Raw genomic sequence first — 57,305 nt, 5'->3', positions numbered from 1 at the left:
CCAGTGGTTGTTGATGAACATGCCGTGTTCGGTCTGGCCGTAGTGGTCGCGGACCTCGGTGCCGATGGCGCGGAGCGCCCAGTCGATGACGTCGGGGGTCAGGGGCTCGCCGGCCGAGGACGCCCGGCGCAGCGAGAACCCGGAGATGCGCGAGTCCTTGCTGAGCGCGCGGTACACGGTCGGCGCGGCCGCGAAATTGGTGACACCGAGGTCGCCGAGGATCTTCGCGGTCAGCTCGGGGGTGAATCCGGCGTGCAGCAGGAGGTTGCGCCGGCCGGCGGCCAGCGGACCGAGCACGCCGTAGTAGAGGCCATAGGCCCAGCCGGGGTCGGCGGCGTTCCAGAACACGTCGTCGGCGCGGACGTCGAGGCCGAAGTGCATGTAGGCGACGAACGAGGCGAGCGCCTTGACCGGGACCGGAACACCCTTCGGCGCCCCGGTGGTGCCGCTGGTGAAGAGCAGGATCAGGGTGCCGTCGCCCCCGACCGCCACCGACTCGGTGACCGGTTCATGCGAGGAGATGAGTTCCTCGAACTGCTCGCCGGCGATCACCGTGGTGATCCCGTCGATGCCGGCGAGTTTGTCCGCCTGACTCGGCTCGGTGATGACGACCTTCGCGTCGCCGGCCGCCAGGCGCATCTCGATCGCGGGTGTGGCGAACGCGGTGAACAGCGGGATGTAGATCGCGCCGAGTCGGGCGATCGCGAGGAGCGAGACGACGAGTTCCTCGCGTTTGCCCATGAGGACGCCCACCGTGTCGCCGCGACCGACGCCCATCTCCGCGAGAGCCGCGGCGAGTCGCTTGGACCGCTCGGCGAGCTCGCCATAAGTGATGTCGGTGGTGACCGGGCGAACACCGCCGGACTGCTGATCGCCGGTCTGCTCGACCTCGATCACGGTGAAGGCGATCGCGTCGGGATCGTGACCGTCGACGAGCAGCGACGCGGCGTCGGCGTCGGGCGCCCCGTAGATTCCCAACCAGCGGTCGACCATGTCGACGGGCTTCGTGGTGGCCTGTGTCATCGTGAACCTCGCTCCGTACTGAGTAAGCTGAGTCACAGTGTCCTCCGCGACATGCCCCCGGAACACCCCCTGAAGAGGGGGAGAAGTGAGGTGAGATGCCCGAGCCGCTGAGCGGGATCGTCACCGAGGCGTTGCGTCGAGTGCGCAGGTCCAGCGGGGTGCCGCTGGCCTTCGCGGGCGTCCTCAGCGGTCCGTCGAACCTGCGCCTGCAGCATTTCGCCGGATCGACGGTGGGAGCGTTGAACGGCGTGTCGGTCGACGTCGGCCACGGGCTGGGCGGCAAGGTCGTCTCGCTGAACCGCCCGATGGTCGTCGACGACTACCTCCGCACCCCACGCATCACCCATCGCTACAACACGATCATCGAGCGGGAGGGACTGCGCGCCATGATGGCCGCGCCGGTGATCGTCGACCGCTCGCCCGTCGCGGTGCTCTACGGCGCGTTGCACACGCCGGACCCGATCGGCGGACGGATGCTCGACGTCCTCGCCATGGAGGCGCGCACCGTCGAACACGAGATCGTCGCATCCCGCGCACGTCTGGAGCACGCCGCACAGGACGAGGCCGAGATGCGCGACCGGATGACGGCGGCCTACGCCCGACTCCGATCGCTGGCCGACACCGTCGACGACGCCCGGCTCGCCGATGAACTCGCCGCGATCACCGAGGTCCTGGTTGCCGCGGACCCGGTGGCGCAGACACAGGTGGACCTGACCGGTCGGGAGCAGGACGTGATCTCCCTTGCCGCACTGGGCTACTCGAACGCCCGGATCGCCGAGACCCTCGGCGTCACCGTGTACACGGTGAAGGGCTACATGAAGGATGCGATGCGCAAGCTCGGGGCGTCGTCGCGATTGGAAGCCGTGGTGACCGCCCGCAGCGCCGGCCTCCTGCCCTGACGGACTCCACTCAGTGAGGAGCGCCCGGAGCTTGCGGAGGGCGGCGCGTCACCCTGCTCCCTGAGGAGTGCCCGGAGCTTGCGGAGGGCGGCGGCGCGTCACCCTGCTCCCTGAGTGCCCGGAGCTTGCGGAGGGCGCGTCACGAAGGGTCTCGCGACCCCGGTCGGAGGGTTGATCCGCGCGCGGAGGGGTAACACCGGGTTCCATGCGAACACTCTCGGCGACACTGCTGACCGCAGCTCTGTTCGGAACACTTCTCGTCGCCGTGCCGGCAACGTCGACGGCGGTACCGGCCGAGACGTGTGGCACCGAGCTCCGCCCGGCCGACCGCGAGCGGATCGTCGAACTCAGTACCTACGATCAGGATTCGCGGGACCTCCCGCTCGTGCAGCTACGACGCAACGTCGCGAAGCTGTACGGGATCGTCGACATACTCACCGACCGCCGCGACCGTCGCGGGTTGTTCGCCCTCGGACTGGCCGCAGTGGAACGCGACGCGGTGATGCCGCTGCAGAACACTCCGCGCGTGTTTCAGACGCCGCGGTGGGCGCCCGTCATCAGTCTCGAACTCCTCAACCGGTTCCTCGACGCCGTGCGAGGCGAATTCGGCGGCGGACCTGTCGCACCCCAGTGGCGGCACTACTTCGACATGGCCGACGACTGCGCCGTCCCCGGCCAACGGGTCGCGATGGCCGGCTACAACGCACACATCACCGTCGATCTCGCGTATGCGACCGCCGACGCCCAGGCCACGACGGCGAATGCGCGGGATTTCTTCTTCATCGTCGACTCAATTGCCGCACACGGTAATTCGATCGTCACCGCGACACTCCGAGAATACGGCGTCAACCTCGGACCGATCTTCCGGTTCTACGTGGTCGGTGAGGGCCTCGACCGCGTCGTGGGCGCCGGCCGGGCGACCGGGCCGATGCTGCGGGCCGCCGACGTCGGATACAACGTGCTGACGTTCCGCAACGGACTCGCGCTCCAGGATCCGGCGACCGCTGCTCGGGCACGCGGTGACGTGACCGGGCTGTGGAACACCGGCGAGACGGCGTTGACCGCGTTCCAGCGGGTCGGGCTGGTCCGATGACCGGCCGGTCGGCCTCATCGGTGGGTGTCGGGCAGGTCACGTCGGAAGGGCCGGAATATCCCGAGCGGGGTCGTAGTTGTACCCCGCGACGGTGACGGACTCAATGCCCCGGGTCCCACCCTTTTGCCGCTTCGAGCGGCCTGTTTGCCGAGAGGCGCACTGACCGGCACCGTCCCTTTACACATCGAAGCCGCCGACCCCTCGGGTCGGCGGCTTCGCTGTTCTCCGAGCAGACGGGTCTCAGTGGTCCCGCAGCTTCTCGATGAGCTCGTCCTTCTTCAGGTCGGAGTAACCCGAGAGGTCGAGTTCCTTGGCGCGGTCCTTGAGCTCGTCGACCGTCCAGTCCTCGTAGGACCCGGACTTGCCGCCGCTCTTGCCGACGTCCGACCGTGAGCTGTTGGCCGCGGCGTTGGCGATCCGAGCGGACTTCTCCTTCGAGTTGCCCTCGTCGCGCAGCTTCTCGTAGAGCTCGTCGTCCTTGACCGAAGGTCCAGGGTCCTTCTTCTTCTCTGCCATGGTCTACCTCCTCGTGGTGGAGATGAGCGGTCCGCACCAGGGTTGCCAGATGCGTCGGTGGTCAAACAACGGGATCGGGGTGGACGGATCGGACGCGGTGTTCACGATGACCGAATCCGAAGCGGGTGCGCGGTTCGTCGAACTACGGTTACATCCGAACGGGCGCGTGGATAATCACAGTAGACGACGACCACTCTGAGTAGTCGATATTGATCGGTACCGATAAGGTTGTGGCGATGTGTTCCGGCGACGTCACCCATGCGTCGCCGCACTCGCAGCACACGTCGCACCCGTACCCCGAACAACGCAGTTGCGGAAGGAACAACGTATGTCGCAGACAGTCAAGGGAGTGATCTCGCGCAGCAAGAAGGCGCCGACAGAGGTCGTGGACGTGGTGATCCCGGACCCGGGTGCGCGTGATGTGGTGGTGGCGATCAAGGCGTGCGGTGTCTGCCACACCGACCTGGCCTACCGCGAGGGCGGCATCAACGACGAGTACCCGTTCCTGCTCGGCCACGAGGCCGCGGGTGTGGTCGAGACGGTTGGTTCCGATGTCACTCATGTCGAGGTCGGCGACTTCGTCGTCCTGAACTGGCGGGCGGTGTGCGGGCAGTGTCGAGCATGTAAGCGGGGGCGTCCGTGGTACTGCTTCGACACCTTCAACGCCAGCGTCCCGATGACCCTGACCGACGGCACCGAACTGACCCCGGCGCTGGGCATCGGCGCGTTCGCCGAGAAGACACTGATCCACGAATTGCAGTGCACCAAGGTCAATCCCGACACCGACCCTGCCGTGGCCGGGCTGCTCGGCTGCGGCGTGATGGCCGGTATCGGGGCGGCGATGAACACCGGCAACGTCGGCCGCGGCGACTCGGTCGCGGTCATCGGGTGTGGCGGTGTCGGTGACGCCGCGATCGCCGGTGCCCGGTTGGCCGGTGCGACGACGATCATCGCGATCGACCGCGATGCGTCGAAGCTGGAGTGGGCGAAAGACCTCGGTGCCACCCACACCATCGACGGCTCGAAGGTCGATGATGTGATCGCCGCGGTGCAGGAACTGACCGACGGCAACGGCGCCGACGTCGTGATCGATGCGGTCGGCCGCCCGGAAACCTACAAGCAGGCCTTCTACGCGCGCGATCTCGCCGGGGTCGTCGTGCTGGTCGGTGTGCCGACCCCAGAGATGACCTTGGAGATGCCGCTGGTCGACTTCTTCTCCCGCGGTGGTGCGTTGAAGTCGTCGTGGTACGGCGATTGCCTCCCCGAACGCGACTTCCCGATGCTGATCGATCTCTACGAGCAGGGTCGTCTGCCGCTGGACAAGTTCGTCACCGAGCGCATCGGCATCAACGACGTCGAGGCTGCGTTCTCGGCGATGGAGGCCGGCAAGGTGCTGCGATCGGTGGTCGAGCTGTGAGCGGCGAACTGCGTATCGACAACGTCGTCACCTCGGGCACCTTCAGCCTCGACGGCGGCACCTGGGACGTCGACAACAATGTGTGGCTGGTCGGCGACGACGACGAGGTCATCATCATCGACGCCGCACACTCGGCGCAGCCGATCCTCGCCGGCGTCGGCAACCGCACGGTCAAGGCGATCGTGCTGACCCACGGGCACAACGACCACGTCACCGTTGCCCCGGAACTGTCGCAGGCCACCGGAGCGCCGATCCTGCTGCACCCCGGCGACGACATGCTGTGGAACGACACCCATCCCGATGTCGCGCACCAGGATCTCGAGGACGGGCAGAAGATCGGGGTCGCCGGTACCGAGCTGACGATCATCAACACCCCGGGCCACTCGCCGGGCTCGTCGGTCATCCACCTGCCCGAGGCCAAGGTGCTGTTCTCCGGCGACACCCTGTTCCAGGGCGGGCCCGGCGCAACAGGCCGCTCGTACTCGAGCTTCCCGACGATCATCGCCTCGATCACCGAGAAGATCTTCACCCTCGACCCCGAGACCAAGGTGTACACCGGACACGGCGACGGCACGACCGTCGGCGACGAAGCTCCTCATCTCGAAGAGTGGATCAAGCGGGGTAGCTGACGGCGTTGTGGCTCGGCCGACTACCGGCAGTTGCCGGTAGTCAGCCGGCCTCGAAGACCTTCAGGAGATCTCTGCGACAAGGCTTTTCAGCAACCGCCGGAAGGTCGCCGCCTGACTGTCCGACATGGCGCCGCTGAGTAGCTCGTCTTCCACGGCCCGGATCTCGGCCCGGACGCCGTCGAGTAGTGAACGCCCCTCCGTCGTGATCGAGACGGTCCACTGGCGACGACTCCCCGACCTGTCCCTGGACACGATGCCCCGCCGTTGGAGTTCGTCCAGGTGCTTGCCGAGCCGTGTCGGATCTCGCCCGGTGCGTTCGGACAACTCACGCTGCGACACTGCCGGTGTCGCAGCGACCTCGCGCACGATGGCGTACTCCCACATCGACAGCCCGGCGGCCCGGAGGATCGGCTCCTCGCGGGTCATCAGATGCGGTATCAGTCGCCCGAGAAGTGCGCCGAGATCGGGCTCTGCGCCCGAGCCCCTGTCGTCGTTCACCATCGACATCCCCTCTGCGATCGTCTACCGTGGTAGACGATCGCTGCGAACGGCTTCTCCCGTGCGGTGCGGGAGCATCCTCTCATCATCGCGGTCCACCGGGCCTGATCGACAGATTGATCGGGCATTGTCTGGAAGAAGGGGCGTCGAATGGACACACCGGCTTTGCGGGCGGTCACTGACGATGTGGGTGCGCATGTCTCGGAGATGACAGTCGGCGACATGGGCATCCGGACCACTTCGGGGTCGGGCGACCTCGGTGATCTATACCTGGCCGCCGTCGAACGAAACACGCGTCTCACAGCGCTCCTCACCGGCGAGGAGCTGAACTCTCGGCGAGCTGCACCGATGGACAGGGCATCGTTCCCGCTGGTGGCGGACCAGTACGGAGGCGGATTCGAACACCGATACCGGCGAAGTGCCGACCTGCTGGTCGCCGCCTTCGCCGAAGTCCTCGACACGCAACGGGTCGTCGACCTCGACGGCACCCACACAACTGTGCAAGCTCTCTACGATCACGCGGTCCGCGATGCCTTCCTGCTCACGTGGAACATCGCGACCGCAATCGACATCCGGTACCAGCCGCGACCCGACATCGTCCGAGGGGTCGTACAGACAATGCTCTCGGACCTCGAGGATGCCGATCTGGCAACGGCAGTCGACGTCCTCGTCCAACTGACGGGTCCACACCGGGACCAGTGAGCAGTCGCGGTTGGACTGCGATGAGCCGCGTCCGTTGGGTGTCGCGGTCCGCTCAGCCTCTTCTCAGGGGTCGGAATCGGCCGCTCGAGCCGCAGGCGTAACGTCGCGCGGATGAGCGATTCCGCGGTCCGCAACATCGACCACCCCGATCAGGCGCCGGTACCCCGTAGCCGCATCGTGATCGCGTCGATGATCGGGACGAGCATCGAGTTCTTCGACTTCTACATCTATGCGACGGCCGCGGTCCTCGTGTTCCCGGTGCTGTTCTTCCCCAAGGGGGACGACACCGCGGCGCTGCTGTCGTCGTTCGCGACCTTCGGACTCGCCTTCGTGGCGCGACCCATCGGCTCGATCCTGTTCGGCCACTTCGGGGATCGCGTCGGCCGCAAGGCGACACTGGTGGGGTCGCTCCTCACCATGGGCATAGCCACCTTCGTGATCGGTCTGCTGCCCACGTACGACTCCGTCGGCTACCTCGCACCGGCACTGCTCGCGCTCATGCGCTTCTGCCAGGGCCTCGGGTTGGGTGGAGAGTGGTCGGGCGCAGCGCTTCTCGCGACCGAGACGGCCGAGAAGGGCAAACGCGCCTGGGCGGCCATGTGGCCGCAGCTCGGCGCACCCATCGGCTTCTTCTTCGCCAACGGCACCTTCCTGCTGCTGATGCTCGCCCTCGACTTCGACGCCGCGTCCGCCGACCCGGACCATGCCTTCATGACCTGGGGCTGGCGAATCCCGTTCCTGGCCAGCGCCATCATGGTGGCCGTGGGGCTGTATGTCCGGCTGAAGCTCACCGAGACACCGGTGTTCGCGAAGGCTGTCGCCGACGGCAAGAAGGTCAAGGCGCCGCTCGCCGAGGTCGTCAAGACCAGCTGGCGTCCGCTCATCGCGGGCACGTTCATCATGGTCGCGACGTACACGCTGTTCTACATCGTGACCACCTGGGTGATCTCGTACGGCACCGGCAAGGTGACCGACGAATCGGGTGTCAAGCTCTCCATCAGCTACGTCGACTTCCTGCAGCTGCAGCTTGTCGCGGTCCTCTTCTTCGCCGCATGCGTGCCGATCTCGGGACGTCTGGCCGATCGGTACGGGCGACGTGCGTTCCTCATCATCATCACCGCTGCGATCATCGTGTTCGGCCTGTGCTTCCAGTGGCTGCTCGATCCGTCATCGATGACCGACGGAATGATGCTGTTCTTCCTGATCCTCGGGATGACGTTGATGGGGCTCACCTTCGGGCCGATGAGCGCGATCCTGCCCGAGCTGTTCCCGACCAACGTGCGCTACACGGGTTCGGGGATCGCCTACAACGTGGCGTCGATCCTCGGCGCCGCCGTGGCCCCGTTCATCGCGACGTGGATCGTCGCGGACTACGGCGTCGGCTGGGTGGGCGTGTACCTCGCGGTCGCCGCCTGCGCCACGATGATCGCCCTGCTCAGCGTCAAGGAGACCAAGACCGTCGACCTCACCGAGGTCTGAGTCAGCCGCGCTGCCGACCGGGATTGTCGGCGGCACGGCGTACCGTCGAACGGGTGAATGCCCGTCCGGTTGCAGGTGAGGCGACATGAAGCTGACCGACGTCGTCCAGACCTCCGCGGATGTCGCGCGTGACCGGTCGCGAACCCGCAAGACAGCGGTGCTCGCGGAGGCGCTCTCGGCGACGACGGACGCGGAACTGCCGATCGTCGTCGCATGGCTTTCCGGCGAGATCCCCCAAGGGCGTCTCGGCGTCGGATGGCGGTCGTTGTCGAAACTGATTGCGGCACCCGCGGAGTCGCCGACTCTGGAGGTCGCGGCCGTCGATGCCGCACTTGGTGAGCTCGCGTCGGCGTCGGGTCCCGGTTCGACGAAGCGCCGCGGCGAGATCATCGCGTCCCTGTTCGCGGCGTCGACCGAAGCCGAGCAGAAGTTCCTCGTGGCACTGCTCACCGGCGAACTGCGGCAGGGAGCACTCGCCGGGGTCATGACCGACGCCATCGCCAAGGTCACCGGCCAGGATCTGGTGCTGGTGCGTCGGGCGAACATGCTGACCGGTTCGCTGCCGGAGACCGCGGCGCTGGCCCGGTTCGGGGCCGAAGCGTTGGCCGCGGTGGGCCTCGAGGTCGGTCGTGCCGTCGAACCCATGCTCGCGACCCCCGCTGACGATCTCGATTCCGCTCTCGCGCTCCTCGGGCCCGACCTCATCGTCGACTACAAACTCGACGGAGCGCGGATCCAGGTTCACCGCAAGGGAACCGAGGTCTCGGTGTTCACCCGCACATTGCGGAACGTGACGGCCAACGTGCCCGACCTCGTCTCGGTGATCGCCGCGCTACCGTGCGACTCGGTCATCCTCGACGGGGAGACGTTGATGCTGTCCGACGACGGCCGACCGCGGTCGTTCCAGGACACCATGAGCCGCTTCGGTTCCGGGCCCACGGCGGCGGGTGAACCCGAACGCCTGCTCAAGCCGTTCTTCTTCGACTGCCTGCATCTCGACGGCACCGACCTGATCGACCGCCCGCTGTCCGAGCGGCTCGCCGCCATCGACTCGATCGCCCCGCAGCTGCGTATCCCGGCCGTGACGCGGCCGAGTGTCGAGGAGGCGCGCAACCACTTCGACGCCGCGATGGCCGACGGTCACGAGGGTGTGATGGTCAAATCGCTCGACGGCCTGTACGTGGCCGGCCGTCGTGGAAAGGCATGGCAGAAGGTCAAACCGACGCACACCTTCGACCTCGTCGTGCTGGGTGCCGAGTGGGGGTCGGGGCGTCGCTCGGGCTGGCTGTCGAACCTGCATCTCGGCGCCCGCGATCCGGAGACGGGGGAACTCGTGATGGTCGGCAAGACGTTCAAGGGCCTGACCGACGAGCTGCTGCGCTGGCAAACCGAGGAGTTCCCGAAACACGAGACGCACCGGGACTCGTACACGATCCACCTGCGCCCCGAGATCGTCGTCGAAATCGAACTCGATGGTGCGCAACGGAGTTCGCGCTACCCGGGTGGTGTCGCGCTGCGCTTCGCGCGCGTGGTCCGATATCGGCCGGACAAGACCGCGGCCCAAGCCGACAGCATCGAGGCGATCCGCGCGTTGTTGAAGTGAGCTCTGGAAGCCACCCGTGGAAACCGGACAGCCGCCGATATATGCCGCCGGCCCGGCTCCACGGGGTGGTTTCCAGGAAACGGCCCGGTCAGGTCAGCGACAACTGCGCCACCGGAGTGGTGGTGGGCCGGTCCGAACCGCCGGGTGGTTCGACGGTGAACGCCAGCGTCGAGGCGGAGTTGATCCCGGACAAGACGGCGGTGGTGACCGGTTCGACGTCCTTGTCGGTCATCGTGCCGGCCGAGCGGGCGCCGTCCGGCCCGATGAGCCACATCTGATACACCGTCCCCGGTTGAGGCGGCGGGACCGAATCCATGACCAGTACGCCGGTGTCCGCAGACTTCGCGAGGTAGACGGTGACGTTCCCGGTCGCGACCGGACCGCCGGTCGATCGCAGGTCCTCCGCGGAGAAGACCTGCTCGGCCGGTGAAGCAAGCGGGCGCACCTCCGGTTCCGGGGAACTCGACTGTCCGATGACCCACCCGGCGGCGCCGATGGCGACGGCGAGGACCGCCGCGGCGGCGAGATATGTCCAACGGCGAGACCTGCGTCGGTCATCGGCCCCGGTCGCCGGGGAGCCGGCGGCGGATTCCGGTTGCCCGACGTCGGTGCCGGCTGATGCGGGGTCCTGCGGGGGCATCGGATGATCCGACGCGCCGGACACGACCGGCCCGGACGCGGACGCGCCCGCCGGTTCGGCGACGTCCGGCGCGTCGAGACCCGCGTCGGCGCGCGCGGCGGACAGGATGCGGTCGCGGAGCGTCGGCGGAGGTGGCGTGGCGGTCGTCTTGCTCATCGCGGCCAGCGCCTCGCGGGTCGCGCGGACCTGCTTGTCGAACAGGGCGCGGACATCGTGCGGCGCCGCCGCGACGCGCGCCTGGACGTCGCGCAGTTCGACATCGGAGAGTGCGTCGAGGGCGACGAGCGGTGCCATCTCCAGCAGATCGGCAGCGTCGGGATCGAGATGCTCAGACATCGCGTGCCTCCTGCCGTCGTCGAACGATGTGTCGTTGTCCCCCCGAACGCCGCTTCCGGCGGGCGGGTGTCACGTTTCCGCGTGGGCCCGGAGGCAACGGGGCTGCGGCAAGAAGTATGACGTTCGCTGCGGGTGATCGGGGTATCCGGGCCGTCGGCTGAACGACTCCTGGTGGAGTCGGGCGCCGGTGGCGTGCAGCGAGAAATAGGCCATCGCCACCGGCGGCAGCGCCGCGTCCGTACGGGGCCTGGCGCTCGCGACGTCAGTCTGGGACCCGTGTGTCATGCCACCTGTTCGGATCCACCGGCGAGGCGGATGGGTCGGGGGAGGTCAGCGCGACGTTCGGTGGATCACACCCGCACCGGCGTACCGCCGGGCATCTGCTGATCGGTCGGGACGATCTCGGCACCCAGCGGGAGCAGCGACACCGGAACCATCTTGAAACTCGCGATGCCGAGGGGGATGCCGATGATCGTCAGGCACATCGCCAGGCCGGTCGTGATGTGACCGATCGCGAGCCAGAGGCCGGCCACGATGATCCAGATGACGTTGCCGATCGTCGATGCCACACCCGCGGTCGGCTTGCGGATCACGGTTCGTCCGAAGGGCCAGAGCGCGTAGCTCGCCATCCGGAACGACGCGATGCCGAAGGGGATGGTGATGATGAGGATGCAGCAGATGATGCCCGCGACGACGTAACCGATCGCCATCCACAGTCCGCACAGGACGAGCCAGATGACGTTGAGGATGGTCTTCATTCCTCCATTGTCCATGTGGTGCCGGCCGGTGGGCACAAATGCGAGACGCAGGAGAGCACCCGCGGGCCGGCACGACACTACGATGACGTCGTGGGTGGACGGCCGGGGCGTGCGCGGGAGGCGTTGTGGGCGGTGCTCGCCACCGTGGTGCTCGTCATCCGCATCCTGGCGACCATCGCGCTCGTGCTGCTCGTGATCGGCTGGGCGGTCGCGGCGATCCGCGATTCACTCGACAACGTGTTCTTGTGGCCGTCGATCGGTGCGGGCGTCGCACTCCTGGTCAGCACCTATGTCTACGGTCACCTCCGCGCGCGCTATCCGCGGCACAACGGGTGGATCCCGTGAGTGGTGCTGACCCCCTTGCTCCCTGAGCTGCGCGCGGAGTCCCGCCCCGGCTCGCTGAGTTGCGAACCTTGTGCTCCCTGAGGTGCGAGGAGCGATAGCGACGAGCCACGAAGGGCGTGGTGAGGGTGCCTCGCCATGCCCTTCGTGGCTCGCTTCGCTCGCACCTCAGGGAGCATGGGGAGGCTCGCACCTCAGGGAGCATGGGGAGGCTCGCGCCTCAGAGGCAGAGGGGAGTCAGGACGCGACGCGACCCAACTTCGCGAGAAGCGTCGTCTGACGGTCGGCGCCGGCCGGGATCTCGACCTTGCGGCACACGCCTTCGGAGTAGATCGCATCGCCGAAACCGTCGACAGCGGCTTCCATCTCGGACAGGTCGTCGTCGGAGAACCGATGGTCGGTACCGGCTGCGCGGGCGATGTCCCAGCGGTGGGCGACCATGTCGAAACCGTAGAAGCGGATGAGGGTCTCGCCGATCGTCGTCGGTCCGAAGTGTCCGTCGAAGGTGCGTTCGCCGACGGTCGGGTCGGCGAGCAGTCCGGCGACGGTGTCGCGGTGGGTGTGCCAGGCGGCGGCCGGGTCGTCGAGCGAGGGTGCCGGTCCGGCATCGATGTCGTGGCGGGAGAAGAACTCGCGCTGGGTGTCGATGACGTGGCCGACGACGTCGCGTCCGGTCCATCCCTCGCACGGCGAGTCCGCGGTCCACGTGCCGGCGGGCGCGGCGTCGAGGACGGTGGCGAAGCCGTCGGCGAGGCGGACGTAGTGGTCGAGCAATGGTGAGGTGTCGTTGATTGCGGTCATGATGAGAGTCAACCGCGAGACCACGGGACGGTGATTGATGAAACCCGACAATCCGGCGCGGCTCGACGACGTCGAGCGCGCGCACCTCATCGACCCGTCGGACGCGAGCTTCCGCATCGGACGGTGGGCGCCGAGCCCCGATCTGGACGAACTGGTGCGCCGCTTCTGGGTGCCGGTGTGGTGGGTCCCGCCCGGGGCGGAGGCGCCGCAGCGCGTCCTGCAGTACCCCGTCTGCCTCATCGTCGTCAGCAACACCTACGCCCGCTTCTACGGCGTGGTGACCGGGTTGTCGGAGACGGTGCTGACCGGCGACGGCTGGGCAGTCGGGGTGATGCTCACGCCGGGCGCCGGGGGAGTGCTGACCGGTGACGTCGGGAAATGGACCGATCGGCATGCCGAACTATCCGAGGTCTTCGGCGACCGGGGCACCGACCTCGAGCGGTCGGTGCGGTCGGTGATGGCCGTCGAACCCGGAGTCGAGGCGACCCAGCGGACCGCGACCGACCGCGTCGAGGACTGGCTTCGGTCGTATCTCCCGCTCGACGACGACGGCCGGCTGATCAACGCGATCGTGGAGTACGTGGAAACCGATTCGTCGGTCGTCGCGGTCGCGCAGATCTGCGAGCGATTCCACCTCACCGAACGCAGCCTGCAGCGGCTGACCCGGCGTCGTCTCGGTCTCACCCCGAAGTGGCTCATCCAACGTCGACGGCTCCACGAGGCGGCCGAGCGGCTGCGCGACCGGTCGGGGACGCTCGCCTCGCTGGCGGCGGAGTTGTCCTACGCCGACGAGGCGCACTTCGTCCGCGACTTCAAGACCGTCACCGGTATGACCCCGCGCACGTTCTCGGCAAGGTTCGGGTAGACCGGAACGGCGAAGTGCGACGCCGAGCTGGGTGATTGTTGCCGAGATCACATCGAGGCAGGCAGAATCGTCGACATATCGGGCAATCGACTCGGGCAATCGACGGAGGGGTGCATGACAGACGCGGCTTCGGTGGCCACGCGCATCCGCCGGGCATACGAGGACTTTCTCTCCGGCGGCAACCCGCCGGCGGATGCGGTCCGCTCGATCGTCCGCGATTCGTGGGCGAGGTCGCTGACCAGGGGGGTCGACCCGAGCGAGACCGGCCTCGACGGAGATCGGGCGTCCGCGATGTCGCCCGCGGAGTTCGCCGCCTACCGGGCCGCACACCCCATCACCGCCGTCCGGCCGCTGGTGCAGTCGCTGATGGTCGACGCCATCGCCGACACGGGGGTCGTCGTCGCACTGACCGACCAGGCAGGCCGCCTGCTGTGGATCGAGGGCGAGTCGGCCGCACGCGACCGGGCCGGCCACATCAACTTCGTCGAGGGGTCGGTGTGGAGCGAAGAGGTTGTGGGCACCAACGCGCCCGGGCTCGCGCTGGCCGTCGATCGGGGCGTGCAGGTCGTCGGCCCCGAACACTTCGCCGGACCCGTCCAGGAGTGGAGTTGTGCGGCGGCGCCCGTGCACGACCCGCTGACCGGGCACGTGATCGGTGTCATCGACGTGACCGGCGGGCGCGAGGTCGCGGCGCCGTTCGCGCTGGCGGCGGTCCGGTCGGTCGTCGCCGCTGTCGAGCGCGAATTGCGGGCGGGCGCCGTCGATCTCGCCGACCCGGCCACCTTCGACCCGGCACCGGGCCCGCGGGCCGCGGCCCACCTCGCCGTGCTCGGTGACGGTCCGGGACGCTGGCATCGCGCCGCCGACGGGCCCGGCGCCCGCACCCTGTCGCGCCGGCACGCCGAGATCCTCGTTCTGCTGCAAGCGTTTCCGGAAGGTCTGAACACCGAACAGCTCGCGTTGAAGCTGGCCGAGGACGGGCTCGACCCGGTCACCGTGCGGGCCGAGATCTCCCGACTCCGCCGCGACCTCGGTGCCGACGTCGTCGCGAGCCGGCCGTACCGGCTCACACTCGACCTCACCTCCGACGTCGACGATCTCCGGTCGCGCATCTCGTCGGGTTCGGACCTCGCGTCGGTCGTCGATGACCTCGGCCGCGGCGGGTTGCTCGCCGAATCGACCGCACCGGGGATCGTCGAGATCTTCGAGGAACTCCGCGAGGACCTGCGGTCGCGTCTCTTCGCCGGCGGCGACGTCGCAGCGTTGCGCCGCTGGACGTCATCGACGCACGGTCGTGACGACCTCGCCGCGTGGCGCCGCCTCGAGCATCGCCTACCCGTGGGCGATCCCGACCGGGCCGTCGTCGGCGGCCGCATCCGACTCCTGGACAAGAGGTACGGGGCGTAACCGGTCTGAGCTGCGTGAACAGCAGGTGGCCAACGTTGCAACGCGCGTGCAACCAACCCGCTCCTAAGGTGTGCAGCAGATCACAACGGACGCCTTCGGTGTCCCGTGTGACATCCGCAGAGCGTCCTCAGCTGAGGCCCACACGCAAGGAGCAACCATGACCGTCTTCGCAAAGCCGGGTGCCGATGGCTCGGTGATGAGCTACGAGTCGCGTTACGACAACTGGATCGGCGGACAGTGGACCCCGCCGGTGAAGGGTCAGTACTTCGAGAACCCATCGCCCGTCGACGGCAAGGTGTTCTGTGAGGTGGCCCGCTCGACCGCCGAGGACATCGACCTCGCGCTCGACGCCGCACACAAGGCCGCACCCGGATGGGGCAAGACCCCCGTCGCCGAGCGCTCGCTCGCCCTGCTGCGCATCGCCGATCGCATGGAGGAGAACCTCGAGAAGCTGGCCGTCGCCGAGACCTGGGACAACGGCAAGGCCGTCCGCGAGACCCTCGCCGCCGACCTCCCGCTGGCCATCGACCACTTCCGCTACTTCGCCGGCGCGCTGCGCGCCCAGGAGGGGTCGATCTCCGAGGTCGACGAGGACACCGTCGCCTACCACTTCCACGAGCCGCTCGGCGTCGTCGGCCAGATCATCCCCTGGAACTTCCCGATCCTGATGGCCGTGTGGAAGCTGGCACCCGCCCTCGCCGCGGGTAACGCGGTGGTGCTCAAGCCCGCCGAGCAGACGCCCGCGTCGATCCTGTACCTGGTCAGCCTCATCAGCGACCTGCTCCCCGCCGGAGTCCTCAACGTGGTCAACGGATTCGGCGTCGAGGCGGGCAAGCCGCTCGCTTCGAGCAACCGCATCCGCAAGATCGCGTTCACCGGTGAGACCACCACCGGCCGGCTCATCATGCAGTACGCGTCGGAGAACCTGATCCCGGTCACCCTCGAACTCGGTGGCAAGAGCCCCAACATCTTCTTCAACGACGTGATGTCCGCCGACGACGGGTTCCTCGACCGTGCGCTGGAAGGCTTCTCGATGTTCGCGCTCAACCAGGGCGAGGTGTGCACCTGCCCCAGCCGCGCGCTGATCCAGCAGGACATCTACGACGAGTTCATCGCCAAGGCCGTCGACCGCGTCGGAAAGATCAAGCAGGGCAACCCCCTCGACACCGACACCATGATGGGCGCGCAGGCCTCGAACGATCAGTTCGAGAAGATCTCCTCCTACCTCGCCATCGGCAAGGACGAGGGTGCCGAGGTGCTGATCGGCGGCGAGGCGGCGGATCTCGGCGGTGACCTGTCGGAGGGCTTCTACATCAAACCGACTGTCTTCCAGGGCAACAACAAGATGCGCATCTTCCAGGAAGAGATCTTCGGCCCGGTTCTGGCGGTCACCACCTTCAAGGACTTCGCCGACGCCATGCACATCGCCAACGACACCCTCTACGGACTCGGCGCCGGAGTGTGGAGCCGCGACGGCGCGACCGCCTACCGGGCCGGCCGCGAGATCCAGGCCGGCCGGGTGTGGACGAACACCTACCACGACTACCCGGCACACGCTGCCTTCGGCGGCTACAAGCAGTCCGGTATCGGTCGCGAGAACCACCTCATGATGCTCGAGCACTACCAGCAGACCAAGAACCTCCTGGTCGGTTACGCTCAGAGCGCCAAGGGTTTCTTCTGACCCGTCGAGCCCTTCGAGGCTCGTCGCTAACGCTCCTCAGGGAGCGGAGGGGTCGCGCTCCTCGCACCTCAGGGAGCAGACGAAAGGTGATTGACGATGACCGCCGAGCAGAGTGTTCCTGATCGCGTGGTCGCCACAGACTCCGCCGTGCAGCTCCTGACCAAGTTGTCGGAGCTGCACGGCGGCCTCATGATCCACCAGTCCGGTGGGTGCTGTGACGGCTCGGCCCCGATGTGTTATCCGGTCGGGGAGTATCGAGTGGGCCAGCGAGACGTGCTGGTCGGCGAGATCGAATTACCCGAACCCATTCCGGCCGTTCGGGTCTGGATCAACGGTGACCAGTTCGAGCTGTGGAAACACACCCAGTTGATCCTCGACGTCGTGAAAGGCCGCGGTGCCGGATTCAGTCTCGAGGCACCGGAAGGGGTTCGTTTCCTCTCGCGGGCACGGACTTTCACCGATGAGGAGAACGAAGTGCTGGCGACGTCGCCACCACTGACGGGGGCCACCGCCGGCCCCTGAGGTCCGACCCACACAGAATGCGTCGTAGGTACCGGAAACCGTTACCCACGACGCATTCTGCGTTTGTCCGCGGTGTGTCACCACTGGTCGAAGCCGACGTTGACCTGGGGGTATCCGGTGTCGATGTGGTTGTTCATCCAGTAGTTCTGGGCGTGGGGTCCCCAGATGCTGCTCATGGCGGTGTTGACGTTGTGGGGGTGGTTGGTGAGTTGGTAGTTGGCGGTGGGGCCGAAGGTGCCGATGCGGTAGATGGCGTTGACGTCGAGGTGGTTGGTGAAGGGTGCGGTGGCGGTGATTGTTTCGGTGGCTCCGGGGTAGAGGATGTGTTGGGGTGCGTTGATCCATTGGCCGCCGTCGGCGTTGGCGCCTTGGAGGTATTCGGGCTTGTCGGTGTGGTTGGTGATGGTCATGGCGACGGTGGGTTCGCCGGGTCGGGTGATGGGGAGGGTGCCGGCGTGGGCTGCGCCGGCGGCGCCGAGGGCGATGCCGGTGGCGGCGGCGAGTCCGAGGGTGGCGGTGGCGATGCGGGTGGTGGTTTTCATGGTGGGCTCCGGTGTGGTGTGGGGGTTGTGTTGGTGACACCACTGACTCTGCCGGGGATGGGTGGTCGGGGGATTCCGCTGACCGGGTGATGGGTGGGGTGAATGGCACGTCCACCGATCGGGGGACGTGCGGTGGTGGTTGCCGGGTGGCTTCGACTCGGCTCCTCGCTGCGCTCGGTGCCGGCTCAACCAGCGGTGGGTGCCGGCTCAACCAGCGGTGGGTGACGGCTCAACAAGCGGTGCGCGGTGGTCGCGGGGTGGCTTCGAGAACGATGATCCGGGGTTGCGCCGGTTCGGGGTAGCGGAACGCGCAGGCAACTACCATCGAGGGATGTCGAACGCCGACGGCTCTCCGCCTCCCCGCCCGCGCGTCGCCGTCACGCCGCTGCGCCCGCAGCGGCCGGTCGGGCGCTCTCCGGTCACTCGCTATGTGATCCTCGGCTGGTTGGTGTCGGTGGCCCTGGTCGTGGTGACCGCCGGCCTGACGCTGGTGTCGCTGAACGACATTCGGTCCGTCCTGGCCGCCGATCTCGTCCGGACCAATCCGGGCGTCGGGACCGATGCCGCACGCGCCGTGGACATCTCGTTGATGGTGGGCGGGGCGATCGCACTGGTCGTCGTGCTCCTCGGGCTGTACGGGTCCGCGCGACTCTGGGACAGTCGACGGTCCGGCCGGAGCATCCTGACGGTCGGCGCCGTCGTCGCGGTGGCGGGCGCTGTGGCCTTCCATCTCACGGTCAACCCGTCCGCGACAGCACTCTCCGACGCCGGTTTGCCGGTTGTCGCCCAGTGGGTTCCGGCGGCGGCCGCGCTTGTCGCGGTCGTCGCCACCGGAGCGTCCTACACCCGGTCGGTCACGGCATCCCTGCGCTGAAACCCTGGCCGCCGCTCCGGACCGCCTCACCGAGTTGGGCGACGATACCCTCGGCACTACGCACCGCGACCTGACATGCCGACGCCGAGGCCGGCGCGAGGAGCGGGTGGCCGGCACGTGCCCGCCAGGTCCGCGCGGCGTCGATCGCGGCGTCCCGCAGTGTGTACACGTCGGCGGTCGCGGGCAGTCCGAGGCGGGCCGCGGGATCGATGCCCGACCCGCCGATGAGCCGGGTGATCTCGGCCGTCTGGTCAGCGGGGAGGTCGACGCCCCCGGCCCGGATGGTGCCGAGCAGACGCAGCTCTCGGAAACCGTGGACGTCCGCGAGTTCCCGGCGAACCGCGGCCCGGACGTCACGCGCCCCCGCCGACGATGACGCGGCCAGGAGGTGATCCATCGTCACCAGCGCCGAATGGGACTTGAGCTGGTCCGCGCGCTGCCCGAACTGGGTGTCGATGATGGCGCTCAACTCCGAGAGTCCGCTGCGCTCGACGAGTTCGGCGGCCAGCGCCGACGAGGAGCTCGCGCCGAACCGGATGAGCGTGACCGCCATTCGGATGCCGAAGGCGCCGAAGCGTTCGGCCAGCGAACGCCGCAGCTCGGCGGGTATGTCGGGCAGGATGTCCGGCCGGGAGAACCGGTCCATCGTCAGCAAGGCCGCCTCGAGGTCGGGTGCCGGGGTCGCGGCCAGCTGTGCCAGCGCGCGGAACTCGACCTCCCGCATGGTGCGGGCGGCCAGTGCCAGCAGTCCCGCCACCGGCACGACCGCCTGGCACAGGCCCGTGCGTTCGAGCTCGCCGGCGAACCGTCCGGCGATCTGGTGCGCGGAGATCATCGCATCCATCCGGCCGGCACCGAGCTCGTCCGCGCGGGAGACGACGCCGATGACACCCAGCGGGCCCGACGATCCGCCGATGGCCGACCCGATGCGGCGCAGCATCGTCGTGTCGGTGGCGGTCAGTGAACGCAACAGGTAGACGACGGCGTCCACGCCGGACTGACCGTCGTCGGGGGTGAGGAGCCGGATTGTCGACGCGGACAACTCCGTCGACAAGGACGCCGTGCCCGGGGTGTCGACGATGGTCGTCGACTGCAGGGCACGCGCGGGCCACTCGACGTCCAGACGGTCGACGTGATCGGCGGTGAGCCGCCCGAAATCGAAGCCCAGTCGACCGCCGATGCGGGTGACCGGGATGCCCACCGCGCGACCGTCGTCGACGTGTGCGGTGACCGACGGCGACCGGCCGTTGCGGTACCAGGTGACGACCCGCGTGCACTCGGTGGCATCGGTGGGGGCGATGTCCTGTCCCACAAGGGCATTCAGCAGCGTCGACTTGCCAGCTTTGAGCGAACCGGCCAGGGCGACCCGCACCGGTTGGTACAACCGGTGGGCGCACACGTCGAGCTCGGCCTGTGCGTGCGGGTCGTCGGCGAGGGCGGTGCGGGTGGCGTCGAGAAACCCTCGGACGCGGGCGATGTCGGTCATCGGCGCGGAAGCTTCGCAGCGGGCTCGTCCGGGTCGAGATGATCGGCCGCCTTGCGCAGCGCGGCGACCGCGGTGAGCCGGGACTCGAGTTCGGCGACGCGCCCGGATCGCTCCGAATCGGCGAGGGTCGCGGCAGACTGTGCGGCACTGAGGGATTCCGAGATCGAGCGTGCGGTCTGTTCGGCGACCGAGGTGAAGTGATCGCGGAGGACTCGCTGGATGACGCGCAACCGATCGCGGGACTCCTTGCCGACCTGGAAGCTGACGTCGTCGGTGAACGCGCGCACCGCGACCTTCGCCTTGGCGCGGCGTTCGAGGACCTTCGCCTCCTTGTCATCCCGGTACGCCTTGGTGCCCAGGAGCAGTCCGGCGCCCACGGACACCGGGTTGATGAGCGCCATGCCGACCATCGTCGAGATGAGTCCGAACATCAGCACACCGCCGTACGACCCGCGCATGCCGATCAACAGCTTCTGGGCGAGACCGACTCTGCCGCTGTCGAGTTCGGCGAGCTCGGCCACGGAATCGAGGACACCGGTCAGATCGGCGACGTCGATGTCGGGCAGCGAGTTCTGGCCGGCCGCCGCGAAGTGGTCGGCCACCCGCTCGGCGAGCCACACCGATCGTTCATGCGCCCAGACGAAGTTGTCACCGATGACGGCGGCGGTCTGATCGGCCAGCCACTCGCTCAACTGTTCCCAGTCGACCCCCGGATCGCCCTCGTCGATGGCCCGTTCGGCTTCCCGGGTCACCGCGCGGAGACGGTCCCGCAGGTCGTGGTCGATGTCGGCCGCGAGGTCGGCGATGCCGTCGGCCAGCGTCTGCTGCCACTGAGCGGACTGACGTCGCATGGCCTCGGCGTCGGACTTGGCCTCTCGGAGCGCGCCGACGGCGCGGCCGGCGGTCTGCGGGTCGCGCAGAGCGGCGAGTTCGCTGCCCAGGGTGAGCGCGAGGTGTTCGCTGACGACCCGCAGATCGGTCGCGACGGTCGTGCGGGTCGCCTGCCGTGCGGTGGACACCACGCGCTCGCGCAGGTACCGGTACAGATCGAGGAACCCGGCCTCCGCGTTGAGTTTTTCGTCGCCGAGCCGCAGCGCGTGGGTGCGGAGAACCGACGACACCGGCAACAACGGGATGTCGAGGCCCGCGGTCTGCAGATGGGTGCGGTCGGCGTCGACGATGGCGCGCCAGTGCGGGTACAGGTCGGTCTTCGTGATGAGGCACGCGATGGTCGGGCACAGTCCGGCGACCTGCTGGAGGAAAGACATCTCCGGCGCGGTGAACTCCTGGCTGGCATCGGACACGACGAGTACCGCGTCGGCTGCCGCGACCATGCCCAGAGTCGCTGCGGCATAAGGGTGTCCGTGGCCGCCGACGCCGGGGGTATCGACGAGGACGAGGCCGTCGGCGAGCAACGGGCCGGGTGCCTCGATCTCGAGCCGGAGCACCTCGCGGCCACCGGCGAGCGGGGAGTCGGGGGTGATACCGGCGATGGCGTCCATCGGCACCGGGATGCGGTTGTCGGCGGCCGGGCCGTCGACTATCAGATGGGCCGACGGTTGCGCGGCGTGCGAGATGACCGTCGGCACCGCGGTCGTCTCGTCGTCGCCGACCGAGCACACGTCCAGGTTGAGCAGTGCGTTGACGAACGAGCTCTTGCCCTGTTTCAGCTGACCCACCACGACGATCCGCAGGCGGGGGTCGGTGATCCGGGTGCGCGCGCCGTCGAGGCGGCTGACGAGATCATTGCGGCCCGCCTCCCGGGCCACCTCGGACATCGTGGTCAGGAGGTCGCCGATGGTGCTCGGCGCCTGCGTCCGTGCGGGGGTCGCCGCTGCCGGGGTCGCCGGGGCCGGTGCCGCCGTCGCGGGGGCGGGTGGCCGGGGCGGGGCAGCGGCGTGTGCCGGTGCGGTCGGGGCTGCTGCCTTCCGCGTGGGGGCGGGATCAGGTGCGTCCCGATCGGCGGCGTGCCGGCCGACGCGAGGTGGTTCGGCGGGTGGAGTGGTCATGGTGTCCTCACGGTAGCGGTGAGTCGGCCCGCCCGGTCGAAATCGGCGGGGCTCCGCACCCGGTCGGGCGGTGCGTGCGAGCGCGCCGGGCGAGGGCGGGGCCGGACGAGGACCGCCCCGGGGCCGGCCCACGTCCAGGGATGCTGGAGCGTGAGACGGTCCCGGGGCGGGTTGCCGACGTGACCAGGTCAGTCGGCGTCGGGTCCGGCGTCCGGGGTGTTGACGCCGATCCCGGTGTCCGTGTCGCCACCGAGGCCACCGGTCAGGCCGCCGGTGAGGCCGCCGGTCAATCCGCCGGTGAGGTCGGCGGTCGTGTCGGCCACGCCGCCGACGGTCGAGTCGACCGCGCCGCCGACGGTGGTGTCCACCGCGCCGCCGAGTTCGGCGCCGGTGTCGGTCACGCCGCCCAGGTCCAGGCCGCCTTCCGCGCCGGCACCGCCGCCGGCGTCGACGCCACCACCGACCCCTGCGCCGCCGGTCAGACCACCGGTCACCCCACCGACGATGTCGGTGGTCGTGTCGAGGGTTCCGCCGACCCCGGTCTCGAGTGAGCCCGCGGCGTCGCCGACCACGTCCACTGCGCCGCCGGCCGTGCCGGAGATAGCGGTGGTCAGTTCGGAGGTGACCTCTGCGGGCAGCTCGGTGTCGAGCGCACCGCCCAGGCCCAGGTCGCCGCCGAGGCCGAGGTCGCCGCCGAGGTCCCCGCCGGCGCCGAGAGCGCCGTCGAGAACCGGACCGGCAGTGGCTCCCAGATCGGTTGCGCCGCCGAGATCGAGCCCGCTCGCTCCGCTCCCGGCGCCGATGAGATCGAGCCCGCTCGCTCCGCTCCCGGCGCCCAGGCCGGCGAGTCCGGTCTCGAGGGTCCCCTCCAGGCCGCCCTGCAGAGTGCTGTCCAGCCCGGCGACCAGGTCGGTGCCGGTCTCGGCGACGGTGCCCAGGCCGGCCAGTGTGCCCGCGCCCAGGTTGCCGGTGAGGCTGTCGACCACTGTGCCGCCGAGGGTTTCGGTGACCAGGAGCGGTCCGCCCACGGTGATGGTGCCCTCGGGGGAGAGGATGAGGCTCGGGTTGACGATCGCCTCGAGTTCGCCGGTCAGTGCCCCGCCCAGGCCACCCGTCGCCTCCAGGGTCGAGTCCAGGGTCGCGACGAGGCCGTCGGTGGCCGACAGATCCACGTCGAGTGCGGAGCTGAGAACGGTGCTGAGGGCTGCCGGGAGTTCGGCCCCGCCGGCCAGCTGGCCGGCCAGCGAACCACCCAGCTCACCGCTCAGCGCGGTCCCGAGGACGGCGCCGAGGGACGCGCCGAGGTCGGCACCCACATCCCCGCCCGCAGCCAGCACGGCCTCGAGGGTTCCGCCGAGGTCGGCGGCGGTCTCGGTCACCAGGCCCAGTCCCGCGCCGGCGTCGAGTGCGGCGTCCAGCGCCCCGCCCAGCTGTGTGATGAGGGCGCCGTCGACGCCGAGTGCACCGCCGAGGTCCGCGGCCAGCAGTTCGCCGACGTTCAGGCCGGCACCCGCGGCGGCGTCGAGGATGCCCTCGACGCCTGCGGCTGCGCCAAGCACCCCGCCCAGGGTGGCGCCGAGTTCGCCCGCGAGCTCACCGCCGCCACCGACGATCGCGCCGAGTTGCGCGGCCAGGTCGGTGGCCAGTCCGCCCTCGAGCAGACCCGTGAGGTCGGCGCCGAGGACGCCGCCCAGTTCGAGGGCGCCACCCAGCGCGGCCCCCAGGTCGGCGCCCGCGGCGGCACCGAGGACGCCGGTGAGCACGGTGCTCAGCGCGGTGTCGAGGCCGGCGCCGGCCGACAACAGTCCGTTGAGCGCGGCTCCGAGTTCGGTGCCGAGGCCGCCCACGACCCCGAGGCCGCCGCCGAGAGCGCCCTCGACCGCGCCACCGAGACCCGCGCCCAGTCCGGCACCGAGTCCCAGTCCCGTTTCGAGGGCGCCGCCGACACCGGCTCCGAGGGCACCGCCGAGACCGAGACCGGTTTCGAGGGCGCCGCCGAGTCCGGCAGTCAGATCGGCGGCCAGGCCGCCTTCGAGGGCTGCGGCCAGCGTGCCGCCCAGGGCGGCACCGAGACCGGCGGCGGCCTCGCCACCGACTTCGAGGCCGGCGGCCAGAGCGCCGGCGAGAGTCGTGCTGAGATCGCCGCCGGCTTCGAGCAAAGCCTCGACGTCGACGATCCCGCCGGCTTCGAGGACGGATTCGAGCGCCGCGGCGAGTCCGGCCTGAGCGCCGCCGCCGACACCGAGGACGGCGGTCAGGGCGCCACCGAGGACGGCGTTCGCGCCGGCCGCGCCGGTCAGGACCAGTCCGCCGGTGGCCGCGGCCGTCGATGTCAGGGCCACGCCGAGTGCGGTGCCGACGGACGCGGCAGCGGTGCCGCCCGCGGCCAGGGTCGAGCTGAGAGCCCCGCTGAGGGTGGCGCCGAGTTCGCCGGACAGGTCGGCGATGGCCTGCGCGTCGAGCAGACCCGACAGCGTCGCCGAGAGGTCACCCGCGACATCGAGAGTGGAGGTCAGAGCGGCGGTCAGATCGCCGGACAGTTCGGCGCCGAGACCGAGCGCGCCGGTGAGTACCGCCGAGAGTGCGCCGCCCGCACCGAGACCGGCGCCGAGCGCGGCCGCGAGGTCGGCGCCGAGTGCGCCGCCCGCGCCGATCGTGGCGCCGAGCAGACCGCCCAGTGTCGCACCGAACGAGCCGGCGAGTTCGCCACCCAGGCCGAGCGCCGCAGACAGCTGCGCGGCGACACCGCCCCCGAGTCCGAGCCCGAGGTCGGCGCCTGCGGCCAGCAGTGCGTCGAGCGAAGCCCCGAGCTGGGCGACCAGGGCGCCCTCGGCGCCGATCGCGCCGGCCAGCGTTCCGGCGATGACCGGTCCGATGCCCGCGGCGAGCTCGAGGCCACCGTCGACGACCGTCTCGAGCGCGGCTCCCAGGGCGGCACCGAACTGCGCGGCGATCGCGCCGCCGGCTCCCAGACCAGCGGACAGCGCCGCGCCCAGGGCGACGGCCAGCTGGCCGGCGAGGTCGAGATCACCGAATGCGATACCGCCGAGGTCGAGATCGGCCAGGGACAGGCCCGAGAGGTCGATGTCACCCAGCCCGATGCCGCCGAGGAGACCGCCGAAGTCGATGTCGCCCAGATCGATTCCACCCAGGTCGAGTCCACCCAGGTCGAGTCCACCGAGGTCGATGTCGCCCAGTTCGAGCCCACCGATGCCGCCGAGGTTCACATCACCGAGGTTGACGTCTCCGCCGCCGACGTTGATGTCGCCGAACTCCAGGCCGCCCAGGCCGACTCCGACGCCACCGCCGCCGATCACGCCGCCACCGACCGCGCCGCCGCCGATCACGCCGCCACCGACCGCCCCGCCGCCGGCACCGATGATCGCACCGAGGCCGCCGCCTGCGGCCAGACCGCCTCCGGCGACCAGCGGGGCGGCAGCGGAGATGTCGGCGGGGGTGACGCCGGTGAGTCCGGCGCGATCGATCGCGGCCTGGGGGTTGCCGCAGTAGGCGTTGAAGGATTCCTCGTCGCGAAGCAGACCGAGGATGAAGTCGAGTACCGCGTTGGTCGCCATGGCGTCGTTCCTTGCGTCGGGGAGATCGCAGTTCGATCCCGTGTCGAGTTCGACCGTATGGACTTCGGGGCCCGACGACATCGGGGTAAATCCCCAGTCCTGCCGACGACCGGGGGGTGGGTCATGACCCCAGGGGGATTTCGACCGGGGGACGGGGTCCGGGCGCCGCCGGCATAGGGGGGTCGGGACTTTCCCCCTAATCCCCGGCCAGCGCTAACACCAGGGGGCCGGTCCGCGACACACTGGGTGAAGTGCGCCGCCGGGGCCGGGGCACGTGACATCGACGGATTGCCCGCACGACGCGGCACCGTCACCGACCACCGTCTGCAGGTGCGAACAGGAGTGAGCGTCATGGCCATCGGGATCGGTGTGAAGATCGGGACCGCGAACAGCGTGGCGGTAGCCGCCTCGGAACAGTCCTGGGAGGGCGCGGTCTCGGTCGAGACGTCCGCTCTGGTGGATGCCGACGACTTCCTCGGACGGGTCGGCGACCCGGTCCCGATGCTCGACGACCACGGCCGCACGATCGCGGCCGCCGACCTCTACGTCGACGCGGTCGCGGCGCTGGTCGCCCGGCTCGACCTCGGCACGAACAGCGTCGACTCGACACCGTCCGACGACGTGCACCTGACCGTCGTGCACCCCGACAACTGGTCCGATCAGGCCGTCGACGAGGCCCGGGCGGCACTTGCCGCCCACCCCGACTCGGTGCCGGCGGACGCGATCACCTGGGTGACCGAGTCACGGGCGACCCTGGCTGCAGCCGAACACGCCGAGGGCGCCTTCGGCGACGGCGCGGTCGTCGTCTGCGACCTCGGCGCCGCGGGGCTCACCGTCTCCGTCCTGACCACCGGCTCCGACCCGGCCCCGGTCGGCCGTCCGCTGCATCTGGACACCGTGAGCGGCAACGAGTTCGACCGCCTGCTGCTGGCGCACACCCTGCGGGTGACCGGTGCCGACGCCGAGGTCGACGCGGGTCTGGCCGACCCGGTCCGGAGCGGCGCGATCCTCGACGACGTGAACCGGCTACGTGAGGAGTGTCGCCGGGCCAAGGAATCCCTGTCGGTGGACACCGACACCGTCGTCGACGTGCGGATCGGGCAGGTGAGCACCGAGGCGCGGCTGGTCCGGAACGACATCGAGGACCTGCTGCGCGCACCGGTCATCGAGGTGGTTGCGCTGGTTCGTGAAGCGGTCTCCGCATCCGCCGTCGGCCACGACTCGTCGGGCGCGCACGCGGCACCCGGGATGAAACCGGCCGGGGTGACCGCGGTCTTGCTGGGAGGCGGCGGTGCGGCGATTCCGCTCGTCACCGAGATGCTGTCCTCGACCCTGCGTCTGCCGGTCGTGCTCGACCCCGATCCCGCGTCCGCCTCGGCAGCCGGCGGTGCGCTGATGGCCGGCACGACGCTTGCCGCGCGCCGGGCGGCGATCGCTCCGGCCGCTGCCACGACAGCAGCCCTCGTCGCGGCCGCGCCCGAGGAGCGGCCGCTCCGCGAGATCGTCCCGGCTCCGAGCACTCCGGTCGCCGAGCCCGCACCGCGGTTCTCGCGCCGCAAGCGCGGCACCCTCATCACGGTCGGCGCCGCCGCACTGGCACTCGTCACGGCAACCGGACTCTCCGTCGGCACCGGACTCGTCGGCTCGGTCGGCGAGGCGACGCCCCCACCCGCGGGAGCGGCGACCACCACGGCCACCTCGACGCAGAACCCCGGTGGCGCCCCGGGCACCACCGCGACCGGTGCGCGTCCCGGCACCACCGCTGCACCGGTGACCGGTACGGGAACCCGGGCTCCGGGTACCGCAACCGATGCGCCGCGGCGGACCACGGCCGGTGCGCCGGCCGGCGCGGCCCCCGCGCCCGGAACCGGCTCCGGCGGCCCGGCACCCGCGCCCGCACCGGGTCCGGCTCCGGCGGCGCCGTCGATCCCCTCGGCGCCCGGTGCCCCGTCGGTACCCAGCCCGAACCAGCCGGAAGTCCCCGCCCCGGGCAACGGCGGCGGCTCGGGCGGCGGCACCGGTGGCAACATCGGCGGTGGCGGCACCGCGGGCGACGTCCTGGAGGTACCTGGCCGGGTCCTCGACGGCACCGGTCAGGTGCTGTGCGGCGTCACCGGCGTCGTCGGCGTCGACTGCTGAGCCCGTTGACTCCCCGGTCATCGCTGGACTGCTCTCCATGACACCGACGACATCGGTCTCCGCGATCGGCGGGCGTCCTGACCCGTCACCCGCAGCGTCGCGCACCGCATCCTGGGTGAGTGGCGTCCTCGATCGCGCGCGAGCGGGTCATCCCCTGTGCGCGGTGGCGGTCGGGACCCCGGGCAGCGGCCGCACTGCGCTGCTGACCGCCGTACACGACCGATTCAGGGGGCAGGATCTCCCGGTCAGTGTCGGGTTACCCGCCGCCGACGGCGCGGGTCCCGTGTTCGTGCTGGCCGACGACATGCATCTGTGGCCGGTGGCCATGTTCGAGACCGCGATGGGCATGCTCGACGCGGGAACGATCGGGTTGATCGCCACGACCGAACCGCGGGAACTGGACCCGAACATCCGCCGGTTGCGCGACCGCGCCCGACCGTTCGGGGCCGTCCTCGAACTCGAGGCGCTGGGTACCGCCGATGTTCTGACCCGCGCGTCCCGCGCCGGGCTGACGCTAGCACCCACCACGGCATCGCAGATCCGCCGGCGCTGCGGAGGAGCGCGAGCGCTCATCGACGCCGCGCTTCTGGCGATCCGGGACTCCGGGCCCGGTGCGGGAACGCGGATCATCGACGACCCGGCGGCCGCGGAGATGGCGGTCGTCGACCGGTTGGCCCGTGAATGGCATCACCGTGTGCTGAGGGGCCTCGATCCGCTGACGCTGGCAGTGCTCGTCCTCGCCTCGGTGCGGGCTCCGCTCGACCCCGACAGTGTCGCCGAGGCGACTGGCGTCAACCGGGCCGACGCGGTCGATGCCGTCGACCGGGCGCGGGGATGCGGACTGCTGCGCGGGTCCGGCACCTTCGTGTCCGCCGCCGCCGGACCGCTGCGAGATGTGGTGGGCGACCGACGAATAGACGAACTCCGCCGCAGCGCCGTGGTCGTCGGACTGCGTGCGACCGAGCTCGCCCCCGACACTGCGCTGCTCGCGGCCGAGGCCGGTGTCGACGACCCGCGAATCGTCGACGCGCTGCTGGCCGGCGCGGTCGACGCGACCGCTGCGCGGGCGGTGGTCCTCCTGCAGGCCGCCGATCGGGTGGAGCCGGGGCGTGATGACGTCCGGCTGCTGATGGCCCAGCGCGCCCTGGCGTCGGGGGATCTCGACGGTGCGGGTGCCGCGGCCGACCGTCGGCTGGAATCGGCCGCACCCACAGACGAATGGGTCGCGGAGTGGGTGGAGCTTGCCGCCGCAGTCGCGGCGCGGCGCGGACTCGCTTCGCACGCCGCCGACCTGTATCGCTGGACGGGATCCGATCTTCCTGCATCGCAGTCGTTGTCGGCTGCCGTTGCCCTGCTCGCGGTCGGCGACCGCGCGGCGGCCACGGCCATCGGCGCGGCCGATCGTGGCCGCGCGCCGGTGGCGAGTCGGGCCACACGGTCGCTGGTGGTCCGCGGGCTGCTCGCCACCCTCGACGACACGGCCGAGATGAGTCCCGGCGATGCGGTCGACGCCGTGGTCCGCGGTACCTCGGCAGGGGCGACGTCATCCCGAGACCCGTCTGCTGCCCGAATTCTGCACGCGGCCGCCGCAGTGGCGTTGAACCTCGGCGACACCGTTGCCGCGCAATCGATCCGGACGGTGGCGGCGGAGCCGGCCCGGACCATTCTCGACGCCGAGGCCGCGCTCGCCGTCGGCGATCTCGAAGCGGCCGCGCGTCTGCTTCCGACGACGGAACCCCAGGGGATGTCCGAACGCTTTCGGGTGCAGGCCATCCGGGTCGGGTTGGCCCGCCGCAACGGCGACCTGTCCGCGCTGTCGGCCGCGTGGCAGGACGGCCTGGCGCTGCTGGCCGCCACCGAGGTGGACCTCTACCTGTTGCGTCCGCTTGGCGAGTTCTGGATCGCCGCAGCGCGACTGGGTCGGATTCCGGCGATTGCGCGGTATGTGGACGCGGCCGACCGGTTGCTCGCGAATCTGGGCGACCCCCCGGCATGGTCGGCGTCGTGGGACTTCGCGGGCGTCCAAGCCGCCACCATCACGCGTGACGAGTCCGCTGTGGCGCATCGGTTGACTCGTCTCGACCTCGCGGCGGCCCAGAACCACACGGTTGGGTCGCTGACGACCGGTGCGCGCGCCTGGGTCGCGCTGAGCGACGCCGGCGAATCAACGGAACCCGTCACCGCCGCGGTCGAAGCGTTACGGAGCATCGGATTGCACTGGGAGGCAGCGCGCCTCGCAGGTATGGCCGCGTCGCGCGCCGACGATCCCGCGACCGCGGCCGGCCTCCTGGACACCGCTCGCTCGGCAGGCGAAGATCGGCGGTCGACTCCGCTGATCGGCGGGCCGCTCACCGATCGCGAGGCCGAGGTCGCCCACGAGCTGCTCCAGGGTTTCACCTATCGGGAAATCGGTGAGCGGCTGTACATCTCGGCGAAGACCGTCGAACATCACGTCGCCCGGATCCGACGTCGGCTCGACGCCGGATCGCGGTCGGAACTGATGGCCGCCCTCCGCGCGGCCGGGTATCGGTGACGGGGTTCGGCCTGAGTCGAGAGTGCCTGAGTCTATCGATCTGGGCGCGGGGTCTACGCCTCGACGGCCGCGTCGAACTCCTGCCGCAGAGTGCGTTTGAGGATCTTCCCGCTCGGGTTCTTGGGCAGTTCGTCCGAGACGAGCACGTACTTGGGCACCTTGTAGGGCGCCAGTACGTCGCGGCAGGCCGCGATCACCGAGTCGGCGTCGAGTTCGGCGCCGACGTCGGGGACCACGGTCGCGGCCACCGCCTCGATCCACTTGGGGTGCGGCACTCCGTAAACGGCGGCCTCGCGAACCCCGGCGATCTCGAACAGTGCTTCCTCGACTTCTCGACTGGACACGTTCTCGCCGCCGGTCTTGATCATGTCCTTCTTGCGGTCCACCACCCACAGGTAGCCGTCGTCGTCGAAATAGCCCAGGTCCCCGGAGTGGAACCAGCCGCCGGCGAACGCCTCGGCGGTGGCTTCCGGCCGGTTGTGATAGCCGAGTGTGACCTGTGGACTGCGGTGCACGATCTCGCCGACCACGCCGGGGTCCACGGGGCGATTCGCGTCGTCGACGATCCGGGTGGTCACGTTGAGCGCTGCCACGCCGGCTGATCCGGGCCGCGCATCTTGCTGCTCGGGTGGGAGCACCGTCGCAAGAGAACCCATCTCGGTCTGACCATAGAAGTTCCACAGGCGAAGACGGGGGAGGAGAGTGCGGAGTTCGCGGAGGATCTCGGTGGGCAGAGCGCTCGCCCCGTAGTAACCCTTGCGCAGCGACGAGACATCCCGTGGCTCGCGACGCAGAAGCGAGACCAGCGCCACCCAGACGGTCGGTGGGCAGAACAGGTTCGTGGCCCGATGCCGTTGCACCGCATCGAGGATCGCGGTGGGGTCCGGACGGTCGAGGATGATGCTCTGCGCTCCGAGAACGATGTCGGTGACGAGGAAGTTGTCGAGTTGCGCACAGTGATACAGGGGAAGGGCGTGGACTTCGACGTCTCCGGCTTCCATGCCGCCCGAGCTGATGCAGGACATGTACTGCCACATCAGCGTTCGACTCGAGTGCACAACGCCCTTGGGACGCGACTCGGTGCCGGAGGTGTACATGATCCGGATCGGGAGATCGTCGGACACGGAGACCTCCGGCGCGGGTGGATGCGGATGGTCGAGGTCGACCGCCAGCTCGCTCCAGACGGTCGAGGTGGCCGCCCCGGTGAGGCCGATGGCGCTCAGGGCCGAAGGCCGATGTGTCGCACGGATGACGGCCTCGTCGGCCACCGCCGTCAGCGCGTCCTCGGCGACGATCAGCGCCGGGGTGCTGTCGTCGATCAAATAGGCCAGTTCCCCTGCGGTGAGCGAGAAGTTGACCGGTACGGCGATGGCGCCGATCCGCGCCGCGGCGAAGACGAGGACCGGGAACTGCCAGCAGTTGTGCGCGAGGATCATCATGCGGTCGCCGGTGCGTACTCCCGCCGACCACAGGTAGGAGGCGGCGGCGTCGACCCGATCGTCGAGCTGGGCGAAGGTCAGCGTGGTGTCCCGGTGGACGATCGCGGTGCGATGAGGCCAGCGTGCGGCACTACGACGCGGGATGTCGCCGAGGGAGTGCGCGGTGATGGTCGCGCGCGCGTGCCCACCGTCGATGGCCGTCACGACCGGACCTCGGCGAGCGGGACGTGGGTTCCGAACCGACGCCCGTGATAGGTCAACGGCGCTGCCTCGGAATCTCTTTCGACGTCGACGACCGAGCCGAACAGCAGCGCGTGGTCGCCACCCTGCACCACCTCCGCGAGCGTGCAGGCAACCCATACCGCGGTGCCGGTGATCCGGGGCACGCCGGTCGCGAGGGTCCAGTCGATCGTGTCGAACTTGTCGTCGCCCTTCGTCGCGAACCGGAGCGCGATGTTCTCCTGCGCCGCGTCGAGGACGTTGACGCCGAATGCGGTCGCCCCGCGGATGTGGCGCAGGCTCTCCGAGGTTTCGGCCAGAGCGACGGCGATGAGCAGCGGATCCACCGACAGTGACATCACCGCGCTCACGGTCGTGCCGTGGGGGCGATCGCCGTCCATGGTGGTGATGACGCTGACGGGCGCGCACATGTGCGCCATCGCGTCGCGAAACGTCGAACTCAGGTCGACGGCGGTGAGTGACATGGTCATCTCCTGGTGTGAGTGCGGCACGTGTCGGCCGCTCGAGGTGGCCGCCCGGGTCCTAGCGGACCGCGGAGTGGCGGAGGACGGGCAGGCCGACGGCCGCGGCGTCCTCGACGGTGGTGGCGATCCGTGTCGGATCGAAGGTCGAGGTGAGCGCGCAGAACGCGACACCCGGGGACGGTTCGGACCCGTGCGTGCCGACAGCGACACCGCCCAGATGCGCGAGAGATGTCGCGCGATCGGGGGTTCCGTGCCGGTCCCCGGTCAAGACGGGCACCACGTGCCCGGGTCTGGTGAACGAGGCCGCAATCGCGTCCGTCGAGGCCAGGGTTGCGACGGTGATGGCGCGGTCGTGCGCGGAGATTCCGGTCGTGGTGCCGGAGACGGCATCCACCGTCACGCACATGCGACCGACCCCGGTGGGAGCGTGCTGCCACGACATCGGTGGAAGATGAAGCCGCTCAGCGGTGTCGGTGTCAACGGTGACGAACAGCAGTCCCGAACCGTGCCGGACAATCGTCGCGATCGACGACACGTCGGCGAACGCGGCCAGGGCGACGAGATCGCATCCGCCTCCGTCGACGTCGTCGACCACGACGACCGGTCGGCCGCAGGCCAGCGCCGACAGCGCGGCCTCCGGGTCGCTCACCGCCGGGGCGGCCATCACCGAGGTCACGATGTCACCCGGTGATTCCGGCGTCGGCCCAGAACTTCTCGAACGACGACGGCACCACATCGGTGCCGTGGGTGACCTTGCCGTCGACGAAGCGGTGGGTCATCACCATGGTGATGTCGAGCTCGTGGTCGCCGAGACGCCGGTAGGCGCGAACGTTCGCGGTCACCAGCTCGTCGCCGTGGACCTCGGTGGCGAGGACCTCGTTGCGCGACTCGTCCAACTTGGCGAGTACTCCGAACGCCTCGAGGAACTCGCCCTTCGTGTACAGCCGTTGCGTGCCCTCGAGGGTGAAACCGGCCCACGTCATGGTGTCGTCGTACAGCGCGACAAGGGGACCGGGGTCGCCGGCGTCGGCCGCCGCGAAGGCGTTCTTGAGAGCGTCGGCGTTCTGTTGGCTCACGTCCGGGTGTCCTTTCATCGGCGGTCAGATACCGCGTCGGTGTGGTGTCCATCACTGTGGACGCCGACGCCGCCCGCGGATAACCGTCCAACTACGTGTTCTCGGACCAGATCCGGCGCACGTGGCACCGCCTACGGGTCGATGCAGGTGAAATGCATTACCCGGCCTGCTGCGACGTCCGGTTCGGACCCGACCGCGAGTTGGTCTGACACAAGTTGACCCCCCTGGTTGCATCCGCCCTCCGACTGGACGCACAGTGATCTGGATCTCAGCGATAGGGGTGACATGAACGTCGACGAGTGGGCCGAGATCCGCCGCTGTCATGGCGAGGGCGAGTCCATCAAGGCGATGGCCGAACGGCTCGGGATGTCGCGCAACACGGTGCGGCGGGCGCTGTCGATGGCAACGCCACCCGACGACCGGCGCCGAACTCGCGGTTCGGTGGTCGACGACGTGGACGACCGGATTCGAGAGATCCTGATCGGGTCGCCGGACACCACGATCGCCGAGATCGCGAGGGTGCTGGACTGGGACCGCAGCCGCACGGTGCTCGCACGGCGGGTTCGTGGCCTTCGTGAAGAGATCGACGCGGCTCGGCGCGAGTCCGATCTCGTCGGGGCGGTGTTGCCGCAGCAGACGACCAGCTTCGTCGGCCGGCGCGATGAACTCCGCGAACTGCGCGCACTGCTAGGCCGGCATCGGGTGGTCACGCTCGCCGGTCCGGGCGGTATCGGCAAGACCCGTCTTGCGACCGAGGCGGCGACGGAGTTCCGGCGCGCGTTCCCCGACGGCGTCAGGTTCGTCAGCCTCGCGGCCAGTCGTGACGATCACATGCTCGCGCAGGTGGTCTGCGACGCTCTGGGACTCGAAGGCCGGGATGCGCATTCGCAGTCGGTCGAGGACACGCTCGTGTCGTTCCTCCAGCATCGGCGCATGCTCCTCATCCTCGACAACTGCGAGCAGGTCATCGACGGCGCCGCCCGGCTGGTGGCGCGGATCGCCGAGGAGACCACCAGCGTGCGAATCCTCGCGACGTCACGGGAAGTGCTGGCCATCCCGGGCGAGTATGTCTACCGGCTGGCGCCGCTGCCCACCGGGGACCGCTCGCGGCCCGGTGCCATGGAACTGTTCACACACCGCGCCGAGGCGGTCCTGTCCGGTTTCACCGTGGACGATGACAGCGCGGCGGATGTCCGGCGCATCTGTGAGCGGCTCGACGGCATCCCGTTGGCGATCGAGCTGGCGTGTTCTCGTTTGACGGTGCTCAGCGTTCGCGAGTTGGCCGATCTCCTCGACAACCGGGTCCTGGCGCTCAACAACGGAACCCGTGACCGCACGACTCGACACCGGAGTCTGCAGGCGACCATCGACTGGAGCTACGAACTGTGCAGTCCGTCCGAGCAGCGGCTGTGGGCCAGCCTGTCGGTGTTCGCAGAGGGATTCGAGCTCGACGCGGTAACTGCCGTGTGCCGAGAGGACGGCGAAACCGAAGTGCTGGACTCGATGTCGGCGCTCGTCTCGAAATCAGTCGTGCTGCGGGACACGGTCGACGGGCGAGTGCGTTTTCGGATGCTGGAGTCGATTCGGGAGTACGGTGCCGGACGTCTCGCATCATCGCAGCAATCGGCATTGCGGGCACGGTTGTTGGACTGGGCCCTGCGAACGATCGCGGACTGCGCCGCGCGGTGGTTCAGTGCCGATCAGGTCACTCTTGCGGCTGTGGTCCGTCGCAACCGCGCCAATCTGCGTGCGGCCGTGCAGTCGGCGCTGAACGACCCGGCTCTGCGTCCTCGGCTCGGTGACGTCGCGACCGCACTCGGTTCGGCGAAATTTCTGTGGGCATGCGGGATCTCGATTCGGGAGCAACGGGCCTGGATCAACCAGTTGCTGAGTCTGTCGGAGCTGGATCGTGGGACCGTCGGCCGACTGCTCGCCACCCTGGGCCTGATCCAGACCCTGCAGGGCGACCGCAACGCGGCCGAGTTCACCCTGCGACGAGCCGGCGAACTGGCCCGCGCACACAATGATCGCGAGACGGCGGCCTTCGCCACCCATACGTCCGGTCTGCGCGCCCTGTTCGATGGCGACTTCGGTTCGGCGACTGCGCTGTTCGAGTGTGCCGAGTCTGCCTATCGAAACCTCGCGGGCAGTGCCGAGCTCCTGGCCACCCTGCGCGTCCACCAGGGCATGCTCGGAGCGGCGACGCTCGACGTCGACGGTGCTGCGACGCTGTTCAGGTCGGCCCACGAGTCGGCGCGGGCGGTGGGGGAATCGTGGTTCCTTGCGTACGCGACATACGGACTCGGGCTCACCGCGTGGATCGCCGGCGATCACGCCACGGCGGCCGCGATGGCGACCGATGCGCTTCGTAGTCACCGCGTCTTCGACGATGCGATCGGCACCACGCTCATGACCGATCTCCTCGGGTGGTCCATGGCCTCGGCCGGCGAGGGCGGCCGCGCGGCGGTGCTGCTGGGGGCGGCGTCGACCCGGTGGGATCTCGTCGGTCAGCAACTGTACGGTTCGCAGCACTGGAATTCGTTGCGGGACAGAGCTCTGTCCGCGACACACGAGCAGATGTCGGACGCCTCCTTCGAGGTGGCGTGGCGGCGCGGGCGGACGATGTCCACCACGGAGTTGTACGCCTTCGTCTTCGGGTCGGACCAGGTACCCGCGACCGACGACGTCGAGGACGATCCGCGCGACATCCTGTCGCCACGCGAGCGGGAGGTCGCGGACCTGGTGGTCGACGGGCTGACGAACCGGCAGATCGCCGAGCACCTCGTCCTGTCGGTGCGGACCGTCGAGGGGCATGTTGAACACGTCTTGCGTAAGTCGGGCGTCGGGCGTCGCTCCGAGCTCGCCTCGGTGATGAGGGACAGCCGCCGGCACCCCGCGACGACGGTGTGAGTCGCCGCGGGGCGTCGGTGGGGCGGTTGATCAGACCTTCTCCAGCGAGCCCGCGTCGATGGGCAGGGCCACGCCGGTGACAAACCGGGCAGAATCCGATGCCAGCCAGACCACGGCGTCGGAGATGTCGTCCGGCTCGAGCCACGGGGTGGGCAAGAGGTTCATCCCGCTCTGACACGCCTCGCGGAAGTCGTCCTGCGTGGGCGCGTCGAGGTCGGGCCGGAACAGCTTGTACATCGCCTCGTGGTCGATCATGTCGGTCAGCACCGACGTGGGATGGATCGAGTTGCAGCGGATGCTGTGTGCGCCGAGTTCGTTTGCGGCAGTGCGCGCGAGACCGGTCACCCCGTGCTTCGCAGCGACGTAGTGGGCGAAGTTGGGGAAGCCCTGCAGTCCGCCGGTGGAGCTGATCAGGATGATCGAACCGCCCTCGCCCTGCTCGATCAGGGTCGGCACGGCGGCGCGCATCGTCTTCCACACGCCACTCAGGTTGACGTCGATCATCTCGTCCCACTGCTCTTCGGTCAGTTCGTGCAGCGGCGCCGAGGAGAAGATGCCGGCGTTGGCGACGACGATGTCGAGCCGCCCGAGTTCCGCGACGCCCTCGCGTACCGCGGTCTGCATCCCCTCGAGGTCACGTACATCGGTGACCGCGACATGTGCACGGCGCCCGGTCTTCTCGACCAGTCGCGCGGTTTCGTCGAGCTCCTCGCGGGTGCTGCCGCGGTATGCGGTGGTGTCCAGCTTTGCGCAGATGTCGACGATGATGACGTCGGCACCCTCGTCGGCGAGACGTACGGCATGCGACCTGCCCTGGCCTCGTGCCGCTCCGGTGACCAGCGCGACGCGCCCGTCCAGTTGACCCATGATGTTCTCTCCTTCTGTTCGTGTGGTCGTGAGATGTCGTGTCTGTACGACGCGGTTGATCAGGCGCCGCGGTTGCGGTAGGCGGGGACGATCGCGGGTGCCGCTTCGACGAGCGTCATACGGTCGATCAGAGCGTGCTGGGTGGCGACCGCGGCGTCGCGCACGCACCGGCCGAGCGCGCTGGGCGTCCGCACCGTCGCACTGCCGGCCCAGCGGTGGGCGAAGTCGACCACCGAGGCGGCGACCTCCTGGCTCCACGTCGCGGCCTGACGCATGCGGGCACGTTGGGCGTCGGTGATCGGCCGACCGGCCGCGGCCGTGGCCTCGGCGTCACCGTAGACCTCGTAGACGTACGCACTCGCTGCACGGAACAGTGCCTCGTTGCGCACGAAGTCGAGACGGAAGAGGTCGGACTCACCGACCGGGCCGTCGTAGCCGGGGCGCATCTTGCTCGCGGTGATGTCGGCGATCTCCTGCAGGGCGCGCTCGGCCAGGCCCAGCGCCACCGGTGCGTGTCCGCCGACGCCGATACCGAGCAATCCCAGCTGGTAGACCGGCTCGGGCCGGACGGGCACAGTCGAGAAGGTCTCCATGGTGTGGCGCTCCGGGACGAACTGGTCATCGACCACGTAGTCGTAGGAGCCGGTGCCGACCATCCCCATGACGGTCCAGTTGCCGAGGAATTCGACCTGCTCACGCGGAAGGAAAGAGATGCGGCACTCCGGTTGCCCGGCTGCGTCGAGAACGGGGTTGCCCGCTTCGTCATGGACGACGAACCCGGCGCCGATGTGCGTCGCATGGGCCGATCCGCTGGCGAACTGGAACCGGCCACTCACCCGATAACCACCGTCCACCCGTACACCGCGACCGGTCGGGACGACCATTCCGGCCGTGATCGCGCGAGTGGGTTCGGTGAACAGTTCACCGGCGCCGGCGTCGGTCATGAAGCCGGCAGCGACGGCCATGCTGCAGGTGTTGGCCATGAACGCCCACCCGGTCGAACCATCGGCCCGCGAGATCTCCTGGATGATCCGGAAAGCGGTGACGATGTCGAGACCGCCGCCGCCCCATTCGGTGGGGATCAGCATCCAGAACAGGTTGCTCTCGGTGAGCGCGTCGACGACGGGCTCGGTGATCGTTGCGGCCGATTCGATGGCGTCGGCTTCGGACTCGACGACGCGGGCGACATCGCGAGCCCGTGCCAAGTAGTCGACGTCGGAGAAACTGCTGTTCTCCTCGACGAGCGGAGCTGTGATGGTCATGCCTTACCTCTCAGTGGGGACCCGTTATGGCTTGCATCACACTGCGCCCGTTCGGATCGTGGCCACAGCGTGGACACCACGTGATCCACTACGTGGTCGGCAAACCCGCGACCACATGACCCAGGATCCCGCGCATCGGGCCCGGTCGGTGGTACCAACAGGTCATGGACCACCCCCTGTGGCACGACGACCGGGCCCCACTCTGATGCCGGCGGTCGTCGTCGAGCGCCGGCGAGGTCACTACCATCACCCTCGATCGCCCGGACGCGCTGAACACGCTGAACGCCGACCTCGTGCGGGAACTGACGCTCGCGCTCGACGAGGTCGACGACGACCCCGGTTGCCGGGTCGTGATCCTGACCGGGGCGGGCCGCGCATTCTGCGCCGGACTCGACCTGAACGGTTATGGCGACGACGACCTCGTCACCGAACAGGGCGGGGTGATCCCGATGTTCGAGCGCCAACAGGACATCGCCGGGCTCGCGCTCCGCTTGCACGGGTTGCGCCAGCCGGTGATCGCCGCGGTCAACGGGCCGGCGGCCGGCGGCGGTCTCGCCCTGGTGTGCGCGAGCGACATCCGCATCGGGTCCACGTCGAGCGTGTACGCGGTCGGATTCATCCGGGCCGGGTTCTCCGCCTGCGATATCGGGGTGTCGTGGTTGCTGCCGCGTCTCGTCGGGACGGGCCGGGCGCACGAACTCATGCTGACCGGCCGCAAGTTCACGGCCGTCGAGGCGGAGCGATACGGGTTGCTCGTCGAACTCGCCGAGCCCGACGAGCTCCTGGAGCGGGCACGCGCCACGGCGGGTCTGATCCTGGCCAACCCGCCGCTGTCGGTGGAACTCACCAAGGTCGGGATGTGGGCCGCGGTGGAGTCCGATTCCTTCAGTGCCACGGTCGAATTCGAGAACCGGCAGCAGATGATCACGGCGATGACCGAAGATCGGGGCGAGGCGACCGCCGCCTTCCTGGAGAAACGAGCACCGAGGTACCGACGACGATGACTTCTGACCTGTTCGATGTGAGTGGCAAGACCGTGCTGGTCACCGGCGGCACGTCGGGTATCGGGGCGATGATCGCCCACGGCCTGCATGACCGCGGAGGGCGGGTCCTCATCACCGGTCGCAACGATGACGCGCTCGCCGAGGCGCGCGCCGCGGGACTGACTGCGTTACAGGCAAATCTGTCGACGCCCGAGGGCGCACGAACTCTCGCGCAGCAGGTGGCGTCGGAGATCGACGCCCTCGACGTCCTGGTGAACAACGCCGGCGCGACGTGGGGTGCGCCACTCGAGGACTTCCCGGATTCGGCCTGGGACCGGGTGCTGAAGCTCAACGTCCAGACGCCATTCGTGCTCACTCAGGCTCTGTTGCCGTTGCTGACCGGTCCTGCCACTGCCGAGAATCCGTCGCGGGTGATCATGATCGGCAGTGTCGACGGGATTCGGGTGCCGCGCACCGCGTCGTACTCCTACTCGTCGAGCAAGGCGGCGGTCCATCAACTCACGCGGCATCTCGCGCGGGACCTCGGACCGCGTCACGTCACCGTGAACGCCATTGCGCCGGGGCCTTTCGAGTCGAAGATGATGGCGCCGATCCTGGCCGAGTTGGGCGATGAGGTCGCCGCAGCCTCCCCGCTGGGGCGTATCGGTCGAGCCGACGACATGATCGGGACAGTGGTGTACCTCGCCAGTCGAGCGGGCTGCTACCTCACCGGGACCGTCATTCCCGTCGACGGTGGGATAGCGACAACGCTCTGACCTGTTCTACGGAACACCGATCGGTGGCTAGTCGTACAGGACCGCTTCGCCGCGCTGTCGTAGTGCTTCCAACCCTGCTCGGAACTGCTGGAGGTATTCCGGCGAATGTCCCACCCAGTCGGTCATCTCGCCGACGACCCGGACCGGTCGGGCACTCCGGTAGGAGTGGGTCGGGTTGCCGGGGAACTTCTTGTCGGTGACGTTCGGGTCGTCATGAACGTCGTCCTGTGGTTCCACGACGTAGACCCGGGGGCGGCCGTCACCCACCGCCATCTCGGCCGCGAGGACCGCGCCGTCGAGCACCTTCGTCATGTAGACGTAGTTCGAGATGTGTTCGCGACGGTAGTTCGACCGGTGACCGGGGGTCAGGTGGTCACCCACTCGGAGGTCGGCGCGGGTGCCGTGGAAGTAGGCCCCGGACTCGTGCACCCGGAATCGTTCCGGGGTGCCCGCCATGTCGGAATGGTCTGCACGGTCAGCCATCAGTCGCCTCCTGCGTCTCGGTCGTCGAGCGATTGTGCACCGTCACCGGGGTCTTGCGGCAAGCCCCCATACCTGCCATATGGTGAAAGTGGCAGGGCCGCGGCTCATGTCGATCGCTGAGGCCGAGGTGTCGCACCCGCTGGGTACGGTACCGATCTGGCGTCACTAAATAGTGTTGCAGGGTGCTCGATTTCGCCCGACCATCACCTTGGCGCCCCGCGCGGTCGCCGGAGGACCCTGTTCTGCACAGAACTGCGGCCCCGTTGCCAGTGCTGAGCAACGGGGCCGCCTGTAGTCGACGGATTCGGCGTCGTCCGGCCTACTGCCAGGTCCAGATCCAGCGTCGCTGACGGTTGTCGTAACGCCGCACCCGACGACGGTTGGGGACGTTCTGGGTTCGATTGCGATTCACGATTGAATTCTCCTCTGAGAGTTTCGGATTGGCTTACGAAGACAACTATGCGTCAACGGCCTTGGCAGTTGTTCACGCGAACCTGTCGGTTTCCTGGACGAGCCGGACCGGGTTGGAGGCTCTACGCCGTCGCAGAGTGGACGCCCTGGGACTGATCACGCGCTGCATACTCGGTCGACGTCGCTGCGGGATTGTCGAGGACTTCGATGACAGGGTTCTCCCAGCTGCGTACAAGGCAGCGCGCAGGCCCGGACCATAACTTCTCCTCTGGCCGGCAAGGACGCCGGTCATCCGAAGACGAGGAGAATTCATGTCTCAGCCAGCACAGCAGTCCGGACAGGGCCAGCGCCCCGGTCAGCAGCAGCCCGCTCAGCCGCGCCAGCGGCGTCGCCGCAGGGTGTGGAACCGGCAGCAGCATCGCTGGGTCTGGGCCTGGTTCTGATCCGACGCACGACCTGACCGATTCCGCCGAGGCCTGGGGACATCTGACGCGATGTCCCCAGGCCCGCCACCGTGACCCGATGGACTGACAGATGACCGCACGCGAGGCCTACCTCCGATTCTTGCCCACTCTCCGCGGCGAGGGCTCCCGATTCGCCCTTGCCGCAACACTTTTGCTTCTCGCCACCGCTTGCGAGATAGTCGCCATCTTCGTGTTGTCCGACGTCATCGACGGTGCGCTCTCCGCCGACAGCGCACTGCAGTTCGTTCGTCTCGCCGCGTTGTGGCTGGTGATCACGGCGATTGCCACCGGGGCCGACTACCACGGCCAGGTCGTCGCGGTCGGTATCTCCGAACGAGTGGTCCTGCGGTTGCGCGACGGGGTGTTCTCCCATGTTCAGCGGCTCAGCCCGGTCATTCATCGGCGTTTCGGGTTGGGCGACCTGGTCACGCGTCATTCGAGCGACCTCGAGGCCGTCGAGTATCTGATCGGCTCCGGGGTCATGCAACTCATCGTGGCGATCACCAACACCATCGGACTGGTGGTGGCCGCCCTCGTCATGAGTTGGCAGGTTGCCTTGGTGGCGATAGCGGCCGTGCCTGTGCTCTGGGCGATCTCGGCCTTCTACGGCCGTCGGCAGACCTTGGTCACCCGGGACGAACGCATCGCCAACGCCGGGATCGCGGTCGCCGTGCAGAGCGCGTTGAGTGGTCACGAGACGGCTGTCGCCTACAACCAACAGCACCGTGAGCAGGACCGCCTGCACGATCACGGACTCGCCTGGCTCGGCGCCCGTCTATCGCAAACGCGGATCGAGGCCGGGTTCGGGGCGGTCATGGGCTTCGGGCAGGTCGTGGTCACCCTGGCGATCGCCATTGCCGGGGTGTGGCAAGTACGCCAGGGCGCGGTGAGTGTCGGCGAACTCCTCGCTCTCACCGGCTACCTCGGGATGCTGTACCCGAAGATGCAGGAGATCGCCGAAGTTCGGTTGTCGCTTGCCGCCGCGGCGGTCAGCGCTGAACGGATCGGCGAACTCCTCGACCTCCAGCCCACGGACGTCGATCGTGACGATGCGGTAGCGGACCCAGGCACCGATCACACGGTCTCGATGCGTGATGTCAGCTTGCGTCGCGGGGGGACGACAGTGCTCGACGGCGTGTCACTCGATCTGCACCCGGGAGAGATCACGGCACTCATCGGGCCCAGCGGCGCGGGCAAGTCCACACTCGCGTCGTTGTTGTGTCGATTCGACCGTCCCGACGCAGGGACGATCACCCTCGGCCGGTTCGACTATGCCGACCTCTCCGGACGGGCCATCCGCGATCACGTGACACTGCTACCCCAGCAGCCCATCATCAAGGCAACAACCATCGCTGACAACATCGCCTACGGGCGACCGGATGCCACCCGCGCCGAGATCATCAGCGCCGCCATATCCGCCGACGCTGATCCGTTCATCAGCGAGCTCCCCGACGGTTACGACACAGCTCTGGACGAGGATGGCCTGACCCTCTCGGGTGGTCAGCGCCAGCGAATCGCGATAGCACGGGCGATCCTCCGCGACAGTCCGGTCCTCGTGCTCGACGAACCGACATCAGGACTCGACGACGAGACTGCGCAGCGCATCCTCGAGCCCCTCCGACGTCTCGCCCACGGCCGGTCCACGCTACTCATCACCCACGATCCCCGTGTCATCGAGATCGCCGATGATGTCGTCGAATTGCGCAATGGAACGCTGACATCTCACCAGCGACATCCCGCCCTGACCGGTTCGAGTGTTGCAGGTCTCGGAACCGAGCCAACGCAGTGAGCTGTGACCTCGAATCCTTGTCCGTGTCGGTGGGAAGCCGACTGGCAGAACGCTGCTAGCTGGACGAACTGCGGCGTTGTGGTCGGCATCGTCGATCTGTGCTGGAGACAACGGCTGTGCGGACCATCGGCCAGGCGGTTCAACACCTTTACCTAAAGGCCACCCACGTCCGCCGCGAGCAGGGCCACGCGTCCGCCGGTCCCGGAAAGCCTCATCCCGCTCGAGTGGGAACCTCCGCGATCGCGACCGTTCCACCGTGGGGATGGTTCGACAACGACAACGTACCTCCGGTTCCTTCGATCCGTACCCGACGGGACGCAAGGCCGATGTGGCCCCTGGCCTGTCGTCGACGCATCAACTGGTCGACGTCGATGTCGGTTGGTAACCCGATGCCGTCGTCCACGACGACGAGGCGCGCTCGCCCATCATCGAACTCGGCGGTGACGTCGACCGTCGTCGCGGACGCGTGTTTGGTCACGTTCGTCAGCAATTCGCGCGCGGTGGCGAACAGCAGCGAGTCGGCGGACGTGCGTAGTTCGGGCGGCCAGCCCGCGGTGTCGACGGAGATCGTCGGGGCACCGGCGCGGCTACCGAACGAGGCGGCGAGGTCGGTGAGGGCCACCGACAGACCGGCCTGTTCGAGAACGGCCGGGTGCAACTCGCTCAGCGTCGAACGCAGCAACTGCGCCGCGTCGCGCAACGCACCGTCCACGCGATCGAGGGTCACCGGATCGGCGGAGTCGCGTAGCGTGGCGAGTTCCTGACGCGCCGCCAGCACATACTGCAGGGCCCCGTCGTGGAGGTTGTCGGCGAGATCTCGGCGTTCGCGTTCCTCGATCTCCATCGTGGCGTCGAGCAGCCGGGCGCGTTCGGCGGCGAGCGCCCCGATGGTCTTCACCCGGGATCGCTGTAGGCGGGACAACAGGATCGCGCCGACGGCCAACGCCGCGACGACGAGGATGCGCAGGACGATCACCGACCACGGCTCGCCGTTCGACGTGCGGGCCAGCATGGAAGAGACGGCGTAGACCGCGGTCGTGACGATCACCACGACCGCACAGGTCCTGGGCTGCAACGCGATCGCCGCGATCATCGGCACGAGGACGAATCCGCTGAGGAGAACGTCGGTGGTCCAACTCAATTCGTTGGACCGGCTGGCGGCGACGGCGAGCGCGGTGAGCAGGAGGAGGTCGATCGGCAGCGCGATCCATGAGTATCGGATCATCGCCGATTCATGGCGGACGACCACGACCGCCCCGCCGATGCACCAGGCCGCGTAGAGAATCGCCGTCACGACGCTGAACGTCTCCGCGTGCGCGGGTGGGTCGAGGCTGACGGTCAGCAACACGAACAGCGACAGGAACAGTCGGAGGACCACCTGGATCCGGATTCCCCGGATCGCGTGGTCGATCAGGATGTCGTGGATCCGCGGTTCGTCGGCGAACTCGTCGAGACCCAGATAGCGTGTCGCTCCCGCGATCTCGACGCTGCCACCGTCGTCGACCCCTGGCTTCGAGGGGTCCGCGCTATTCGAGGAGCCCACGGCGCATCGCCTCGGCGACCGCGGCCGCACGGTCGGACACGCCGAGCTTCTCGTAGAGGCGCTGGGTGTGCGTCTTGACCGTCGACGCACCGATGTAGAGCTCGGCGGCGACTTGTGGAATCGACTGTCCGCGTGCAAATCCCGTGAGCACCTGGCGCTCCCGCTCGCTCAGGGCCGGCGCGTCACGTTGGGTCTGCGCGCGGATCTCGCCGGCCAGTCCCGCGGCGAGTTCCGGCGGTACCACCGTCTCTCCCTTGGCCACCCGGGTCACCGCGCCGACGATGTCGTCGCGATCGGCGTCCTTCGACAGATAACCGGCTGCACCCTCCTGCAGCGCCCGGAAGACGATCGGGCCGTCGGTGACCGCGGACAGCAGCAGCACCCGGGTCGGCAACCCGTCGCGTGACACCGCATGGGCGACCTCGACGCCGGTCATGTGCGGCATCTGGTGGTCGACCACCGCGACGTCGGGTTTCTCCCGACGGATCAGCTCGAGCCCGGCCAGGCCGTCGGCGGCCTCGCCGACGACCCGCACCCGCCCACTGGCGCTCAGGCCACGGGATACACCGTCGCGGAAGAACGGGTGGTCGTCGACGACGACCACGGTGACGAGGGTGTCCATCGGATCAGGATAGGCGGGGTGAGGCCCTGAACCGAGCCGAACAGTGCTCCCGTCCCCGAATGGGTCATACCGAGTGAGCACCCCGCGCCGGTCGCGCAACTCGACGCGATTTGGCAACCTCGGATCGGGGACCGATACCGAGGATCGGAGTGGGGGATGTATCGACCGGACCTGCACCTGGGAGCGCTGAGGGGCCCGCTCCCGCGATCGCCGCTGCATGTGCTGCGGACCTATCTGGCGGTGACGACGCTGCTGTACGCGGTGGGCGTGGCTCTCACGCTGTTCCCGACCGACGACTCGGCGACCCTGTCCGACCCGACCGGGGGACTGGTCGCTGTCGTGCTGGGGCTCGCGGCGCTGGGGTGGCTGTCGGTGCGGCCGCAGCGCCCGCTACCGGCCGTGATCGCGGCCGGTGTCGCCACCCCCGCGGTGATGGCGTTCCACGAGCTGATCAGTGCCGAGTTCCTGTGCATGATCGCGGCGATGTTCCTGGCGATGTACGTACGTGCCACTCTTCCGCGTCGGCAGGCGTGGGCGTTCATCGGTCTGCTGACCGCGGGATGCGTCGTCGCGCTTGCCGTGGCGCCCGCACCGAAGTACCTCAGCACCTACATCGTCGTCGCCGTCGCCATCCCGGCGGCGGCCGAGTCGTTCGGGTTGCTGACGCGGACGCTGCTCACCGCGGTCTGTGCTGACCCGCTGACCGGCGTGTTCAACCGCGCGGGCTGGGAACTCGCGACCGCGGGGCTCCTCGACGGACGGCGGTCGGCCGCGGCGGTCACGGTGATCTCGTGGTCAGTCGACGACTCCGGGACGACCGACGACCCGCGCGAGAGGGAGCAGCGACTGGTTCGCCGGGCCCGGACCTGCGTCGAATTGCTTCCCGCCGATTCCGCCCTGGCACGCCTGGCCGATTCGGAGTTCGCGATCTGCGTGGTGCACGACGACGATGGTCCACCCGGGCAGGCCGCGGCGTTGATCGAGGATCTGCGTCGACACCTGCCCGATGCCTCACTCGCGGCGTCCACCGCGCCGGCGCCGGCAGCGGACGTCGCCGCCCTACGCGCGCAGGCGTCGTCCCGCCTGGCGTCCGCCAGACGCAGCGAGCCCGGGCCGGCCCGACATTCCGATCACCCCGACATGCAGTGAGGCGGGCGGCTCATCCGGGCAACCACCATGTCGAGCCCGGCATCGAGTTCTGCGATCGCGGTTGTGCCGGTGCACATCGAATACGATGCCGCTCATGACCTCGGCCATCGTGGTGGGGGCGGGGCCCAACGGGCTCGCCGCCGCCATCACCCTCGCGCAGCGGGGCATCGAGGTGACCGTGCTGGAGGCGGCCGAGACGATCGGTGGTGGTGCCCGCTCGTCCGAGCGAATCCTGCCCGGTCTGCTGCACGACGACGGTGCTGCCGTGCATCCGATCGGGCTGGCGTCGCCGTTCTTCCAGAGTCTCGGACTCGCCGACCACGGCCTGGAATGGGGTTGGCCGGAGATCGACCTCGCACATCCGTTGCCCGACGGCCGGGCCGGCGCCATGATGAACTCGCTGGACGAGACCAGTCGGCTTCTCGGGGTCGACGGCCCACGATGGCGGAGCCTGTTCGGTCCGTTGGCGGAGAACTTCGACGACCTGGCGCAGGAAGTGCTGGGCCCGCTCCTGCACGTGCCGCATCATCTCGGCCCGCTTGCCCGGTTCGGGCCCGCCGCTCTCCTGCCCGCAACCGTCCTGGGACGGGTGTGGCACACGGACGAGGCGGCGGCCTTGTTCGCCGGGAACGCCGCCCATGGGTGGTACCCGCTCACCCGGCCGACCACTTCTGCGTTCGCGCTGATGTTCGCCGCCATCTCGCATCGGTATGGCTGGCCGATCATCAAGGGCGGGACGGCCCGAATGCCGGAGGCCCTCGCCGCGGTGCTGACAACGCTGGGCGGCCGCATCGAAACCGGCCATCGGGTCAGCTCCCTCTCCGACCTCCCACCGGCGGATGTGATCCTGCTCGACCTGGAGCCCGGCGCGGTCGCCGACCTTGCGGGGGACGCACTCCCGAGCCGAGTCCGTAAGGCGTATCGACGGTTTCGGCGGGCGCCCGCCGCGGTCAAAATCGACCTCGCCGTCGACGGCGGAATTCCGTGGCGGGACGAGTTCTCCGGTCGGGCGGGCACCGTGCACGTGTGCGGCTCCGCCGCCGAGGTCGTCGCGTCCGAGGCCGAGATCCATCGTGGCCGGATGCCGGAGCGGCCCTTCGTCCTCGTCGCCCAGCAATATCTGGCCGATTCGGCGCGGTCGGTCGGTGACGTCCATCCGGTGTACGTCTATGCACATGTGCCGCATGGCTACAGCGGCGACGCCACGAACGCTGTGCTCGCGCAGCTGGAACGCTTCGCGCCGGGGACGCGCGATCGGATCGTCGGGTCCGTCGTGCGCACGCCCGCAGATCTCGCCGCGAGCAATGCCAACCTCGTCGGCGGCGACATCATCGGCGGCGCAAACGATCCCCTCCAGGTCGTGATGCGCCCCCGGATCGCTGCCGACCCGTACGCAACCGGAATCCCGGGTGTCTACATCTGCTCGGCGTCCACGCCACCGGGCGCCGGCGTGCACGGAATGTGTGGCCACAACGCGGCTCTGAGTGCACTGCGCCGGCTCGGCCCGTAGATCAGAGTCGCGATTGCCCGCGAGAACCCCCGGCGCTGCCGCTAGGGTCGGGGGATGACCGGGTGGTTCGATGAGCGGATCGTCGAGACCGGTCGTCTGCCGTTGTTCTTCCTGTTGCTCGCCTTCGTCCTGACCTTCCTGTTCATCCGCTTCAGTGTGCGGATGATCCGCGCTGAGGTCAGTTGGTGGCCGGGCAACGTGACGCCGGGCGGGGTGCATGTGCACCACGCCTTCTTCGGCATGATGGCGATGTTGGTGGCGGGCTTCGGATTCGTCGCGGTCGACCCGCTCCGGACACCGGTGATCGACTGTGTCCTGGCGGCCCTGTTCGGCATCGGAGCGGCGCTCGTGCTCGACGAGTTCGCGCTCATCCTCCACCTGCGCGACGTCTACTGGGCGGAGGAGGGGCGGACGTCGATCGACGCGGTGTTCGTCGCGATCGCCATCGGTCTGCTCTTCCTCCTCGGGTTGCAGCCGTTCGGGGCGTTCGAGGTCGTCGGGGACATCCGGAACGAGAACGGCCTGGTGGCACGGCTGGTCGCGGCGGGTGTCGTCGTGCTCAACGTGCTCCTGGCGATCGTCACCCTGATCAAGGGCAAGGTCTGGACCGGACTGGTGGGCATGTTCGTCCCGGTCCTGCTGTGGTTCGGTGCCGCGCGACTCGCGCGGCCGCGATCACCATGGGCCCGGTGGCGATACAAGAACCGCCCCCGCAAACTGGCTCGCGCGATCGGGCGTGAGCAGCGATATCGAGAACCGTTGATGCGATGGAAGATCGTCGTGCAGGAGGCGGTGGCGGGCCGATTCGGGGTGCCGGACACCCCGGCTCCCGCTCCGGTTCCCCCGCCGGCGTCCGTCCCGACGGCGGTCGGCGTGGTGACCGAGAAGGTACCGAGCGCGCTGGCGACCGCGATCCGATGGCGGCGCACGCGCCGGGCCCTGCGCACGGTCCCGATCTGGCGGCTGCCGGTCGTGCTGGTGACGTTTGCGATCGTCGCCGCGACGTTCACCGTGGGTTTCGACGAAGTGCTCGAACTGGAAGTCGATCCGGGAACGCTGGCGACGCTGCTCAGCGTCATCGCCGGTTCGATGGCGACGCTGACCGGTCTCGTGTTCACCGCCGTCACCCTCGCCATGCAGTTCGGGGCGTCGTCGATCTCGGTGCGGGTCATTCCGATGCTGCAGCAGGAACCCGTCATGCGGTGGTCCACCGGCTTCTTCCTCGCGACCTTCGTCTACAGCGTGATGATCGCGATCGACCTGTCGGTCGGTGGTCCGGACGAGCCGACCCCCGGCCTGTCCACGGCGATCGCGTTCATGCTCACCACCGTCAGCGCGTACCTGTTCATCGCGCTCGTCGGGAAGGTCGGCACGATCCTGAACACCGCGCGCCTACTGCAGTGGATCGCCGACGACGGCCGGTCGGCGATCGTGCGGCAGCTGCCGATGTCGCCGGTGAAGCACGACGAGCCCTCGGTGGCAATCGGTTTCGACGGTGAGGCCGTTCCGTCGGTCGTCGCCGGACCGGGCGAACCGAGCGTCGATCTGGACGTCACGACGGATGCGCCACGCATGCAGATCAGGCTGGGGGAGGTGTCGGCGCGGGGTCGGGTGTTGCTGGCCGTCAACGGTGATCGTCTTCGTCGATACGCAGCGTCGTGGAACGTCCGGATCGACGTGCTCGTTGCCGTCGGCGACCATGTGCCGCACGATCTCCCGGTGGTCGAGATCATCGGTGATCCGATCCAGGTGGAGAAGCGCCGCGTGCTGGCCTGTCTGCTGTTCGGGGACACCCATCAACCCTCGGTGAGTCCCGCCGCGGCGCTGCAGGCGATCTCGGACATCGCGCTCAAGGCGATGTCGGCTGGGAGCAACGATCCGAGCGTCGTGGTCCAGGCGCTCGACCACACCGAGGACCTGTTGCTGCTGCTGGCTCCGCGGCTTCGCAGCGAACATTTCTCGAGCGACCCCTCGGTCCGCGGCATTCGGCGCAGCTGGGCGGACTACGTCGCGATCGGGACCGACGAGATCCGACGGCACAGCACCGGCCAGGTACAGGTGCAACGCCGCCTGCGCGCGCTGTTCGAGTCCCTTCTCACCGGGTGCGGGCCCGCGCAGCGCGCGCCGGTGGCCGAGCGACTGGCCGTGCTCGACGCGCAGGTCGCCCGCGACTGGTCCGACGACCTCGACCGGCGACTGGCCGCGGCTGCGGACCGGCAGGGATACGGGTCCGAGTTCGGCCGGTGAGGTGAGCAGATAGATCACGCGAATCGGACACAACCGATACCCTGAGTCCGTGCTCGCGTCCCAGTCCGCCGACCGTCGGGCGGTGGTCGACGAGATGCGCGACTTCGTCGCCGCTGCCCAACGCGATTCGGGTTCCGCCCGCCGTGGGGTCGGCGTGATCACCGCCGGCCCGGGCGCCGGAAAGACCCATACGCTCCGGGAACTGGCCTCTGCCACTGATGGTTCCGTTCGCACGGTGCGGGCAGACGAACTGTCATGGCGCCAACCGTTCGGACTCGCCGGGCAGCTGCTCGGAGTGGATCTGCCGACCCCGGTTCCCGATGGCTTCGACGACGATCTCTACGCGCGCGTGGACACGCTGTGTGCCGACGGGCCGCTCGTGCTCGTCATCGACGATGCCCACCACGCCGATGCGGCGACCCTGGAACTGTTGTCCCGCCTCGTACCTGCCACGCGGGTGCTACCGCTGGTGATGCTCCTCGGCCGGCGGCCGCTCCCAGAACGGGATCTGCTGAACCGGTTGGTGGCGCGAGCGGAGGTCGTCGACTGGTCCCTGCCCCCGCTGGGCGCCGACGAGGTCCACCGGATCTCGATCGAGACCGTCGGTGCCGCACCGGACGCCGAACTCTTCGGGCTGCTCGGTGCATCGGGTGGGAACCCGATGCACGTGATCTCGGTGCTGCGCGCGCTGCAGCAGTCGGGCGGTCTGCGGATCGTCGACGGTCACGCGGCGGTCGACGCACGCACCGCGTCGGGGGTACCGAGTGGACTCGAGGACGCGATCGCCGAACACGTCGCCCTCCTCGACGGTCGTGCCCGCGAGCTGACGCAGAAGCTCGCGGTGTGGGGCCGCCCGGCGACGCTCGCCCAACTGGCCGCGGTCGACGCGGTTCCGCCCGCCTCGCTGGTCGGGCCGGCCCAGTCGGCGATCGACGCCGGGATCGTCGGCGTCGACGACGGGGGAGCACTGCGGTTCACCCACGATCTGTACGCCGACGTCACCTATGGACAACTCGATCCGATGCTGCGCTCGGTGCTGCACGACGCGATCGCCAGCCATCCCAGTACTCGGCACGATCCACAGTCCGTGGCTCATCATCGAATCGCTTCGGGCAGTGACGAATCCGCGATGTTCGCGGCGGTACGCCGTGCCGAGAGCGAACTCGCCAGCACGCCGGCGGTCGCGGCGGAACTCCTGGAGACGTTGGCCGGCACCGCCCGTCCGTCGGCGGGGGTCAACACCGCACTCGCGCTCGCCCTCGCCCGAACCGGGCAGCTCGACCGGGCTTCACGCGTCGCCGAGGACGGCATGGTACTGGCGACCGAGATCGCCGAGTTCGCCGAGCTGCATCGGATCCTGTTGTTCGCCCTGATCGCCAAGGGGGACACCGACCGGGTGCGGGACCTGATCGACGAGACCCTGCAGCTCCCGGTCGGCGACGGCGTCGCCGGCACGCTCACCGACCTGCGGCACTACGTGGGCATTCTCGACGGACGAAGACCCGCGCCGGACACCCCGTTCTTCGACGTCGAGCGGGACGCGTCCACCCGATCGGTGTCCGGCCTGATCGCCGAGGCACTACGCCGGTTCCTGCGCGGCGAGGTGGAGGAGGCGCTCGGGATCGCGCTGCTCGCCTCGCGTCGGGACGCGGCGGAATCCGCCGGCGGCACACTGTCGACGTCGTCGGCCGACATCTGGCCGTCGCTGATCGAACAGTATGCGCACGGCCCGGCGGCCGCGGCCGACCTGCTCGCGGGTGCCGCCCGGTTGCGATCGAGCCGGGGCGCCGACTGGATGACCGCCTACCACGAGTTCACCCGCGGCGGAATAGCTCTCGGGCTCGGCGACCTCGACGACTCGGCGGCATCTTTCGATGCCGGACTGGATCGCGCGGACTCCGCGGACATGGGCTGGAAGTCGATGGCGGTCGGCGGGCGGGCCATGGTCGACGTGCTGCGCGGCGACCTGGCGGCCGCGTCGACCCGCCTCGACGCGTGGGACGACACGGGGTTACCGGACCAGTTCGGTTTCCCGGTGCCCACCCACGCCCGCGCCCTGCTGCTCGAGGCGAACCGGAAACTACGTGCGGCCGCGACGACAGCCGGCCGCGCATGGGACCACGGCCGCCGGTTCGGTCTGTACTCCTGGCTGCCCACCGTCGTTCTCGAGACCGCGCGGATCGGCGCGCGTGCGGGCGACACCGCGCTGCTCGGCCGCATTCTGGACGGGCTCGACGAGTTCCCGGTACCGCCCGCGCGGCCCATGTCCGGGCCCGTCGCGGTGGCCCGCGCGATGTGTTCGGTGGTGCTCCACGACGCGGACCCGTTGACGATCGTGCACGCCGCCGACGAGTACGCCGAGATCGTGCAGGCGGTCGGGGACCGGCAGTCCGAGGCGTGCATGTGGGAGGAAGCCGCGTGCGCGGTCGCCCTTTCGGGAGACCGGGACCGCGCCCGCGAGCTCGCCCGGCGAGCGATGCGACTGACGCGTGCCATGGGAGCAAGCACCAGCTCCGCACGCGTGGCCTCGCGGTTGCGTCCGTTGGGGATTCGGCTCGACCCCGCGGCACGCGACCGGCCGACCCATGGTTGGGACAGTCTCACCAAGACCGAGACGACCGTCGCCGAACTGGTCGCGGCCGGCATGAGCGGCGGCGAGATCGCCGACCGACTGTTCATCTCGACCCGCACGGTGCAGACCCACGTCTCCCACGCCCTCGCCAAACTCGGCCTGCGCACCCGCGTCGAACTCGCCGCGTTCGTCGTGGGTCGGCAGCAGAACTGAGCATCGTCGCACGGTTGGCGCAGATTTCTCCGTCATGACGCAGATGTACGCGTCATCGGCCCGGCGGACAGTGGGTGTACCCCCAACGAGGACCCACCTCGGCCGTACCGAAGGAGACCACCCGTGAACGCCAAATCGATGATCTTGGGACTCGCCCCCTGGTTCGTGTTCGCCTGGGCGGCCGAACGCCTGGGTGCCGACCACGTCACGCTCGCCGCGATCGCCGCCTGCGCGCTGGCCCTGGCCGTCACCATCTACGAGGCCGTCCGCACCGGCGGCGGTTGGAAGATCATCGACGTCGCCGGGGTCGTCCTGTTCGGCGTCATCGCGCTCATCGGCATCGTCGGTGACACCCAGGTCGACGAAGCGCTCGTGTTCTTCGGTCGCGGTGGTTCGGCGTTCGTCCTCGCCGCGGTCATGGCCGTGTCCGCGTTCACGGTCCCGTTCACCGAGCAGTACGCCCGCGAGACCGTCGATCCCGCCCTGTGGCACTCACCGGTGTTCCGCGCGAAGAACCGCCAGATCAGCCTCTTGTGGGCCGGGGCGATCGCACTCATGGGCTGCTCGCACATCGTCGCCGGATTGCTGGCGTCGTCGGCGTCGGTGTCCGGCAGCCACCCGGGCAACATCCTGCTCAACTGGGTCGTGCCGATCGCGCTGATCGTGTTCGCGGTCAAGCGGACCCGGGCAATCGCCGACGCGGCCCCCAGCGCGCCCGCCGCCTCCACCGCCCCGACCGCCGGCTGACCCCCGCGGCACAGCCCTCCTACCGACCCGCCCTAAGGACATCCGATGACCATCACCACGCCCCCCACCCCCGCCCCCGTCGACCTCGCGCATCACGCCCACCTCACCGGTGTGTACGCCCCGCAGCGGGAGGAGGTCGATGTCACCGACCTGCCCGTCCGCGGCGAGATCCCCGCGGATCTGCGCGGCAGCTACCTGCGCAACGGCCCCAATCCGCGTTTCGATCCCATCGGATCGTTCGTCTATCCCCTCGACGGTGACGGCATGGTGCACCGGATCAGCATCGACGGCGGTCGCGTCGGGTACACCAACCGCTTCGTCCGGACCCCGATGGTCATCGCGGAAGAGGCTGCCGGACATGCACTCTGGTCCGGGCTCACCGACGGGTACACACCACCCGCGAGCGTTGTCGGGGACGAACTCGCCGGCACCTACCGCGAACTGCCCGACATCAACATCGTCCGCCACGGCGGACGGTTGATGGCGATGGCCGAATCCGACCAGCCCTACCTGCTCGAGCCGTCGACGCTGGCCACACTGGCCAAGACCGACTGCTCCGGGGCGATGCGGGTGGGTAGTACCGCCCACCCGAAGATCGACCCGTCCACCGGAGAGATGGTCTTGTTCAACTACGGACTCGAGTCGCCATACCTGACGTGGTCGGTGGTGTCCGCGGACGGGACGACGACCACCGGGCCCACGCCGGTCGACGGTCTGGACAAGTCGGTCATGATCCACGACATGGCCCTCACGTCGCGGTACCTCGTACTCTTCGTGTGCCCGTTGATCTTCGACCTCGAAGCCGCGATGACCGGTGGCTCGCTGCTGTCTTGGCAACCCGACGACGGCACGCGCATCGCCCTCATCCCGCGCGACGGCGGTCCGGTGCGCTGGGTCCAGACCGACCCGTTCTGGGTGTGGCACTTCGCCAACGCCTTCGACGGCCCGAGCGCCGAGGACGGTGTCACCGTCGACTACGTGGAGTGGAGCTACCCGGGTGGCTTCGCCTCCGAACCCCGGCCGGCGACTTCGGCGCTCACCCGCGCGATCATCCGCCCGGATGGCACCATCACCCGGAACACGATCAGTGACAACGCCTTCAACATGGAGTTCCCGCGAGTCGACGACCGGTTGCTCACCCGGGACCACCATCGCGTGGCAACGGTGGCGAAGGGGCCCCGCGACACCGATGCCACCGACAGTCTCTGGTTCCACGATCTCTCCGCCGGCACCGAGACCTTCTGGAGTCCCGGAACCGCGATCGGCGAGCCGATCTACATCCCGGGCATCGAACGCGATCACTGGGGCGCGATCGGCACCGACCCCGCCGACATGCGTTCGTACTTCTACCTTCTCGCCGCCGACGAGCCGACGGCCGGACCGGTCGCCACCGTCGAACTCCCGATCCGCGTCCCCGCCGGGCTGCACGGGGCATGGCTAGCTGACTGACCCCCCTGACAAACCCACCCTATTTCCGTAAACCCATCCCGTCGGAGCGTGCTGGGTTTGTGGAAAAGGGGTGGGTTTGCGGTTGTGGCGCTATTGAGCAACCGGCGCGGTCACCTCGATGAACCGCGCAGCGATGTCGATGGCCGACCGCGCCTCGGCCGACAGGCGGGGGATCAGCTGGAAGACGTGACCCTGGTCGGGCCAGGCCTGGATCACCGAAACCCCTCCGGCGCCGGTGATCTCGTCGTGGGTGGCCCGGGCGTCGGCCCCCATCACCTCGCGCGCCCCGTATTGGATGAGCGTCTTGGGCAGGGTCATGTCCGGGGTGAGACGGACGCGCATCCGTGGATGATCGGGGTCGGCGGTCCGGGTGTAGAGCCGCAGGATCTTGCGGGCGGACATCGCGTCGATGATCGGGTCCCGCACCCCGGTGCGCTGATTGCGCACGGCCAGTTGGAAAGTCGGGTCGTAGAGCGGCGAGAACAGCACCATCGAACCCGGTTGTGGGGTCCCGGTGGCGTGGTTGACGGCGAGCAGGTCGAGCGCCAGGTGGCCGCCGGCGGAGTCACCCGCGACCACGATGTCCTCGGCGCGGTACCCCTGGGACAGCAGCCAGCGATAGCCGCGGACGGCGTCGTTGCCTGCGCACGGCCAGGCGTGCTCGGGGGCGAGCCGGTAGTCCAGGCTGAAGGCGGGCAGCCCGGTCTTGTTGCCGAGCCGGCCGACCAGGCCCCGGTGCGTTCGCGGCGAACACACCACGTACCCGCTCCCGTGCATGTAATACAGAATTCGCGAACCGGGGACCGGAGCGCTCGCGTGCCGGCCGATCACCCATTCGCCACGGACCTGCCCACCCCGGAAGTTCTCACGCACGATCTCCACCCGGGTGTTGGCCGGAGGCGGGTTGATCCGCTCGATGGTCCGGTTCAATGCCGGGCGCGTCCGCTGGATCATCTGCGCGGTGACGCGGGGGTGGCTGACCCCGGCCGCGGTCATCATCGGCCAGGTGACCCGGGCCAGATAGGCGTTGACCGCACGGGAACGCCTCGAACCGTACGGATCGACGCCCAGGCGGCCGAACGGATGCGCGAGGAGATCCGCTTCCGGGGTGGGCTCATCGGCCGATACGGTGACGCTCATCACCTGACGGTAGTGGCTCGATGCCGCGCGGGTGCGGGATCGGTCAGGGCGAGATCCGGCCGCAATCGGGCCGCGACCGTCGACGCTCCCGAAACGCCCGCGCGGGCCGTCTCCGGGGCGGACCCCGAATCGCCGGATTTCCGTCTGACGTGCACCGGCGGTGTCTCTGTGGTAACCGGATTTCGAGAGTGGGCCCTTCGCGTGGAAAAATGACTCACAATGCTCATACGGCTGCCCGGGGGCGCTCTGGCGTGCTGCGCGCGGTAGCTGCGATGAGCAGGGTGGTTCGGGTCCCGACGAAGCGGCCCGAAGGGACCGTCAGCAACGGCGCTGACCGGGACTCACCGCCGCTGTGATCGTCGGCTCTGCCCAGGTCAGCCCCGATGCGGGTGGAGCACGACGACGCCGGGGACATCGTGGTCCGCGGCCCGACACGGCCGGGTGTGGCCCCAGACATCGACGACGGGTAGTGCGTGCACTCCTCGCGCGCAAAGTGAGGCGAACTATGAAGCAGGCTCCGGGACCGGTGGGTCTCTACGACCCACGCAACGAGCACGACTCGTGTGGCGTGGCATTTGTC

Annotated in this window: 47 protein-coding genes (2 of these 47 cut by a window edge); 27 read left to right on the top strand and 20 right to left on the bottom strand. The window is 69.1% G+C overall.

Translation table 11 applies throughout. From position 1 onward, the window contains the following. Nucleotides 1–1,023: the 5' portion of an AMP-binding protein gene (locus tag Q9R39_RS18445; RefSeq protein WP_078111944.1), read on the bottom strand. 555 nt of this gene lie to the left of the window's left edge; the window shows 1,023 of its 1,578 coding nt (coding positions 1–1,023); the start codon lies at nucleotides 1,021–1,023; the stop codon falls past the left edge of the window. Nucleotides 1,024–1,118: 95 nt separating this feature from the next. Between Q9R39_RS18445 and Q9R39_RS18440 the strand changes: the two genes are divergently transcribed. Together Q9R39_RS18440 and Q9R39_RS18435 are read left to right on the top strand one after the other, a co-directional pair. Next, the gene (locus tag Q9R39_RS18440; protein WP_078111943.1) at nucleotides 1,119–1,922 is read left to right on the top strand and encodes a LuxR C-terminal-related transcriptional regulator; all 804 of its coding nucleotides are present in this window, start codon (nucleotides 1,119–1,121) and stop codon (nucleotides 1,920–1,922) included. Nucleotides 1,923–2,127: 205 nt separating this feature from the next. Next, nucleotides 2,128–3,015, top strand: a complete 888-nt coding sequence (locus Q9R39_RS18435; protein WP_078111942.1) for a DUF5995 family protein — start codon at nucleotides 2,128–2,130, stop codon at nucleotides 3,013–3,015. Between the two features lie 240 nt (nucleotides 3,016–3,255). Here the strand turns inward: Q9R39_RS18435 and Q9R39_RS18430 are convergent, their stop codons facing one another. Beyond that, a complete protein-coding gene (locus Q9R39_RS18430) occupies nucleotides 3,256–3,531 on the bottom strand; it encodes a Rho termination factor N-terminal domain-containing protein (protein WP_058253403.1) in 276 nt (91 codons plus the stop codon). Between the two features lie 328 nt (nucleotides 3,532–3,859). Here Q9R39_RS18430 and Q9R39_RS18425 point away from each other — a divergent pair, with 328 nt between their 5' ends. Both Q9R39_RS18425 and Q9R39_RS18420 read left to right on the top strand, forming a co-directional pair. Next, nucleotides 3,860–4,948, top strand: a complete 1,089-nt coding sequence (locus Q9R39_RS18425) for an S-(hydroxymethyl)mycothiol dehydrogenase (protein ID WP_058253401.1) — start codon at nucleotides 3,860–3,862, stop codon at nucleotides 4,946–4,948. Next, entirely contained in the window at nucleotides 4,945–5,577 is a 633-nt protein-coding gene (locus Q9R39_RS18420) for an MBL fold metallo-hydrolase (RefSeq protein ID WP_058253400.1), read from the top strand. Before Q9R39_RS18425 ends, Q9R39_RS18420 begins: the two co-directional genes overlap by 4 nt. Nucleotides 5,578–5,637: 60 nt before the next feature. Here Q9R39_RS18420 and Q9R39_RS18415 read toward each other — a convergent pair whose 3' ends face one another. After that, on the bottom strand, nucleotides 5,638–6,078 hold the full coding sequence (locus tag Q9R39_RS18415; protein ID WP_058253432.1) for a MarR family winged helix-turn-helix transcriptional regulator: 441 nt from the start codon (nucleotides 6,076–6,078) through the stop codon (nucleotides 5,638–5,640). Nucleotides 6,079–6,225: 147 nt separating this feature from the next. Here Q9R39_RS18415 and Q9R39_RS18410 point away from each other — a divergent pair, with 147 nt between their 5' ends. From Q9R39_RS18410 to Q9R39_RS18400, 3 genes are all read left to right on the top strand, one after another. Next, entirely contained in the window at nucleotides 6,226–6,777 is a 552-nt protein-coding gene (locus Q9R39_RS18410) for a hypothetical protein (protein WP_058253399.1), read from the top strand. Between the two features lie 111 nt (nucleotides 6,778–6,888). Further along, a complete protein-coding gene (locus Q9R39_RS18405; RefSeq protein ID WP_004022229.1) occupies nucleotides 6,889–8,256 on the top strand; it encodes an MFS transporter in 1,368 nt (455 codons plus the stop codon). An 85-nt stretch (nucleotides 8,257–8,341) separates the two neighbouring features. Continuing rightward, the gene (locus tag Q9R39_RS18400; RefSeq protein ID WP_058253397.1) at nucleotides 8,342–9,859 is read left to right on the top strand and encodes an ATP-dependent DNA ligase; all 1,518 of its coding nucleotides are present in this window, start codon (nucleotides 8,342–8,344) and stop codon (nucleotides 9,857–9,859) included. An 88-nt stretch (nucleotides 9,860–9,947) separates the two neighbouring features. Here the strand turns inward: Q9R39_RS18400 and Q9R39_RS18395 are convergent, their stop codons facing one another. Both Q9R39_RS18395 and Q9R39_RS18390 read right to left on the bottom strand, forming a co-directional pair. Further along, nucleotides 9,948–10,835 (bottom strand): anti-sigma factor, encoded by an 888-nt coding sequence (locus tag Q9R39_RS18395; RefSeq protein ID WP_078111938.1) that lies wholly within the window; start codon nucleotides 10,833–10,835, stop codon nucleotides 9,948–9,950. Between the two features lie 350 nt (nucleotides 10,836–11,185). Beyond that, nucleotides 11,186–11,593 carry a YccF domain-containing protein gene (locus Q9R39_RS18390; RefSeq protein ID WP_101822711.1) on the bottom strand — a complete coding sequence of 136 codons (408 nt, stop codon included), beginning with the start codon at nucleotides 11,591–11,593 and terminating at the stop codon, nucleotides 11,186–11,188. Nucleotides 11,594–11,683: 90 nt separating this feature from the next. Here Q9R39_RS18390 and Q9R39_RS18385 point away from each other — a divergent pair, with 90 nt between their 5' ends. Continuing rightward, nucleotides 11,684–11,938, top strand: coding sequence for a hypothetical protein (locus Q9R39_RS18385; protein WP_311277939.1), 255 nt, complete (start codon nucleotides 11,684–11,686; stop codon nucleotides 11,936–11,938). Between the two features lie 234 nt (nucleotides 11,939–12,172). Here Q9R39_RS18385 and Q9R39_RS18380 read toward each other — a convergent pair whose 3' ends face one another. Then, a complete protein-coding gene (locus Q9R39_RS18380; RefSeq protein WP_078111998.1) occupies nucleotides 12,173–12,736 on the bottom strand; it encodes a maleylpyruvate isomerase family mycothiol-dependent enzyme in 564 nt (187 codons plus the stop codon). A 37-nt stretch (nucleotides 12,737–12,773) separates the two neighbouring features. Between Q9R39_RS18380 and Q9R39_RS18375 the strand changes: the two genes are divergently transcribed. The 4 genes from Q9R39_RS18375 to Q9R39_RS18360 all read left to right on the top strand — a co-directional run bounded on the left by Q9R39_RS18375 (nucleotide 12,774) and on the right by Q9R39_RS18360 (nucleotide 17,211). Further along, a complete protein-coding gene (locus tag Q9R39_RS18375; RefSeq protein ID WP_078111936.1) occupies nucleotides 12,774–13,601 on the top strand; it encodes an AraC family transcriptional regulator in 828 nt (275 codons plus the stop codon). A gap of 114 nt (nucleotides 13,602–13,715) precedes the next feature. Next, entirely contained in the window at nucleotides 13,716–15,008 is a 1,293-nt protein-coding gene (locus Q9R39_RS18370; RefSeq protein WP_078111935.1) for a GAF domain-containing protein, read from the top strand. Between the two features lie 157 nt (nucleotides 15,009–15,165). Continuing rightward, a complete protein-coding gene (adh, locus tag Q9R39_RS18365) occupies nucleotides 15,166–16,689 on the top strand; it encodes an aldehyde dehydrogenase (RefSeq protein WP_058253391.1) in 1,524 nt (507 codons plus the stop codon). A 96-nt stretch (nucleotides 16,690–16,785) separates the two neighbouring features. Then, on the top strand, nucleotides 16,786–17,211 hold the full coding sequence (locus tag Q9R39_RS18360) for a DUF779 domain-containing protein (protein ID WP_078111934.1): 426 nt from the start codon (nucleotides 16,786–16,788) through the stop codon (nucleotides 17,209–17,211). A 77-nt stretch (nucleotides 17,212–17,288) separates the two neighbouring features. On the opposite strand, the gene Q9R39_RS18355 is transcribed toward Q9R39_RS18360, so the two are convergent. Then, nucleotides 17,289–17,753, bottom strand: coding sequence for a hypothetical protein (locus tag Q9R39_RS18355; protein ID WP_311277938.1), 465 nt, complete (start codon nucleotides 17,751–17,753; stop codon nucleotides 17,289–17,291). Nucleotides 17,754–18,084: 331 nt separating this feature from the next. On the opposite strand from Q9R39_RS18355, the gene Q9R39_RS18350 reads away from it, so the two are divergent. Beyond that, nucleotides 18,085–18,627 carry a hypothetical protein gene (locus Q9R39_RS18350; protein WP_311277937.1) on the top strand — a complete coding sequence of 181 codons (543 nt, stop codon included), beginning with the start codon at nucleotides 18,085–18,087 and terminating at the stop codon, nucleotides 18,625–18,627. On the opposite strand, the gene Q9R39_RS18345 is transcribed toward Q9R39_RS18350, so the two are convergent. The 3 genes from Q9R39_RS18345 to Q9R39_RS18335 form a co-directional block, all read right to left on the bottom strand. Then, a complete protein-coding gene (locus Q9R39_RS18345) occupies nucleotides 18,608–20,113 on the bottom strand; it encodes a dynamin family protein (protein WP_311277936.1) in 1,506 nt (501 codons plus the stop codon). The genes Q9R39_RS18350 and Q9R39_RS18345 overlap by 20 nt on opposite strands. Beyond that, nucleotides 20,110–22,122, bottom strand: coding sequence for a dynamin family protein (locus tag Q9R39_RS18340; RefSeq protein WP_311277935.1), 2,013 nt, complete (start codon nucleotides 22,120–22,122; stop codon nucleotides 20,110–20,112). Before Q9R39_RS18340 ends, Q9R39_RS18345 begins: the two co-directional genes overlap by 4 nt. A 188-nt stretch (nucleotides 22,123–22,310) precedes the next feature. Further along, the gene (locus Q9R39_RS18335; protein ID WP_311277934.1) at nucleotides 22,311–25,697 is read right to left on the bottom strand and encodes an IniB N-terminal domain-containing protein; all 3,387 of its coding nucleotides are present in this window, start codon (nucleotides 25,695–25,697) and stop codon (nucleotides 22,311–22,313) included. 351 nt (nucleotides 25,698–26,048) lie between these two features. On the opposite strand from Q9R39_RS18335, the gene Q9R39_RS18330 reads away from it, so the two are divergent. After that, nucleotides 26,049–27,836 carry an Hsp70 family protein gene (locus Q9R39_RS18330; RefSeq protein WP_311277933.1) on the top strand — a complete coding sequence of 596 codons (1,788 nt, stop codon included), beginning with the start codon at nucleotides 26,049–26,051 and terminating at the stop codon, nucleotides 27,834–27,836. Nucleotides 27,837–27,873: 37 nt separating this feature from the next. Beyond that, the gene (locus Q9R39_RS18325; protein ID WP_311277932.1) at nucleotides 27,874–30,369 is read left to right on the top strand and encodes a helix-turn-helix transcriptional regulator; all 2,496 of its coding nucleotides are present in this window, start codon (nucleotides 27,874–27,876) and stop codon (nucleotides 30,367–30,369) included. Between the two features lie 53 nt (nucleotides 30,370–30,422). On the opposite strand, the gene Q9R39_RS18320 is transcribed toward Q9R39_RS18325, so the two are convergent. From Q9R39_RS18320 to Q9R39_RS18305, 4 genes are read right to left on the bottom strand one after another with little or no spacing between them, the layout of a single operon-like run. Continuing rightward, complete coding sequence (locus Q9R39_RS18320) at nucleotides 30,423–32,012, bottom strand: fatty acyl-CoA synthetase (RefSeq protein WP_311277931.1); 1,590 nt, start codon at nucleotides 32,010–32,012, stop codon at nucleotides 30,423–30,425. Further along, on the bottom strand, nucleotides 32,009–32,512 hold the full coding sequence (locus tag Q9R39_RS18315) for a flavin reductase family protein (protein WP_311277930.1): 504 nt from the start codon (nucleotides 32,510–32,512) through the stop codon (nucleotides 32,009–32,011). The genes Q9R39_RS18320 and Q9R39_RS18315 overlap by 4 nt, the downstream gene beginning before the upstream one ends. A 58-nt stretch (nucleotides 32,513–32,570) precedes the next feature. Continuing rightward, on the bottom strand, nucleotides 32,571–33,188 hold the full coding sequence (locus tag Q9R39_RS18310) for a 3,4-dihydroxy-2-butanone-4-phosphate synthase (protein ID WP_311277929.1): 618 nt from the start codon (nucleotides 33,186–33,188) through the stop codon (nucleotides 32,571–32,573). A 4-nt stretch (nucleotides 33,189–33,192) separates the two neighbouring features. Continuing rightward, entirely contained in the window at nucleotides 33,193–33,588 is a 396-nt protein-coding gene (locus Q9R39_RS18305) for a nuclear transport factor 2 family protein (RefSeq protein WP_311277928.1), read from the bottom strand. Between the two features lie 285 nt (nucleotides 33,589–33,873). On the opposite strand from Q9R39_RS18305, the gene Q9R39_RS18300 reads away from it, so the two are divergent. Then, a complete protein-coding gene (locus Q9R39_RS18300; protein WP_311277927.1) occupies nucleotides 33,874–36,498 on the top strand; it encodes a LuxR C-terminal-related transcriptional regulator in 2,625 nt (874 codons plus the stop codon). A gap of 30 nt (nucleotides 36,499–36,528) precedes the next feature. Here the strand turns inward: Q9R39_RS18300 and Q9R39_RS18295 are convergent, their stop codons facing one another. Further along, nucleotides 36,529–37,365 (bottom strand): mycofactocin-coupled SDR family oxidoreductase, encoded by an 837-nt coding sequence (locus Q9R39_RS18295; RefSeq protein ID WP_311277926.1) that lies wholly within the window; start codon nucleotides 37,363–37,365, stop codon nucleotides 36,529–36,531. A 59-nt stretch (nucleotides 37,366–37,424) separates the two neighbouring features. Continuing rightward, nucleotides 37,425–38,627: an acyl-CoA dehydrogenase family protein gene (locus Q9R39_RS18290; protein ID WP_311277925.1), complete on the bottom strand. Its 1,203-nt coding sequence runs from the start codon at nucleotides 38,625–38,627 to the stop codon at nucleotides 37,425–37,427. A gap of 293 nt (nucleotides 38,628–38,920) precedes the next feature. On the opposite strand from Q9R39_RS18290, the gene Q9R39_RS18285 reads away from it, so the two are divergent. Together Q9R39_RS18285 and Q9R39_RS18280 are read left to right on the top strand one after the other, a co-directional pair. Next, nucleotides 38,921–39,631: an enoyl-CoA hydratase/isomerase family protein gene (locus Q9R39_RS18285; RefSeq protein ID WP_311277924.1), complete on the top strand. Its 711-nt coding sequence runs from the start codon at nucleotides 38,921–38,923 to the stop codon at nucleotides 39,629–39,631. Beyond that, nucleotides 39,628–40,386: an SDR family oxidoreductase gene (locus Q9R39_RS18280; RefSeq protein ID WP_311277923.1), complete on the top strand. Its 759-nt coding sequence runs from the start codon at nucleotides 39,628–39,630 to the stop codon at nucleotides 40,384–40,386. The genes Q9R39_RS18285 and Q9R39_RS18280 overlap by 4 nt, the downstream gene beginning before the upstream one ends. A 27-nt stretch (nucleotides 40,387–40,413) precedes the next feature. Here the strand turns inward: Q9R39_RS18280 and arr are convergent, their stop codons facing one another. Beyond that, nucleotides 40,414–40,869 (bottom strand): NAD(+)--rifampin ADP-ribosyltransferase, encoded by a 456-nt coding sequence (gene arr, locus Q9R39_RS18275; protein WP_311277922.1) that lies wholly within the window; start codon nucleotides 40,867–40,869, stop codon nucleotides 40,414–40,416. Between the two features lie 722 nt (nucleotides 40,870–41,591). Here arr and Q9R39_RS18270 point away from each other — a divergent pair. Then, nucleotides 41,592–41,723 carry a hypothetical protein gene (locus tag Q9R39_RS18270; protein WP_311277921.1) on the top strand — a complete coding sequence of 44 codons (132 nt, stop codon included), beginning with the start codon at nucleotides 41,592–41,594 and terminating at the stop codon, nucleotides 41,721–41,723. 91 nt (nucleotides 41,724–41,814) lie between these two features. Then, nucleotides 41,815–43,533 (top strand): ABC transporter ATP-binding protein, encoded by a 1,719-nt coding sequence (locus tag Q9R39_RS18265; protein ID WP_311277920.1) that lies wholly within the window; start codon nucleotides 41,815–41,817, stop codon nucleotides 43,531–43,533. 211 nt (nucleotides 43,534–43,744) lie between these two features. Here the strand turns inward: Q9R39_RS18265 and Q9R39_RS18260 are convergent, their stop codons facing one another. Together Q9R39_RS18260 and Q9R39_RS18255 are read right to left on the bottom strand one after the other, a co-directional pair. Then, nucleotides 43,745–45,076 carry an ATP-binding protein gene (locus tag Q9R39_RS18260; RefSeq protein WP_311277919.1) on the bottom strand — a complete coding sequence of 444 codons (1,332 nt, stop codon included), beginning with the start codon at nucleotides 45,074–45,076 and terminating at the stop codon, nucleotides 43,745–43,747. After that, entirely contained in the window at nucleotides 45,060–45,698 is a 639-nt protein-coding gene (locus Q9R39_RS18255) for a response regulator transcription factor (protein WP_277244156.1), read from the bottom strand. Before Q9R39_RS18255 ends, Q9R39_RS18260 begins: the two co-directional genes overlap by 17 nt. A 156-nt stretch (nucleotides 45,699–45,854) precedes the next feature. Here Q9R39_RS18255 and Q9R39_RS18250 point away from each other — a divergent pair, with 156 nt between their 5' ends. The 6 genes from Q9R39_RS18250 (at nucleotide 45,855) to Q9R39_RS18225 (ending at nucleotide 55,585) form a co-directional block, all read left to right on the top strand. Next, the gene (locus tag Q9R39_RS18250) at nucleotides 45,855–46,847 is read left to right on the top strand and encodes a hypothetical protein (protein WP_277244158.1); all 993 of its coding nucleotides are present in this window, start codon (nucleotides 45,855–45,857) and stop codon (nucleotides 46,845–46,847) included. A gap of 94 nt (nucleotides 46,848–46,941) precedes the next feature. Further along, a complete protein-coding gene (locus Q9R39_RS18245) occupies nucleotides 46,942–48,357 on the top strand; it encodes an NAD(P)/FAD-dependent oxidoreductase (RefSeq protein WP_226514327.1) in 1,416 nt (471 codons plus the stop codon). Nucleotides 48,358–48,411: 54 nt separating this feature from the next. Next, a complete protein-coding gene (locus tag Q9R39_RS18240; protein WP_311277918.1) occupies nucleotides 48,412–50,604 on the top strand; it encodes a DUF2254 family protein in 2,193 nt (730 codons plus the stop codon). A gap of 49 nt (nucleotides 50,605–50,653) precedes the next feature. Further along, a complete protein-coding gene (locus tag Q9R39_RS18235) occupies nucleotides 50,654–53,389 on the top strand; it encodes a LuxR C-terminal-related transcriptional regulator (RefSeq protein WP_311277917.1) in 2,736 nt (911 codons plus the stop codon). 123 nt (nucleotides 53,390–53,512) lie between these two features. Continuing rightward, complete coding sequence (locus Q9R39_RS18230; protein WP_065631305.1) at nucleotides 53,513–54,136, top strand: hypothetical protein; 624 nt, start codon at nucleotides 53,513–53,515, stop codon at nucleotides 54,134–54,136. A 45-nt stretch (nucleotides 54,137–54,181) separates the two neighbouring features. Beyond that, nucleotides 54,182–55,585, top strand: a complete 1,404-nt coding sequence (locus Q9R39_RS18225) for a carotenoid oxygenase family protein (RefSeq protein ID WP_259936568.1) — start codon at nucleotides 54,182–54,184, stop codon at nucleotides 55,583–55,585. Nucleotides 55,586–55,675: 90 nt separating this feature from the next. Here the strand turns inward: Q9R39_RS18225 and Q9R39_RS18220 are convergent, their stop codons facing one another. Beyond that, nucleotides 55,676–56,725: an alpha/beta hydrolase gene (locus tag Q9R39_RS18220; RefSeq protein WP_165629250.1), complete on the bottom strand. Its 1,050-nt coding sequence runs from the start codon at nucleotides 56,723–56,725 to the stop codon at nucleotides 55,676–55,678. Between the two features lie 505 nt (nucleotides 56,726–57,230). Here Q9R39_RS18220 and gltB point away from each other — a divergent pair. Beyond that, nucleotides 57,231–57,305: the 5' portion of a glutamate synthase large subunit gene (gene gltB / locus Q9R39_RS18215; protein ID WP_311277916.1), read on the top strand. Its footprint extends 4,509 nt past the window's final position; only the first 75 of its 4,584 coding nucleotides appear in the window; the start codon lies at nucleotides 57,231–57,233; its stop codon lies off the right edge, out of view.

The sequence above is a fragment of the Gordonia sp. AC31 genome (genome assembly GCF_031844505.1).
Lineage (GTDB): Bacteria > Actinomycetota > Actinomycetes > Mycobacteriales > Mycobacteriaceae > Gordonia > Gordonia hongkongensis.
The sequence above is the reverse complement of the archived record's forward strand: the minus strand, read 5'-3'. Positions and strand labels throughout refer to the sequence as shown.

Bases quoted from the DNA above. Each gene is read 5' to 3' on its own strand.
- Q9R39_RS18370 (WP_078111935.1), top strand. From the start codon at position 13,716: ATGACAGACGCGGCTTCGGTGGCCACGCGCATCCGCCGGGCATACGAG.
- Q9R39_RS18435 (WP_078111942.1), top strand. From the start codon at position 2,128: ATGCGAACACTCTCGGCGACACTGCTGACCGCAGCTCTGTTCGGAACA.
- Q9R39_RS18255 (WP_277244156.1), bottom strand. From the start codon at position 45,698: ATGGACACCCTCGTCACCGTGGTCGTCGTCGACGACCACCCGTTCTTC.
- Q9R39_RS18355 (WP_311277938.1), bottom strand. From the start codon at position 17,753: ATGAAAACCACCACCCGCATCGCCACCGCCACCCTCGGACTCGCCGCC.
- Q9R39_RS18295 (WP_311277926.1), bottom strand. From the start codon at position 37,365: ATGGGTCAACTGGACGGGCGCGTCGCGCTGGTCACCGGAGCGGCACGA.
- Q9R39_RS18245 (WP_226514327.1), top strand. From the start codon at position 46,942: ATGACCTCGGCCATCGTGGTGGGGGCGGGGCCCAACGGGCTCGCCGCC.
- Q9R39_RS18300 (WP_311277927.1), top strand. From the start codon at position 33,874: ATGAACGTCGACGAGTGGGCCGAGATCCGCCGCTGTCATGGCGAGGGC.
- Q9R39_RS18340 (WP_311277935.1), bottom strand. From the start codon at position 22,122: ATGACCACTCCACCCGCCGAACCACCTCGCGTCGGCCGGCACGCCGCC.
- Q9R39_RS18335 (WP_311277934.1), bottom strand. From the start codon at position 25,697: ATGGCGACCAACGCGGTACTCGACTTCATCCTCGGTCTGCTTCGCGAC.
- adh (WP_058253391.1), top strand. From the start codon at position 15,166: ATGACCGTCTTCGCAAAGCCGGGTGCCGATGGCTCGGTGATGAGCTAC.
- Q9R39_RS18390 (WP_101822711.1), bottom strand. From the start codon at position 11,593: ATGAAGACCATCCTCAACGTCATCTGGCTCGTCCTGTGCGGACTGTGG.
- Q9R39_RS18380 (WP_078111998.1), bottom strand. From the start codon at position 12,736: ATGACCGCAATCAACGACACCTCACCATTGCTCGACCACTACGTCCGC.
- Q9R39_RS18440 (WP_078111943.1), top strand. From the start codon at position 1,119: ATGCCCGAGCCGCTGAGCGGGATCGTCACCGAGGCGTTGCGTCGAGTG.
- Q9R39_RS18350 (WP_311277937.1), top strand. From the start codon at position 18,085: ATGTCGAACGCCGACGGCTCTCCGCCTCCCCGCCCGCGCGTCGCCGTC.
- Q9R39_RS18375 (WP_078111936.1), top strand. From the start codon at position 12,774: ATGAAACCCGACAATCCGGCGCGGCTCGACGACGTCGAGCGCGCGCAC.
- Q9R39_RS18400 (WP_058253397.1), top strand. From the start codon at position 8,342: ATGAAGCTGACCGACGTCGTCCAGACCTCCGCGGATGTCGCGCGTGAC.
- Q9R39_RS18270 (WP_311277921.1), top strand. From the start codon at position 41,592: ATGTCTCAGCCAGCACAGCAGTCCGGACAGGGCCAGCGCCCCGGTCAG.
- Q9R39_RS18415 (WP_058253432.1), bottom strand. From the start codon at position 6,078: ATGGTGAACGACGACAGGGGCTCGGGCGCAGAGCCCGATCTCGGCGCA.
- Q9R39_RS18330 (WP_311277933.1), top strand. From the start codon at position 26,049: ATGGCCATCGGGATCGGTGTGAAGATCGGGACCGCGAACAGCGTGGCG.
- arr (WP_311277922.1), bottom strand. From the start codon at position 40,869: ATGGCTGACCGTGCAGACCATTCCGACATGGCGGGCACCCCGGAACGA.
- Q9R39_RS18280 (WP_311277923.1), top strand. From the start codon at position 39,628: ATGACTTCTGACCTGTTCGATGTGAGTGGCAAGACCGTGCTGGTCACC.
- Q9R39_RS18410 (WP_058253399.1), top strand. From the start codon at position 6,226: ATGGACACACCGGCTTTGCGGGCGGTCACTGACGATGTGGGTGCGCAT.
- Q9R39_RS18315 (WP_311277930.1), bottom strand. From the start codon at position 32,512: ATGTCACTCACCGCCGTCGACCTGAGTTCGACGTTTCGCGACGCGATG.
- Q9R39_RS18265 (WP_311277920.1), top strand. From the start codon at position 41,815: ATGACCGCACGCGAGGCCTACCTCCGATTCTTGCCCACTCTCCGCGGC.
- Q9R39_RS18425 (WP_058253401.1), top strand. From the start codon at position 3,860: ATGTCGCAGACAGTCAAGGGAGTGATCTCGCGCAGCAAGAAGGCGCCG.
- Q9R39_RS18345 (WP_311277936.1), bottom strand. From the start codon at position 20,113: ATGACCGACATCGCCCGCGTCCGAGGGTTTCTCGACGCCACCCGCACC.
- Q9R39_RS18395 (WP_078111938.1), bottom strand. From the start codon at position 10,835: ATGTCTGAGCATCTCGATCCCGACGCTGCCGATCTGCTGGAGATGGCA.
- Q9R39_RS18405 (WP_004022229.1), top strand. From the start codon at position 6,889: ATGAGCGATTCCGCGGTCCGCAACATCGACCACCCCGATCAGGCGCCG.
- Q9R39_RS18225 (WP_259936568.1), top strand. From the start codon at position 54,182: ATGACCATCACCACGCCCCCCACCCCCGCCCCCGTCGACCTCGCGCAT.
- Q9R39_RS18220 (WP_165629250.1), bottom strand. From the start codon at position 56,725: ATGAGCGTCACCGTATCGGCCGATGAGCCCACCCCGGAAGCGGATCTC.
- Q9R39_RS18325 (WP_311277932.1), top strand. From the start codon at position 27,874: ATGACACCGACGACATCGGTCTCCGCGATCGGCGGGCGTCCTGACCCG.
- Q9R39_RS18250 (WP_277244158.1), top strand. From the start codon at position 45,855: ATGTATCGACCGGACCTGCACCTGGGAGCGCTGAGGGGCCCGCTCCCG.
- Q9R39_RS18290 (WP_311277925.1), bottom strand. From the start codon at position 38,627: ATGACCATCACAGCTCCGCTCGTCGAGGAGAACAGCAGTTTCTCCGAC.
- Q9R39_RS18430 (WP_058253403.1), bottom strand. From the start codon at position 3,531: ATGGCAGAGAAGAAGAAGGACCCTGGACCTTCGGTCAAGGACGACGAG.
- Q9R39_RS18360 (WP_078111934.1), top strand. From the start codon at position 16,786: ATGACCGCCGAGCAGAGTGTTCCTGATCGCGTGGTCGCCACAGACTCC.
- Q9R39_RS18240 (WP_311277918.1), top strand. From the start codon at position 48,412: ATGACCGGGTGGTTCGATGAGCGGATCGTCGAGACCGGTCGTCTGCCG.